Source organism: Clostridium sp. CX1 (genome assembly GCF_025398335.1).
Lineage (GTDB): Bacteria > Bacillota > Clostridia > Clostridiales > Clostridiaceae > Clostridium_AM > Clostridium_AM tanneri.
In genome coordinates, this window is the sequence record NZ_JAODOO010000024.1 from 1 (window position 1) to 43687 (window position 43687).

The window sequence follows — 43687 nt, forward strand, 5'->3', positions numbered from 1 at the left end:
TTTTATAAAGTAGAACTGTTATATTAACATTTATGCAGTTTCAGCTATGTCGTTATCATTATTACCAGAGTCTTTATCTTCTAACAGTTTTACAAGCTTCTTATCAAATAAGAACAGTAATGCTGCACATACAAATAAGATGACCGGAATGATAACATAGGACTGCATTATTGGATATTTTGAAGCAATAGCATACAGGTATCCATAGGATTTACCTGCAACAAAGGTAGCAAAAATCCAAACTCCCATTAATACTGAGTAGATTTTGTTTGGTGCGTACTTAGTAACAAAGGAATTTCCAAGTGGTGAGAACAACATTTCTCCTATACTAAGAAGTATACCAAATGCTATGATCCAAACTATGCTTGCCTTAGATGTATCTGCTGCCCCTACACCTCTTGAAAGTTCTGCAAATACAAGCATCAAGAACGACATTCCTAGAAAACCAAGTCCTAGCGCTAACTTTTTGAATAAACTTAAATCACCCTTAGGACCCTTGGAAAGCTTAAACCACAATGCGGCTAATACTGGTCCAAGAGCAATACATACCAAACCATTTAGAGAGTCGAACCATGAAAGAGGCACTGCAAAGCTACCTAGATTCATGTTAACGAACTGAGCGCCGTAATCGTAAACAGCCAAATAAGTTAGATACCAGAATACCCAGAATACAACTGAAAACATAGATACTAAGACAATTGCAAAAACCTTTCTTTTCTCCACTTTTGTTAATGGCTTGACTTCAGTTTCAACTTTCTTTTCAACGTGTTTACCCTCTTTAAAAGGCTTTTTACCTACTTCTCCAAGAAATCTTGTCCCAAAAAGAAACCATAAAGCATCAATAAGACAGATGGCACCGCATACTTGAAACGCAGGTCTAAATCCCTGAATAGCACCATTTGCAAAAGTAGTTGCTACAAGAATACCAACAAATGTTGTTCCAATAAAGGATCCCAAGTTAACAAAGGAATATTGAACTGAAAATGCTGAATCCAGCTGTTTCTCATCTTCAAATAAAGAACCGTTAATTGCGGAAACATTACCTTTGAAAAGGCCCGTACCAATGGCTACAAGGGCCACCATTATATTCATAGTTGTAACACTGGTTGCGAATCCACCTACAAAGTATCCCACAGCCATCAAAGCTAATCCAACAGGAATACAGTATCTAGCGCCGATATATCTATCGGAAATGTATCCACCAACAATAGGTGCAAGGTAAGTAAAAGCAACAAGATTTGATTGAATAAGTGCAGCCTCAACCTTTGTGAGACCTAATCCACCTGTTACCACCGTAGCAGCAACAAAAACGAAAATTAAATACTTGGCAGAATAATATGCCATTCTTTCTAACATGAATGATATTGAACAAACATAGAAACCAAAAGGACGTTTGTTCTTTGCTAGTGTTTCACTCATAATTTTCCTCCTTTGAATATATTTTTTATTTCTCCTGTATAGGATTTCAGCCACACCCTCTATCCATCACTTAGGTGCTCTGCTAATTTCTCGTACACAAGTTTATGATAACTATTTAATATAGTTTTTCATCACCGTTAAGCTCTTCCGTATTTATGACATACGAATATATTGGAGCATAGATAACTGCATAAAAATACAAATTTTCTGCTTCAACTTTTTTGGTGTAATCTGGAATACTTTCCTTCAACAAGAAAAACGTTTTCACCAACTAGTCTATGGCAACTTTCTCATATTATACTGATAAATTAGTTGTACTTAATGTTAATTAAACTTTTTTCTTAGTACTAATAGTTTGACCTTTATCATTACCATAATTTTGTTTTAAGCACTGCAAGATTTAACTCACAATGTAATTATATGATATAGCATTATTTTGTCAAGTAAATTTAAAATATCAACCTCTTATTAGACAAAATTCTAAGCTTCTGACAGAGTTTACCTATGGTTATGGTTTAATATGTCTATTATAATGACAATTAAAGACTTTTCTCATATCTGAAACTTAGAATTTGCTAATTAAAAATTTAACTTATGTTATTTTACAAAGCGTCCCTGTTCTGGTACCGCAATTTCTTTAAAGTCATTAACTAACATTAGTAGGTGTTCTCTTAATTTCTCTCCCTTCATTGGTAAACCATGACTGACTATTGCCAATGCCGGCTTTAATTCTGCAATTTTTTTCACTGATTGCTCTGCTGCCTTCCAGTCTGTAGTTAAATATTTAGGTGGTCCACTTATCTGTTCTTCTTGGCTAAGCACGGAGAATAGTGATTCCTGTTTTAAAGTACAGAAGGCATCTGCTGCTATAACTGTACGGTCTCTATCACGAAATAATGAAATATGCCCTTCTGTATGTCCCGGTGTATGTATCCAGGTCCACTCTGGCATACCAGGCACTGTTCCATCCTGTGGTAAAGAGTGAATCTTATCACCTAGATTTAAAGCCTTGTGCGGGAAGGCTGAAGACATTTCTGATACCAATCCACCATCTACTGTTGAGTCTCCTTGAGGATAGTCCTTCTTCCCTGTAAGATAAGGAAGCTCTAACTGATGAGCGTATACTGGTATATTCCAATGATTTGCTAAATTAATCACTGATCCCACATGATCAAAATGACCATGAGTAAGTATAATTGCTTTCGGTTTAGTATTCTTACCAAATCTTTCCGATACCTCTTTTAAAATAAAATCTGTTGAATTTTCCATACCTGTATCCACAAGAACAAATCCATCTTTACTTCCTACTAAACAGGCATTAACAATAGTAAATTGTAAAAGTACAATGTCTTCTGTAACTTGTTCGGATTTCATGGTAACATTAGATATTTTGTGAAGCATTTCAGTTATCATTATAAATACCTCCAGTAAATAACTTTAATTTACTCATATTCTATAGATATTATGTGCATATTAAAATCACTATATTACTAGAAGCTTTAACTATCCAATAGCCTTGTCAACTTCTTCACAAGTTTGTTATTTTCAAAACATGGTTATATAACCAATATTAAAAGACTGATGTCAAAATATATAATCATCAGTCTTCTTTTATAGTAAAGCCTTGTTTAGGAACTCCCAATTTATATTTTTTATCTGATGGATAAAATCTTAGCACTATCTTTGCGGAAAATAATCCCACTATAACTCCTGTTAAGATATCTGATGGATAATGCACAAAGAGATATAGTCTTGATAAGGCTATCAGCACCGCTAGTATAGTAATCGGCAATCTATATTTTTTAAACTGAGTTGCTAGTATACCTGCAGCAGCAAAGGCTGTTGATGTATGCCCTGACGGAAAAGAGTATGATGATGGCTTAGGTATTATTAAATCAACAGTTGGCACTAGTACAAAAGGTCTCTGTCTTTGAAATAAATGTTTCAATATTCCTTCTCCAATAATAGTATTCACCAATAATGCTAGTCCACATATTAATCCAATCCTTCTATACCTTTTGGTAATCACTAAAGCAACTGTTATAGTGATCCAAAGTATGCCTCCATTTCCCAAATAAGTTATGAATGGTACTATTCTATCTAGTATAGGATTTTGCAAATTATCATGGATAAACCTTAGCAAATTTAGGTCCATATTTTGTAGGCTTTGCATCACAATTACCTCCCCTTTATCCTAAATATAAGGTTTCATTTTAATAACCTCTTCCTGATAGTATATATAATACAATATTTTTTTTACTTATAGTAGTACTTTTTATTGTCATTGGAGGAGTAATTAATGGATTATTTATTCCTAATTTTAGCTTTAGTGGTAACTATAATTAAGAACAACTTGGAAGCAAGGTAGTAGGTTCCTGGATAATCTTCTTTAGTGATAACTATAATTAAGAATAACTAGCTTATAAAAAAGTAATAATAAAATAAATACTACTAGTTTAAAGGAGAGAATTTTCATGATTGAAGGTATTACAGGATACGTTTCAAATGCTTTAATTGACAATATGCTTCCAAAGTTACTTACAACTCAGTACGGTGAAAATCTTTTTGACACAGTAACAACTGCACAAAAGGTAACAGTTCATGCAGCACTAGAAGCTTGTTTGAGAGGAGAACTGGGAAAAGCACTTGAACGCCCTTTAGGAAGTCCTAATGTGCATTCCTACTGGAGTAAACTTTTCTTAAATCCTACTCAGTTGTTTTCACTGCCTACAGCTGATAACACTACTATAAGCACAGAAGTTACAATAGGAAAAAATGCAAAAAAACCATTAAAGTTAAGCATGCCTATAATGATTTCAGCAATGTCCTATGGTGGTTCCTTAAGTCTTGATGCAAAGGTTTCATTAGCAAAAGCTGCTAGTAAAGTAGGTACAGCTACTAATACAGGTGAATCTGCTCTTTCAAATGAGGAAAGAGAAAGTGCCAGCCTTCTTATAGGTCAATATAATCGATATGAAGTAATGAATACAAAAGATCAACTTTCAAGACTTGATGCTATAGAGGTGCAACTAGGTCAGGGTGCTTGGGGCGGTGCATTACCTGCTAATATTAAGGCAGATAAAATAAGACAACACATGCGAGAAACTTGGCACCTAAAACATGGGCAAGACGGAATTCGTGGAGCAAGATTTAAAGGTATAAACAGTTCGCAGGATATCATTAACTTGTTAAATAATTTAAAATCTCAGTATGATGTGCCTATTGGAGTTAAAATTGCAGGTACTCATTACATTGAAAAGGAATTAGACGTAATTTTACAAACAAATGTAGATTTTATAGTAATCGATGGTTCCGAAGGTGGTACCGCAGCATCTATGGTTACTCTGCAGGATGATGTAGGACTTCCAACATTGTATTCTCTATCAAGGGCAGCAAAATACCTGGATAGTAAGGGTGTAAAGAATAAGTATGACTTGATTATAACTGGCGGTTTAAAAACACCTGGAGATTTTGTTAAAGCATTAGCCCTTGGTGCTAATGCAGTTTATATAGGAACAATAGCACTTATGGCACTAATTCAAAGTCAAATTACTAAGGCTCTTCCTGAATATCCTGCTCCACAAATGGTGCTGTATAATGGAAAGCTAACAGACAGGCTCGATATTGATAGAGGCGCTGAAACATTAGCTAATTTTTTAACTTCTTCTGTAGAAGAGATGAAGCTAGTATTAATTGCAATGGGAAAGGATAACATAAACCAGCTGAATTCTAAGGATTTAGTTTCCGTTGATAAGGAACTCTCAGAGGTTTTAGGAATAGGCTACGCTGGTTATCCTTCTTAAATACTTAAGGAGAGTTCATTAATTTACCCTTGGGAATTAATGAACTCTCCTGTTTTATATCTCTACTTCATCTCTCTGCTCTTCTTTGAGCAAGTCGCCTTTTAAATATTTTGGCAGTTCCATGCCAGCTGTTTTGAAAACATCCTCTAGTGGTGGGATAGATTTCATCATTCCAGAAAGAAAATTAGCAGTAGCTGGTGTTCCATTACCGCCCATACTATCCCAAACAGTAATCTTATCAATTTTAATATTTTTAATAGCCTCAACCTGAAGTTTAACAAGTTCCTCCATTTTATCAGCCATCATAAGCATTACTGCATTTTGTGCATCATCTCCTGCTGCCTCTACGATCCTTTTAAAACCTTCTGCCTGTTTACTTAGTATTTCCATTGTACCTTTAGCCTGCGCTTCCATCTTAGCAAGTATCGCATCTGCTTCCCCTTTTGCCTGTCTTCTGATTCTCTCCGCTTCTGCTTCAGCATCAATTTCTGCTTTTCTTTTTTCAATTTCTGCATGGACTATAATATCTGCTTCCTTAGTTGCTCTTTCTCTTTCAGCACGAGACTTCTCTGCTAGCTCCTCTGCTATATATGCTTCCTCTAACGCCTTTGCTGCCTGAACCTTTTCTGCAGCTATAGCTCTCCTGTTTGCTTCCGCTTCCTTTTCTCTCTTTTCTGCCTCTGAGTTAGCAACAGTTATTTTTGCTAAATTCTCCCCTTGCAGCGCCTTAGCATTTGCTTCTGATACACTGACTCTCTCTTCTTGTTTAGCATTAGCCTCACCTATAGCTCCGTCACGGTTTTTCTCTGCAACAGATTTTTTTGCATCATTTATAGCTTTAGCTGCTGCTTCCTTACCGAGGGCTTCAATATATCCAGATTCATCCTTAATATCTGTTACATTAACATTTATAAGTTTTAAACCTATTTTCTTAAGTTCTGCTTCAACATTTTGAGAAACATTAGCAAGAAACTTATCTCTATCACAATTGATTTCTTCAATGTCCATTGTAGCTATAACCAGTCTTAGCTGACCAAATATAATATCTTTAGCAAGTTCTTGAATATCTCTTAGTTGTAATCCTAGCAATCTTTCAGCTGCATTAGGCATGATGGTAGGTTCTGTAGAAATACCTACAGTAAACCTTGAAGGAACATCAACCCTTATATTTTGTTTACTTAAGGCATTGGTTAAATTTACTTCTATAGAAATAGGAGTTAAATCTAAAAACTCATAACTTTGAATTACAGGCCAAATAAATGCTGCACCACCATGTATACATTTGGCAGAACGAGAAGCTCCGTCGTTCCCTTTGCCAGTTTTACCGTAAACTACAAGAACCTTATCTGATGGACATTTTTTATACCTGGAAACTACTGAAATAACAGTAATAAAAATTACCGCTATAATAACTGAAATTAGTATAATTGAAGAAAATTCCACAAGCAAATCCCCCTAACTTAGTTTATTTTTTCAACCAACAAAAGTTGGTTATCAACAACTTTAATAACTATTACTTTCTCTCCTGTAGTCAGTTTTTCTCCATAAGTAACAGCATCCATAGTCCTTAAGACCCCTTGCACCACTACCTGTATTTTTCCTGAGCCTTCCCCCTGTTTTGGTATGGTTAAATAAACTTCTCCTTCTTTTCCAATGGCATTATTAATATCCATGTTTCCTTCTTCTGTAAGTTTTTGAACAAAGTAATATATAAAGGAAACAACAAACATCATTATAAATCCTAAGGACATAGCTATTAGCAATGAAGTCAAATGCTCTTTACCATGCCTTTCAGCTACAATTCCTGCCCATGAAAACACGGTAAAAAATACAGTTATACTTCTTATTGTAAATAATTTAAATTTAACATCTAAAATACCTGATGAATTTTCATTGCCCAATATACTATGCTCATGAAAATCTTGAGACATATCTAAATTATGCACTTCAAAGTCATGTCCATTCTCTACTCCCAATAAAGTCATAATAGTCTGAATCACAAAAATAATACTGGAAGGAAAAGCCACTATCCAAAAAAACCTTTCGAAGACTGGTATACCATTCCACCATTCTATCATAACTCTCCCCCTTTCCCATTCAATACCATTATACCATAAAACTGTAAACCATCTTGCTTTTCTCATTAAATAATTTTGTTTATTTATAAATTCAGCCTTTTCCCTATTTATCTTTAGACTACCTATAGATAAATATTCCATAATATGATAATTTATTATCATGTATTTAAGTAAAGAATAACAAGAGAGGAGCAATGCACTTGGAAATTATTAAATCAATATTTTATTTTATACTAGCTGGATTATTTGAAATAGGTGGAGGCTACTTAGTGTGGATGTGGATAAGGGATGGTAAAAGTTTTTGGTATGGATTAGCTGGTGCTATTTCTTTAATTATCTACGGAGTTGTACCAACTCTTCAACCGCCTAACTCTAACTTCGGAAGAGTTTACGCCGCTTATGGTGGAATTTTCATAGTTCTTTCAATTTTATGGGGATGGAAGATAGATAACATAGTTCCTGATAGATTTGATTTAATTGGTGGATTTATCGCTCTCATTGGAGTACTAATAATTATGTATTCTCCACGAGGATAACAATACAAACAAATAGGTAAAGGAGTGGTGCATGGTGAATCAACAACTAATCAATTATGCTGAGGAAATTATAGATATATTTAGATTGTTAAGCAAAATTTTAAAAGGCCATATAACAAAAGAAGCAGATGACTTGGGTTTCACAGTTCCCCAAATAATGCTTATAAATATTCTATCTGAACATCCAGGGATCACCCTAAATGAATTAAGTAAAAGATTGAGCTTATCCAAAAGCACCGTTTCTGGAATTGTAGATCGTCTAGAGAAAAATGGCAACCTAATAAGAGAAATTCCTGAAGAAAATCGTAGAACTGTTAGAATATTTCTATCTGAAAACTGTCCGGACTTTAAGCGGATTAGAGATATTAAAACCCAACATCTTTCCAAAATTCTAGATGAATTAGGCATAGAAGAAACAGAAAAATTCCTTATTTCCTTCAATAAACTTAAGGACGCTACTATAAGTTATGAAAAAGATTTTCTCAAATAGTGGAATGACTTGTAATCTCATTCCACTATTCATTTAATATTTGGATGTAGATAAAGCAAATCAAAAAAAGCATTATGCAAACTAATATGTATCAATAACACTCTCCTATATCTTTTTTCTAAAAGTATATATTTCTAATCCCTTATAAAAGGTTTTAAGAGCTTGCTTATTAACTTTAAAAAATTAAACTCAACACTTTTATCTAAGGCTCGACTAGTCAGATTTCTGTTAAGTATGGAAACTAAAACATCCAGTTTATCATTATCCAGTTTTTCTAAACCTCTTCTAAGTACTAGCGAATCTTCGTAGGATTGTCGAAGTGGCTTAGTTAATTCATCATAACTTCCCTTTCTACATATATCCAAAGCTGCATATATACCCGTTAACATAGCTGGAATTTGCCCGCACCCGTAGGCAGGCATAATAGCACCAAAACAGTTTCCTGTAAAATAGGTGTTGTTAATCTTGGGCTTCTTACAAATACCTACCTTATATCCTTTAATACTAAAGTTATCAGTAATGTTTAAGTTATTTCCAACATCTTCTTGAACCTCTTGGTAAAATCTACTCCACAACTCATCCTTATCTATTCTATCTTCTTTTGTATACTCTGGATATGCAATAGAAATTTGTGCTCTACTTTGTGAAAAAGGCACTAAATATCCGTATCCTTTAGGTGCAAAATCATTATTATACCAAGTACTAATATGGCTAGGATTGAATTCTCCACCTATAGTAGCACCTATTATGCTAACCTGTAAATCCTGTGTGTAATTTTTCATGCTAGCGGCGTCGTCTCCGTTCCCTGTGGCTATTACAATATGTGAGTAATCCTTTAACAATTCATTATAACTACACTGAGAATTATAAATTATTTGGGATTTAATCTTTAAAAGTAGCTGATTCTCGAAAGAGTCCTCATGTCTTCCCCTAATATTAGAATAACCAAAGTTACCTTTTAAGTGTCCTTTTCTGTTTTTTGAATGTGCTGTTATTTCCTGCACCTCACTTATTGGTTTTAGGGTTATTCCATAGGTATCTTTCAAGTAATTTAAAGAATCACTTACTGGTCTTTCTAGTATATTAAAAATGTTCTCCATATTTACAAACCTGTCACCAACTCTACTTCTCTTTTCAAATATAGTAGGATAAATGCCCTGTTGTTCTAAAATAATGGCACAGGCTAGTCCGGATAATCCAGCCCCCATAATAGCAACTTTCATAAATCTACCTTCTTTCCTCCTTTTTATACTATTATTAGTTTAAATACGGCTATTTATTAAGCATTAAAAAACTAAAAAGCTATTACATCTTTAATATATGATGTAATAGCTTTTTGCTATTCAATAACTACCGCTGTACCTGCTGCAGTTACCATGAGCATATTTCCTCCTTGCCCTAGTACCTGATAATCGATATCCACTCCTACAACAGCATTTGCACCTAAATTAGAAGCACGCTGCCTTAACTCTTCTATTGCATTTTCTCTTGCTTCTATCAATTCTGTTTCATAGGACTTTGATCTTCCGCCAAAGAAATTTGTTAATCCTGCTGCAAAGTCCTTTATAAAATCAACACCGGATATAACCTCGCCAGCTACAAGTCCTCTATACTCGATAATTTTTCTTCCTTCAATATTATTGGTAGTAGTAATAATCATTTTTACTCCTCCTTGATATATTTATAAAATTGTGAATATAAATATATATTTTACCATAACTATATTTTTATAAGCAAATATATTGAGATAAGTTTTAACATATCATGCCTAATAAGATACTAATAAGTTTTTTCATGATTTTTTATACCAACTTGCTAAATATAGTTAAAAAAATTAGTGCAGGAGGGACTGCACTAATTTTTAGGGTTATAGGGCTTTATAATTTATTTCAAACTATATTCACCTTTTTATATAGCATTTTTCATGCCAATAGTTCAAACATTGATTTATCTTAATTACATATTGAATTTTTTCATAATGATATTTTTATAATTTCAATATGATAATAAATTGCCTGTTTTTTTCATATTGAAACTTTTTCTCATTATAACTTATAATACATTAGAATTTTGACATCCCTCCATACCTATATGATGTTATTTTTTTAATTTTCCACTATGATATAAAATAGAGGCAATAAAAGCACCTAAAACCTTAACAAGAAGATCTGTTGCAGTATCAATAAGACCACCTTTTACCATATTACTTTTAAATAAATAATCTCCTACAAATTCAAATAGTTCCCATAAAGTACCTAATGCAATTGAAAAACTAAATGCAAATATTGTGTTGAAGAAAATAAATCGTTCTTTACTACTCCCTTGTTTATGTCTATATATACCTTTAATTAAGTATAATGCAATTATAACCATATAAAAGCCTGACACAAAATGAAGAAGTAAATCCCACCACCAGAACTTAGTATATAGCCTTCCTATTTCTCCAAAATATTGTGCAGAGAAAATAAACGCCATTACTACTACCTGAAAACTCCTTGGAAGATCTATCTTTCTCTTCTTAGCCAAATACGTTATTGCAAAAGGAATCGAAATAGATATTATACTTAGAATAGATAAAAATAAGTTTTTCCATTCTTTCGTTACAGTGCTTGCAACAGCTGTTATTAATAAGATTACCTGAAAAACTACAAACAATATGTTACTTATAACCTTTTTATTATTCATTAAAATCACTCTGCTTTACTATTTATAATTTAAGTTTTTTATTTTACAATACTTGTTAAAGTAAAGCCAATAACAAATCTATTTTTATCAATGTATACTTAAATTATACAATTAGCTTAAGCTCTTAACTATTTTGCAGTTTTAATATCATTTACAATTTTTCTTTCTGAAACTGTGTCATATCCAATAGCCTTCTTAGGACATGCTATTGCACATTGGGCACATTGAATACAATCCGGATGGCTTAGAACATCTCCTTTATATTCGTAAGGTGATATACCCATTGGACATTTCCTATGGCATATCTTACAAGATACGCAAGATGAAGCTACCTCTAATATCTTTTTATCTTTTCTTAAGCTTGATATCAAGGCTGATATACTCCCCATTGGACAGAAGTGACACCAGGTTCTGTGATTATAGAATAATGACAAAACTATACCTATTAAAGTAGTTATCATTATTATTCTATAGAATACCATACCTATTCCATAAAGGTTACCCCAATTTTGCTTAACACCTAACCCAAACATAGTAAACATAAATATTATAACAGCAATTCTAAAGAATTTAGATTTTAAAAATTCTGGAACCTTTCTCTTCTTGCTAAACCTTGATACTATATTGTCGTAAAAGTTTCCTCTTGGACATAAATTACCACACCAAAATCTTCCCTTGATGAAAGATACTAAAACTGGTGCAACCATACATATAGTAGCAACTACTGCCAATCTCAAATCAAACATACCTGATATTGCAAAACCAATTAATAGTGTAAAGGAATACTTTTTCCATAACCTTAAAAACTTATCCATAATTCACTCTCCTAATAAAGTTCTACTCGAATATACCCCTGTAGGGTATATTATAAATATTATTATATATCCTTTATTTTAAATGTCAAGTACTTCAAACTACAGTCTTGAATACAATATGACATTTTATAGAAATAATTAACTCTTTTTTAACCTTAAATTAAAATTTTATTAAAACTCTCCTCTATGAATCTAATGTTTTTTTCTATTCACTATGTTATAATATTTACATTGTATAACATTCATATATCTCAATATTATAATATATGGATATTGCCACATATTCTATTACTTTATATAAAGAATTCTTCATTATTATTGAAAGAAGGTGTTGAACTTTTGAATAACGTATCGCTAATCTTAGCTTTTGCTGCAGGCCTAATTTCCTTCTTATCTCCTTGCGTTTTACCACTTGTGCCTGCTTATGTAAGCTACTTTACTGGGGTGTCTGTAAAAGAAAATACCAGTAGAGAAGCTAAACTAAATATTTTAAATAAATCTCTTGGATTTATTTTAGGATTTTCTATGATATTTATAATAATGGGAGCTTCAATTACTTCTTTAGGTCAGTTATTAATTAAAAATCAAAGTATATTTAGAAAAGCAGCTGGAATTTTAATATTTGTATTTGGATTACATACTTCCGGAATTTTTAGGATTAAGCTTCTATCTCATGAAAAAAAACTTATTTCTTTTAAAAGCAACAAAGGAATCTTAGGATCATTTCTTATGGGTATGGCTTTTGCTGCTGGTTGGACTCCTTGCGTAGGGCCTATTTTATCTTCTATACTTTTATATGCTGGTAGTATGGACACTATAGGAAGAGGAATTCTTCTTCTGACTGTTTATTCATTGGGTCTTGCTGTACCCTTCCTTCTAACAGCCTTAGCTGTAGGAAATTTATCTAGTAAAATTAGTAGATTACCAAAATATCTAAAAATAATATCTGTAGTTAGCGGTACGCTAATGATGATAATGGGAATTTTAATTTTTACTAATAAGATTGCTATTCTAAGTGGCTATCTTAATTTTATCAATTTCTAAAGTTTAAATATTAAATAATTGCACTTGAAAACAGCTGTATTATGTTAATATTTACATAACAGCAGTCAATCATTAATATAGTCAAAGCTTATGACTGATTGATATTATAGGATATAGACCTTGTAAAAAATCATAATAATATGGATTGGAGAACTGATGTGAAAAAGAAAATATTATTAGCAGTTTTGTTACTTATACTTATTGGTGGAGCTTCTTATGACTACTTTATATATAGTAAAAAACCTACTCAGAATAACAATGGTGTAAATATTAAAAATGTAAAGACAAAAGCTCCTGACTTTAAACTTAAAGATCTTGATGGTAAAGAAATTTCTTTAAGTGATTTTAAAGGAAAAAAAGTCTATATAAATTTCTTTGCAACCTGGTGTCCGCCTTGTAAAGAAGAAATGCCTGATTTAGAAAAACTTTATCAAGAAACGAAAAACAGTGATTTAGTAATATTAGCAATTAGTGGTGGAGAGGATAAAGCTACAGTAGAAAATTTCGTTAAAGAAAATAATTATAACTTTAAGGTACTGCTAGACCCAGACGGTGTTGCTAACATAAGTTACAATATATCCTCAATTCCAACTTCTTACTTTATCGATGAAAATGGTAATATCGTAAATAAGCGTGCAGGACTTATGACTTTAAATCAAATGAAGGCTTATGTAGAAAATATTAAATAATTCGACGTTATATTTTAGCAAAAAAGTTCAGTATAAACTACTTGATATTTTATACTGAACTTTTTTATTCAATTAAAGCATATGACAGGCAACAATATGATTTGTTTTTATTTCTTTTAAGTCTGGTTTTTCCTCAAAGCACTTATCTGTACATTTTGTACATCTCCATTTAAAACCGCAACCAGACTCTGTAGAAGAAGTAGTTTCTCTCTCCTCTGTAACTATACTTATCTCATGATCATTTCTACCTTTAATATAAAACACTGAAGACAATAATGTTTCTGTATATGGATGAGCTGCATCTGTAGTAAGTCTATGACTATCAATAATTTCAACAATTTGTCCAAGATACATTACTATGATTCTGTCACTAATGTTTCTAACCACAGCTAAATCATGCCCAATAAAAATATAAGACAATCCTTTTTCCTTCTGCAAATTCATAAGAAGGTCAATTACTTGCTGTTGAGTAGATACATCTAGAGCGGAAGTAATCTCATCACATATTATAATTTCAGGTTTTAGGGACAATGCTCTAGCTATTGCAACTCTCTGCTTTTGCCCTCCGCTTAACTGATGAGGATATCTTTCTAAAATGTTATCAGTGAGCCCAACCATTTGTAAAAGTTTTTTCACTTCATATTTAGCTTCTAATTTGTTCATAATCTTAAAATTTAATAGCGGCTCGCTTACAAAGTCCTCAATCTTCATACGAGGGTTAAAGAATTCAGAAGTATCTTGAAATATCATCTGTAATTTTCTTCTATGTTGTCTAAGATCTTCTCCTCTTAAATTGCTAATATCCCTATTATTATAGATAATACTTCCAGTATTTATAGTTTCCAAATGTGCAATTATCTTTGCTAAAGTACTTTTACCACATCCGCTTTCTCCAACTATACCTAAACATTCTCCTGAATATAATTCTAGACTTACGTTGTCAACTGCAGTTAATTTTTTCCCATCTGGCAAATTAAACTGCTTCGTAACGTTTTTTGTCTTCAATATAGGCTGATTTTTTTCTAACAAGGTTACACTCCTCCAATTGAGGCACTGCTGATAACAGATTTTTAGTATGCTCACAACCTGGGCTGTCTATTATCTGTTCTCTAGTCCCCCACTCAACTAATTCTCCCTGATGCATTACCCCTATGGTATCGCAGATATATGACGCTAATGCAATGTTATGGGTTACTATTATTATGCTTGTGTTAAAGTTATTTCTTAATTCCATCATCTGTCTTACAATCTGTGCTTGTACAGTTGGATCAAGAGCACTAGTAGGCTCATCTGCTAAAAAAAGTTCTGGTTCCATAGTCATTGCCATTGCAATAGCTACTCTTTGCTTCATACCTCCACTCAATTGAAATGGATAAGAGTTCATTATATTGTCTTCCTTCTTTAAGTACATTTTTTTAAGCATTTTAACTGCCTCATTATAGGCAGCAGCTTTCGAAATAGAAAAGTGACTCCTTATACTTTCAATAAATTGATCTCCAATCTTCCTAATAGGCGTTAGTGATCTTCCAGCATCCTGAAATACCATTCCTATCCTAGTTCCCCGAATTTCTCTCCATTCCTTCTTAGAACACTCTAATAGATTTTTCTCCTTAAAAATTATTTCTCCTGATGAAATAGAACTTCCTTTTGGAAGCAATCCTAATATGGATCGTATAAGGGTTGACTTTCCACTTCCACTTTCACCTACAATTCCTACTATTTCTTTATGACCAATTGACATATTTACATTTTTTACAACCGGAGCTTCCATCCCATATTTTATAGACAAATTTTTAACTTCTAAAATTTCCCTATTCATTATTTTATACTCACCTTGTTATCTAAAATATAGTAATCAAGAGGATGCATTTGTAGTCCAGTAACTGAATTTTTACTAACTATATTAAGCATTGGTGAAACCAAGAATATATCTGCATTGTCCTCTAATAATTTCTGCTGTACTTTTGTGGCAATATCATATCTTGCCTCAGTATTTTGTTCAGTCCTTAATCTGTCAATAAGTGCATCCACCTCTTTGCTACTGTACCCACCATAATTTTCACTTCCTCCTGTTTTAAAATATGATTCTAGGAAAGACTGCGGATCTCCTGTTACTGCTGTATTTACACTTAATAAGCAAAGATCAAAGTTCTTACTCTTTAATACATTTGCAACAGATTCGTAAGATTGAAGCTTAGTTGCTATACCAATTTCCTTAAGTTGTGCTTGCATTGCTTCTGCAATCACAGGCAGTTCTGAACGAGTTGTATAAAAAGCTAAATTCAGCTCTAACTTCTTACCATTCTTCTCTAAAATACCATCTCCATCTGCATCTTGATACCCTGCACTACTTAAAATCTTAGATGCTTCTGCTTTATTATATTTATATCCTTTAAGCTTTATATTACCAAAGGGCAGTACTCCTGGAAAAGGTCCAAGGGCCGATACCGCACTACCCTTTAACAAAGTATTAGCATAGGTTTCTCTGTCAACGCCTAAAGCAATAGCTTTACGGACTGCTGTATCCTTTAAAAACTCATTATTTAAGTTTTCATAGGATAGTATTATTCTAAGGCTAGAAATTTTATCTATATTATATTTAGCTTTGTCCTTAAATAGTGAGATGCTATTACTGGGAATATTGGTTGCAGCATCAATTTTCCCTGACTGTAATGCCATAGCACGGGTGTTGTCATCTTTAATATATTTGAAAGTTGCTTCATCTAAAGGAGCCTTCTCTCCCCAGTAATCCTTATATTTTTCTACTACCACCTGTGAGTTTGCAACATAAGATTTAACCTTGAAAGGGCCAGTACACACAGGAGCTCTTTCAAAGCTATCTGCCGCCGCACTAGTATCTACTATTGTAGTAAGAGGATCTGCAATATTACCTAAAAATGCTTCATGTGGTGTTTTAGTAGTTATAGTAAGTTCTTGTCCACTTGCAACTATAGCCTTAACAAATAGTATCTCCTGTGTTCTCGGATTTAATTTTAATGCTCTTTCGAGAGATAATTTTGCAGCCTCAGCAGTAACTGCTTTGCCATTATGGAACTTAACTTTCTCCCTAATATGAAACTTCCATGTCAAAGAATCTACTCTTTGCCAGGAGTCTGCTATAGCAGGCTCTATCTTCATATCCTTATTAAATTTAACTAAAGTTTCACCTACTCCAAACCTAGAAACAAACCAGCCATTAAATTCAAGGGCAGGATCTAGATTAGTGTGAAAATTATTTAATCCAAATATAATGTTTTTTTCCTTTTCATTATTGCTTTTATTTACAGCAGCGCTATTATTGCAAGCTGTAAGACTTGTACATAATAAAGCAGCTGCCAGTATTGATGCTAGCTTCTTCGTTAATTGAATTTTCATTTGTAAATCTCTCCTTTTTAATGGACTTTATTAAAATCTTTATAGTGTATTACCTACCATATTCTTTGTTTGGATCTAACATATCTCTTATACCATCCCCTAATAAATTGAATATCATAACCGTTACAAATATTGCTATACCTGGATATATCATTAGCCCTGGTACAGTTTGCATGTAGTTTCTTCCTTCATTGAGCATATATCCCCATTCTGGAGTAGGCGGCTGAGCACCAAGACCTAGGAATGAAAGAGATGATATTTCAAGCATCATAGTTCCAATATCCATGGTGGCCATTACAATAAGAGATGGTATTATATTTGGTAATATGTATTTTAAAATTATTTTATATTCCTTAGCGCCTCCCATTTTAGCTGCCTTAATATAATCTTTTTTTCTAACTGACATTACTAAGCTACGGCTTACTCTAGCATACTTTACCCAGTCTACTACGGCTAGAGCTATAACAGTGTTTATTGAGCTAGGTCCAAGTACCCCTGCAATAGCAATAGCAAAAATAATTCCTGGAAAAGCAAGAAAAACATCGGAAAACCTCATTACTATTGTGTCAGCTATTCCCCCCAAATAACCTGACACCATCCCCATTGCTGTGCCAACTATAAAGGCTATTATAACCAGAGAAAAGGTCATTTTTAAGGAATTCAGTGCTCCATATAGCAATCTTGAAAGTAAACATCTTCCAAGATTATCTGTACCTAGCAGAAATTCACCACTTGGTCCTTGAAGTGAATTTGTCATATTGGTTTTAAGAGGGTCATGTGGGGCTATGTGTGGCGCAAGTAGACTTATTAAAACTAATATCATTGCTAATGTGCAAAAACATATAAATGACTTATTTTTTCTAAAAATTAAACTAGAACCTTTCATAATTAGCCCTCTTTTCTAAACGGATACGGGGATCTAAAAAATAATATGAAACGTCAACTAATATATTAATTACTGTATAAATAACTGTAATCCATAAAACATAACCTTGTATCAATGGGTAATCTCTATCAAATATAGCTTCTACAGCTAGCTTGCCTACACCTGGCCAAGAAAAAATTGTTTCAATAATTGCTGTTCCTCCCAGTAAAGACCCCAGAGATAACCCCAATAGAGTTACAATTGACAGCAATGAACTCTGTAAGACATGATTTAATAGTATAACTCTACCTTTAATTCCTCTAGCTTTAGCACCAATCACATAATCTTGAGATATTTCTTCTAATATAGCTACTCTAATCTGTCTTATATATTTTGATGCCATGGCGATGGTTAAAGTAGCAACGGGCAATATAATACTTTCCCAGCCAGAATCGCCCATCACTGGCAGTATTTTAAACTTTAATGCAAATATATATATGAGCAATAGTCCAACCCAAAATCCTGGCATTGATATTCCAACAAAGGATATTATTCTAATTGCATAATCTAATATTCTATTCTTGTTTAATGCAGATATAATGCCTAGCGGCAGTGCTATAACCATCATCATAATCATTGATAGTCCTGCAAGCTTTATCGTAGCAGGCAAACTCGATATTATTAAATCTAACACAGGTTTATTATATTTGTACGAAATTCCGAAATCACCTTTAAATACACCAAGTAACCAATGAAAATACTGAACTAAAAATGATCTATTTAATCCTAGTTCCTCCCTTACTTGTTCCACAAGTTTAGGAGAAGGAGTAACTCCTGTAGCATTAAGCATGAGAATTGCTGGATCACCTGGCGAAAAGTATATCAAGGCAAATGTTAAAAATGTAACTCCGAATAAAACAGGAACTAAATATACTAATCTTTTTACTATATACTTTTGCAACTTATCTTATCACCCTCTCCATATTGCCCTAGAGTTTGGTACTTGTTACAACTTATAAGCACATATACTAAACATAGGTGTTGTTTTATAGGCTATTTTCTCATCTTCTGTATATATATAATCTGAAATGTCCTTTTCTACTATTACTTTTTCAAATCCGCACTTTCCTAACACTTCCTTATCCCACTCTGGACGGAACTTGTATGTAAGTGGAAGATCCTTTGCAATTTCTTCACATTCTTCTCTTTGTTTTTCGTTAGTTTTACAATCATATCCCATGTTCCTAGCTAGTTCCATATCCTTTTCATATTTCTCTTTTAGCTCTAAACTGGACAGGTAAAAATACCAATTAGCATCGAAAATAACTAATCTTCCTCCCTTGTTTAGAAGTTTAAACCAACTTTTATAAGTTTTTTCAGGCTCTTTTAGTGTCCAAGTTACATTTCTACTAATAATTAGGTCGAAGCTTTCTCCTAATAACTCTAAATCTTCTCCGTTAGTTCTTATAAAGTTTATCTTCACTTCTGCTAATGCCGCATTAGTTTTTGCTTCCTCAATCATACTTTTTGAAGAATCAATTGCAGTTACATTAAATCCCATCTGAGCCATAATAATTGCAAAAAAGCCCGGTCCAGTACCTATATCTAGCACCTTCACACTACTTTTATCTGAAACTTTATCCTTTATAATTTTACTCCAAGCCTCTTTTTTAAAACTGTTCATGTCTTCATTTATCATTTCGCTGTATGTATTTGCTCTGTTATTCCAATACTTTTCAATACTTAACTCCATTTAAGTTCTCCCCCTCTATTATTTTTATACTAATTTTTAAAGATGCGTACTAATTGCTTATTATTTAAAATTTACTTTACTTAATTTTATACAGCAAAATTTGTGCCATACTAATTACAGAGATTCTACATGGTTTAAAGTAGTAAAAATTCTCAAAGTGGTACAGGATTAATATCGTTTTGAGAATTTTCACCACTTTTTTTCATTTTGAAACTATGATTTACCTTGTCATTCTCATGCCTCATATACGCTGCTACTTAATACCAAGTAGTTAAAACAGCTTTAGTATTTTCACAAATTCATCACATTTGTCTCATAATTACCTCATAATTTATAGTTATTATATAAACATCAAAACAAAAAAATTACTTGGAGGTATTAATTATGAAAAAGAAAAATTTTATACTAACCTTTGCCCTGGCATTAGCCTTAGGAGCCGGAGCTACAGTTTACGCTGACTCTACTAGTGTTTCACCTACAACTACTAATACTATTCCTCAAGGTTATGGCTTTGGAAGAATCACTGGTCAACGAGGTTATGAGTTTATGGCTGATTTGTTAAGGGATAAGTTTGGAATAAGCGACAGCGATATAGCTGCTGCTAAAAACTCTGGAAAAACTCTTTATGACCTGGCAAAGGAAAAGGGAGTAACTGACGAACAGTTTAAATCCGCTATGGTTGAAGAAAGAACTAAGACTATAGATGAAGCTATTCAAAATGGCTCTGTTACAAAAGAACAGGGAGATGCCCTTAAAGCAAGAATTATAGATAACTCAGCAAACTGTACTCTTGGTCAAGGACCTGCTCAAGGAAAAGTAAATGGCTTTGGTAGAGGACGGGGCATGGGACAGAACTGTAGCAATTTTAACATTGCAAACACCTCTAATTAAGTAATAACAACTCACCCTCATCCATAAGTTGAATGTAAAACTAGTAATTACATTATTAACTATTATGTGGTAAAATACATCTATCATTAATATTACAATTAGTACTTACAGAAAGAGGGGATAGAATGAAAATTTCAATTATCTATCATTCCGTTGGGGGAAATACTAAAAAGGTTGCAGATATTATTGCTGAAGGAGCAAAAATAAAGGATGACATAGAAGTTAAGTCTATGAGCATAGATGAACTAGATGAAAAGTTTATTGAAGAATCAAAGGCTGTTATTTTTGGATGTCCTACCTACCATGCAACTTTCTCCTGGCAAATGAAAAAATGGTTTGATACTAATAAAATTAGTTTTGAAGGTAAACTTGGTAGTGTTTTTGCAACAGAGAACTTCCTTGGTGGCGGTGCGGATGTTGCTGAATTATCTATGATAGGCCATATGCTTGTTATGGGAATGTTAATTTATTCTGCAGGTCATACAAAAAAAGGCCCTATTACTCACTATGGAGCAGTAACAATAAAAGATGGGGATGAGTGGCAACAAAATAGAGCTAGAATTTTAGGACAAAGAGTAGCTGAAAAATCTCTTGAGATTTTTGGAGCTTAAAACAATACTAACAAAAATATCTGTTATGAACTTGACAACATAACTATAGATTATAAAATGGTTATTTAAAGACCTAAAGGATCAATATTCCATTAGGTCTTTTTGCTTATTAGTCTTTCTTTCAAATTATACATACATATGCCTTAACCTTGAATATTAGTTAACATAAGTTTTGCTTATTAGTTCGCTAACAGATCTAATTGAACTTTGGTATAAATTGGTGTTATCATTAATATTGTTGTGTTTTAAGTTATCTGTATAATACTTTTAAGGGGTGTATTAGATTGAATAAAAAATTAACTGAACAAGAAATAAAAAATTTAAAAGGACAAGGCTATATACTACAAAATGACAGAGAGCACTTTGTATGCAGAGTAATTACTGTAGATGGAAGTTTAACTCCGAAAGAAGGCAAAAAAATCTTCGATATCTCTGCTAAATATGGTAAAGGATATGCAAGTTTCACCACTAGGTTAACAGTTGAAATTCCAGGAATTAAATATGAAGATATCCCTAAGGTTAGAGCTGAACTAAAAGAAGTGGGACTTTATGCTGGTGGGACAGGCCCAAGAGTTAGACCAGTTGTATCCTGTAAAGGAACTGTATGCAATTTTGGCTTGTTAGACACCCAAGAATTAAATAGAAGAATACATGAAAGATTTTATTTAGGCTGGTATGATGTAACCTTACCTCATAAATTTAAAATAGGTGTTGGTGGATGCCCAAATAACTGTATAAAACCTAACCTTAATGACATTGGAATAATGGGTCAGAAAAAACCAAAAATTGATAAGAAATCCTGTTCCAGCTGCCAAAAATGTGCAGTTGAAACTTCTTGTAGGATGAAGGCCGCCAAAGTTGTTGATGAAAAAATCACCATTGATTCTAATAAGTGTATTAACTGCGGCCTATGCATTAAAAAATGCCACTTTGATGCAGTACAGCTAGAGCAAGAAGGAGTAAAAATATTTATAGGCGGTAAATGGGGAAAGACCACAAGAGTAGGTTCTGATTTAGGTGAAATATTTACCCAGGAAGAAGCTATGGATGTTATTGAAAAGTCAATATTATACTATAAGGAAAATGGAGTTACTGGTGAGAGATTCGGTGAAATGATTGATAGAATTAGTTTTAAAGAAGTACAGCAATCACTTCTTAATGCTGAAATACTAAAGAGAAAAGAAGAGATAATCAATAGATCCTAACAGCTACTAATATAAAAGAAGCGGCTTACAAGGCCGCTTCTTTTACATTGAATTTACTTATGTATTTATAAATTGCTTTAAAATACATAATTTATCAGTTCTCTTTACAAACTCATCACAATTTATTCATAGTTCTATTAAAATATTTTAGTATAATTATATTAGACTTATATTTAAAATATATTTATACTTATAAGATTAAGGTCATTTATAAAATATTTACAGTATAAAAACTTAAGTGAGGTTATTTTTATGAAAGGTAGAATATTGATAGTAGAAGATGAAAAGAAGTTGGCAGAAGTAATGTGCTTATATCTTAGAAAAGAAGGCTATGAAGCTACCCCTGTTTACGACGGAGAATCTGGTGAAAAATATATTGAGGAAGATACCTTTGACCTAATAATTTTAGATGTAATGATGCCTAAAAAAGATGGTTGGTCACTGCTTAGAAAAATAAAAGCTAAAGGTTCTACACCAGTTATCTTAACTACCGCGAGGGGTGAAGAGGAAGATAGAATTTTTGGTCTAGAATTAGGGGCTGATGACTATATGGTTAAACCAATCAGCATGAGAGAATTGGTTCTTAGAGTAAATCTAAGAATTATTAATAAGGAATCAAAAGCTGAACTTTTATTATCTGACGGCATGTCAATTTCGGAAGATACTAGAACAGTTTTAGAAAATGATTTAAAAATTAATCTAACCCCTAAAGAATTTGATCTGCTGTTATTCCTTTGTAAAAATCCTGGTCAAGTCTTTAAGAGAGAGCAACTTTTAGATAAGGTATGGGGATATGATTTTCTTGGAGATACTAGAACTATAGACACTCATGTTAAGAACTTAAGAGAAAAACTAAACTTTTGTGAGAAAAATTTAAAAACCATATGGGGTGTTGGATATAAAATAGAACTATAGGGAGATTATATATGGGAAAAATAACGAAAAAACTAATAAAACATTTTATATCCATTATTACTGTTGTTGTACTTATTTGCTTTTTTGTTAGCAGTATATTCCTATCTAAGTTTTATATGGATATGCAGTATAGAGAACTTAGGTATTCTGCAGAAAAAATATATGATATTCTTAAATCAAAGGAAGACACATTAGGACCGTCTTTAATGACACAAAATTTCAGTGCCTTTCTCATAAAGGAAAATTCCATAACTACCTTAAGTCATAGTAGAATGGGAATGATGCCCCTTTTTAGTAATATAGACTTGAAAAACTTAAAAGAAAAAGGCTCTTTTAAAAGTCCTATGAATACGGAATTTCTATATTATAAATACCACAGCGATTTAGGAGATATAATTATAATTCAAAACAGCGAATTTTCATCCAGTTATCTTAATATAGCTTATTTCATTCTAATGCTTGTATTTTTATTTGCTTTAGTGCTATCAGTGCCTATTATTGCAGCCTTTGGTAAGAGATTTACTAAACCTATTTTAGAATTGCAGAGAGCTTCCTATGACATATCTCAAGGGAACTTTAATATAAACATAGATATAAATACAAAGGACGAAATAGAAGATTTATCAAAAAGCCTTCTAGCTATGTCTGAAAGCTTAGGAAAAAGGAATGTCCTTCAAAGAAATTTTATTGCTAACGTATCCCATGACTTTAAGACACCTCTAAGCATAATAAGAAACTATAGTGAAGCAATTTATGATGACATTCTAGATGAACCAGAGAGAAAAGAATATTCAAAATCAATAATTTCAGAGGTAGATAGATTGAACTCCTTAGTTATGGACTTACTTGAACTTTCGAAATTACAAGGTGGGGTTTACCCTATTAATAAGGAGTACTTTAATCTAAAAGAATTTTTAACCAGTTTTCATAATACCTTTAAGTCTATTGCTGCCAGCAAAAACATAGAATTGACCTTTTCCTCACCAAATGTTCAGATAAATGCAGATCCCAAACATATATATAGAGTTTTATATAATTTTATAGATAATGCTTTAAAATTTAGTTTTAATGATAGTAAAGTTGAGATTTCAGCTATCCTACTGGATGGTAACCTGAAAATTTCTGTTAAAGACCACGGTACAGGTATTGATGCTTCCATGCTAGATGATATTTGGAATAGGTACTACAAGCATTCTAGAAAGGGCGGCATGGGCCTTGGACTTGCCATTTGTAGTGAACTTCTAAAGCTTCATGGCTTTGTTTATGGCGTTAAAAGCCAGCCTAATGAAGAAACAGAGTTTTACTTTTTTATACCTAAGGATAGTATAATCTTTAAATAAAAAATAGCGGATTAAGCTCCGCTTTTTTTACATGTTATCTTGAAGACTAAGAACTTTTCCTACCTTGGTTAAATCTATTGACCTTCCTTGTTTTTTAATTAAGGTCACATCATAATATTCCTCCAGAAACTTAATATGTTGTGATACCGACGATGTGTTAGATTTAGTTTTTCCCTAAATACATACACAGTTTCTTCCTTAGTCCAAAATGAGAGATAAGTGCTATCGTATCAAATAGTATACCAGTTACACAAACTCCAATCCATCCAAAATGTGACCAACTGTATGCTCCAAGAATAGATCCAGTAGAGCCTCCTATAAAATAAGAAACCATGAAGACTGTGTTAATCCTATTGCGGGCCTCTGCATTTAATGCAAAGATTCTTGCTTGGTTTGATACCTGTCCAGCCTGTGTACCGAGATCAAGCAAAATGACTCCAATAATCAGCCCCCATAGTTTGAAACCTAAAAGTAGAAAGCAAACATAGGATATTATACAAATAACAATAGCCATACCAAGAGTAAATCTCGGACTCTTTTTATCTGCAACCCTTCCTACTAAAGATGCAGCTAAGGCACCGGTTACCCCAACTAATCCAAACAGCCCCGCTGTTTGAGCACCTAAATTATACACAGAGCTTTCCAGTAAAAAAACAAGCGTTGTCCAAAATACACTAAAGGCAGCAAATAACATTGCTCCTGAAATTGAAGCTTCTCTTAAAATCGGTTCAGTTTTTAAGAGTCCCCATAAAGAACCTAATAATTTTTTATACGCTACCTTTGAGCTTGGCAGACTTACTGGAAGCAATGCCTTTAAAGCTGCTGCCAAAATCATCATCATGATTGCAGCAATAATATACACTGTTCTCCAACCAAAAGCAGTGCCTATAATTCCACTGAAGGTACGAGATAATAATATTCCTATAAGCAGTCCACTCATAACATTTCCAATTATCTTCCCTCTCTCACTAGGCAGAGCAAGTTGTGCTGCAAAAGGAACAATAAGCTGAGGGATAATAGATGTAAAGCCTACAGCAAAAGCAGCAAAGAATAATATACCTATGTTAAATGAAGCAGACATAATTATAAGTGCAGCCGCAGCTACAAATAACATAAGTACAATTAAGGATCGCCGTTCTCTTATATCTCCTAAGGGCAGTAAGAACAACATTCCCATTGCATAACCTATTTGAGTAAGCATTGCTACTACTCCTATATCTGCCTGTGACACGTCAAAGGTTCTAGCAATTTCTGAAAGAAGCGGCTGAGCATAATATATATTAGCTACAGTAATTCCGCATGCAGCAGCCATTAATAATACTAAAGAAGGGGTAATTATAAATTCCTCACGTATAACATTACTCTTTGAATTCAATCTTTATTCTCCTCTCATCAAATGCCACCTACATAACCAAGGGCGAAAATGTATCTTGACCTTTGTTATATAGATGGCACCTACTCTTTTCCCACATCTTATTCTAAAATTACATACCTTTTTAGTCAACAATAGACTGAAAACTTACTGCAAATATATTTATACCTTATAGGTTTAACTACTTCTTTTCCTCTCCACAATATATTTTTCCGCTGCTAAAGCTGCAATAGTTCCATCAGAAACAGCAGTTGTTATCTGTCTAAACACTTTCTCTCTAACATCGCCAGCTGCATATACTCCTTTTATGTTAGTTTGCATATTTTCGTCAGCAATAATGTATCCTCCTGCTGTAAGTTTTAAATACTCTTTAAACAACTCTGTTTTCGGCTCAGTACCTATATATCCAAAAACCGCACTTACAGCTATCTCTTTTTCTTCTCCAGTTTGTGTGTTTTTTACAAAGGCCTTTTCTACAAATTGCTCACCATCAACATTAACTAAATCCCAATTATACATAACCTCAACTTTAGGATGATTTAAAACTTCATCAATGGTTGATTTTTCCCCCTTAAAAAAGTCTTTTCTTCTTATCATTATGACCTTTGAGGCAAACTTTGTAAGGAATAAAGCTTCTTCTAGAGCTGAATTCCCACCACCAACAACAGCAACTACACTTCCTTCATATATTGCACCATCACAGACAGCACAATAGTGAACACCTTTACTTGAGAACTTTTCCTCGTTAGGAATAGGGAGTTTCTTTGGCGTAGCACCGGTAGAAATAATTAATACCTTTGGTTTATATGTATATTTTTTTGTTTCTACTACTTTTTCGTCATCACTTAAGGTAACGTTAGTAATTTGACTGAATTTTTCCATACTAGCCCCTAATTCCTTAGCCTGTTCTGCCATTAAGTCTGATAATTCATCGCCTTTCACAGTCTTAAATCCAGGATAATTTTCTATGGTAAAGCTAGTTCTAACCTGGCCTCCTAACATCTGACTTTCAAGTAAAACCATATTCATTTTTGCTCTTGCGGCGTATATTGCAGCAGTAAGACCAGCTGGTCCTCCTCCTATTATCATTAAGTCTAATTCCTTTATTTCTTTGGTCATTTTCTCTTCTCCTTATTTTTCAATTATACTTTCTAACTAAATTCTTTATGAACATAATATTAGATTTTTTAACTTTGATTTTTGCTAAAATAAGGACTGAGACTAGCTTTATATAAAATTCAATCTAGTACCAGTCCTAAAATTTATCAACTTATAAACCTAGTAGATCCTCCAGTTTATTTTGATCAAAACCAATAACAATATCCCCATTGATGTCTATCACAGGTACTCCCCTCTGGCCAGACTTATTAATCATCTCCATAGCCGCCTCTGGATCCTCACTAACATTCTTTTCTTCAAAGGAAACGTCATTGGACTTTAGGTAATCCTTTACCACTGTACACCATGGTCAAGTTTTTGTTGTATAAACTATAACATTCATTTTATTCTCCTCCTATATATCGGAATTATTTATAGTTATAATTTGCTAAAGCCACATTTTTATACTCTTATTATCTATTTACTTAAATAGGCAATGATTTCTTTTATCCACTAAGTTTTCGGGTAACTTAGAACCTATAATATATGCTTATAATTCAATAATAACCTCTATAATGATATGAATTTATAAAAAAATCTCTATAAAGATATGAATATATTAAACTCTCTGCTAATATATATAAATATAACGTCATTTGCTTATAAAACACACCACTTACCAAGAAAAAGGTGATATGTTTTGCTCTAAAACATACCACCTTTTGTATTAATAAAAAGCTTATTCAACGCTTACTACTTCATATCCAGCATCTTCGATTGCAGCTTTTATAGTTTCATCACTAAGCTCTCCACTAGCTTCAACTACTGCAGTCTTTGATTCTAAATCAACTGTCACACTAGTTACCCCATTAAGCTCTTCTAAAGCATTTTTAACATGATTAACACAATGTCCACAACTCATTCCTTCAACTATTATCTTCTTTTTCATTTTAATTTCCCCTTTCTTGATGAAATTTTATATAATTTATATAGATAAACAACTATAAATCTTAGTTTTTAACAGAGATTTATGAAGTTTTTCATATCATTTTATAAAAACCTTAAAGTCCCTTATCCTATACTGTAGGAGTAAAACCTTTTAATCTTAATGCATTTGTAAGTACAGACACAGAACTTAGACTCATAGCAAGAGCTGCTATCATTGGATTTAGCAGTGGACCTCCAAAGATATATAAGATACCCATAGCTACTGGTATTCCTAATGTATTATATCCAAATGCCCAGAATAAATTTTGCTTTATATTGGTTATAGTTTTCTTGCTTAAGTCTATTGCTGTAACAACATCCTTCAAATCACTTCTCATAAGAACTATATCTGCAGACTCCATAGCAACGTCTGTTCCAGACCCTATGGCTATACCTACATCAGCTTGAGCTAGAGCCGGTGCATCATTTATACCGTCCCCAACCATGGCAACTTTTTTATTTTCAGCTTGAAGTTTTTTAACCTCATTTGCTTTATCCTGTGGTAAAACCTCTGCAAGTATCCTATCAATTCCCACTTGCTTTGCTATAGCCTCAGCAGTTTTCTTGTTGTCTCCAGTTATCATAGCAACTTCTATTCCCATTGAATGAAGCTTTTCTATGGCCTTTTTACTATTTTCTTTCACTGTATCAGCTACTGCAACTATACCAATTAACTTATTTTCAAGTGCTACATACATTGGCGTCTTACCTTCTGCTGCTAATTTATTTGATGTGTTCTCTAAATTTTCTAAAGAAATATTACTTTCAACCATAAGCTTTCTGTTTCCCAAAAGCACTTTTTTGTTATCTATAGTAACTTCTATTCCATGACCTGGTATTGCCTTAAATAAATCTATCTTCTTAAACTCTAATCCTCTTTCTTCCGCTCCTTTTACTATAGCTTCTCCAAGAGGATGCTCTGAACCCTTTTCCGCAGATGCTGCTAGTTGAAGCAAGTAGTCTTCTGTTATATCTGATGTAGTTACAATATCTGTAACCTTTGGCTTACCCTCTGTTATCGTCCCTGTCTTGTCAAATACTATAGTTTGTATTCTATGAGCCGTTTCAAGGGCAGTACCACTCTTTATAAGCACACCATATTCAGCACCTTTCCCAGTGCCCACCATTATAGCTGTCGGTGTAGCAAGTCCAAGAGAACATGGGCAAGCTATTACAAGAACAGATATAAATATTGTAAGAGCAAATACTGCTGACTCACCATATAAAAGCCAACCTACTGAAGAGACTAATGCTAATATAATTACCACAGGAACAAAATAACCAGATATTACGTCTGCAAGTTTTGCTATTGGAGCTTTAGAGCCCTGAGCTTCTTCTACTAATTTAACAATTTGAGCTAATGCTGTATCCTTACCAACTCTCGTTGCCTTATATCTTATAGAACCATTTTTGTTTATACTAGCTCCTATAACCTTATCTCCAACAGTTTTTTCCACCGGTATGCTTTCACCAGTTAGCATTGATTCATCTACAGAGGTAACTCCCTCTACTACTTCCCCATCTACAGGAACTTTTTCACCTGGTTTTACTAGTACTATGTCTCCAACTTCTACTTCCTCTATAGGAATTTCTTCTTCTTTTCCATTTCTAATTATAATGGCAGTTTTAGGTGCAAGTCCCATTAGCTTTTTTATAGCCTCAGAAGTTTTTCCTTTAGCTACTGATTCTAGGTATTTACCTAAAGTTATTAATGTAAGTATCACACCTGCAGATTCAAAGTACAAATGATATTCATAATTTCCTGAAAGTATTTGTACTACTGAAAAAACACTGTATAAAACTGCTGCTGTAGAACCTATTGCTATAAGTGAATCCATATTAGGGCTTCCTTTAAATAAAGTTTTAAAGCCTATGGTGAAATACTTTTTACCAGCAACTACAATAGGTATTGATAGTATGAGCTGTATAACTGCATATACCTCCTGGTGCATCATGGGATCAATAGCTGGTGGCAGCATATAATTAAACCATTCTAGAATCATTGGTCCCATAGCAATTATAAGAAGTGGAACTCCAAATACTGCCGAAATTATAAACCTGTTCCATAAACTCTTTATTTCCTGCTCTTTTTTATCCTTATCCTCATCTACAGTAATTTCTTCTTCTAAAGCCTTATAACCTGCTTTTTCTATTGCCTTTTTAATATCGGATATTCTAACCTTTGAAGCATCAAAGCTTACAGTTAACTTCTCTGACGCAAAATTTACTGTTGCCTCATATACTCCTTCTAATTTTCCTACTGCCTTCTCGACAGTTTTAACACAGGCTGCTCAGGTCATTCCCTCTACTTTTAAAGTTTTTGTGATAGCTTCAACTAAAGCCTTATAGCCAGCCTTCTCCACAGCCTTTTGTATATCTGAAAGTGATAACTTTGAGTCATCATAATTTACAGTTAACTTTTCTGTAGCAAAATTCACATTTGCTTCAGTAACTCCGTCCAATTTTTTTGAAGCTCTTTCTACTGCCTTGGCACAAGCTGCACAGGTCATGCCTTCTATCTTTAAGGTTTTACTTGACATTACTTTCCCTCCTTCATGCTAATCTTTCATAAGCTTAGAAAGTAAATCCATTATCTCATCTACTTTCTCCTCTCCACTATTATGAATAAAAGCGTCTTTTACGCAGTGATTAAGATGTTGCTTTAATATAAGCATATTAGCTTTCTTTAAAAGAGACTGCGCTGCGATTATTTGATTGGATATATCCATACAGTATCTTCCATCTTCTATCATTTTAATTATGCCTTCAATTTGACCCTTTGAAGTTTTTAGGGATTGAAGTGCTTTTTTTCTTTCTTCGTTCATTTTATACCTCCTCCCCCCTGGGGGGTGTTATGTAATTATAATACTACTGTTCTAAAAATATTGCAAGTGTATTTTTTGATTTTATTTTTTCATAAAATTAAACTCCCTATACAGCCTTTATAACTATATTACCTAATAATTATGAAGAAATTATAAAGAAAACATCATAAAAGTAGACTATGTTACCTTATAATTAAATAACATAGTCTATTTATCATCTTTTTATTCTAAATTAATTTCTTTAAATATATTTCCATTCAAATCCTTTATTTTAAATACATTTTCTTCTAAAATACCATAGGAATTAGGATTATCCTCTTTTGGAAAAGTGATTGAACCTGGGTTTATTATAAATATATTTTCATTTTTCTCAGCTTTAGGTATATGAGTATGTCCGTAAATAAACACATCCCCATCTCTTAATTTAGGCAGGTTGTTTTCATTGTAAATATGTCCGTGAGTTAGAAACAATCTCTTACCTTCATAAAGTACCATAGAGTATGTTGCCATCATAGGGAACTTAATTACCATTTCATCAACTTCACTATCACAATTTCCTCTAACAGCTATAATTTTATCTGAGAACTCATTAAGTAACTCCGCTACCTCTTTTGGATTGTATTCTATGGGCAATGGATTTCTCGCTCCATGGTACAATTCATCACCTAAGATAACTATATAGTCAGCATTTTCTTCTTGGAATTTCTCTATTGCCTTTTTAGCGTAGTAAATAGATCCATGTATATCTGACACAAAAAAAATCTTCATCTTAAAAAATTCCTCCTTAAAATCTTTTGTTACTAATAGTTTAACATTTTTTCAATTTTAAACTAGGGTAAATTAAGTTTTAACTTATAATGTCCACAATAAAAGACTCGTTACAAAAGTATACGAGTCCATGTTATTAATAGAATTTACTAAAACTAAAGTTTATTAAGAGTCTGCTAACTTTCCCAGTTCATCTGACAAAACAACAAGCTGCTGCAAACTATTGTTTGTTTCCTCAATAGCCAATCTCTGCTGTTCCGTAGTTTCTAATGTAGAATTTGATGATTCAATAGTTTTGTCTAATGATTGATGTATTTTGTTAGTAAGTTCCGATATTGTTAAAACGGTTTCTTTTGAGTTTTGAGATAACTTTCTTATTTCTGTGGCAACTACACTAAACCCTCTGCCTGCATCGCCTGCTCTTGCTGCTTCTATAGCAGCATTTAAACCAAGCATATTAGTTTTATCTGCTATTCGCTTTATGGAATCTAATATTGTATTTATATCCATGGAAATATCCTTAACTAGATTTATCTCTCTGCTTAACATATGCTGGTTATTAGTAACTTCTACAGAAGAACTTGTTAATTCCTCCATCGCAGCTGATATCTGGTTAAAGTTCTCAGAAAGAGTATGTGACATTGATTTAAGCTTGTATTGTTCATATCCAATCTTTGATAGTGCATTTGAAACGATGAATAATACCTCAGCAGCAGCTTTCACATTTTTTTCAGTAGTTATTTTAACTTTTTTAACTGCATTGACATACACATCTGCACTAACTCCTATTTCCCCTGCAGTTTTTATGTATTCCTCTTCTATAGGATTCTCCGTTAAAATTTGCCCGCCTAAGATAGTTCCTATCTGCTTTCCATCAATAAGAATTGGTGCAGCAAAATCAATTAACCCTGCATGACATTTATACACATAAGGCCTTCCTGTTTTTGCAGCCTCCTCTCCACCTCTCCTATGAGATTCAGCACATCTGCTAACCCCTTTATTAGTAGATTGGGTAAAATCCATACAAAAGCTTGTATAAGAGCTTGGCTTAGTTACCGGTTTTCCATTAATATCTACAGTTACACTAGCAATATTCATACTCTCAGCAAAATTATCTTGAAATTTTTGTAGTAAATCAATATCTATAAGATCTTTTATTTGTAGTGTACTTATGTCAAATTTATTAACAACTGTTTCTTTTATCATTTGCATATCCCCCATTATTTAAATATTTCTATAACTTGAAAAATATGTTACTGTAACAATATGGTTGTTGATGCACAAAGTTCTTCTTTTATTGAGTAAATTATAACAGATTTTAATAAATTATTAAATACCTTAGTTGATACTGAGCTATTTCTTATTTGTAATATCCGCTAGGCTCTATAGGCTGTCCACTAGAATTTCTCACTTCAAAATGAAGGTGAGGTCCTGAAGAAACTCCGGTATTACCAGAATGAGAAATTAGTTGTCCTCCTTTTACAGATTGTCCTACACTGACATCCAAAGAAGAATTATGACCATAAACTGTAGTAATATCACCATGATTAATCATAACTACATTGCCATACCCAGACATAGATTGAGCAGCAATTACTACACCATCTTTTAAAGCATATACAGGTGTCCCCATAGGAACTCCTATATCCATACCAGCATGAAGTCTACTATAACCTAATACTGGATGAAATCTCATACCAAAGGGTGAGGTAATTGGATAAGATCCACCAGTTACACTATAAAGCTTTCCATTAGTTTTAACTGATGTGGAGCTAGGACTAGCAGAAGTACCCCTAGATGGATTAGTCTTTGTTCCCTCTGAAGCCCTAGCTTGTTGAATAACCTTAGCAATTTCCTCTGACTCAGATTGCTCCTTAGAAATCATATTTTCATAAAAGCTTTTGTCCTTTTCTAATTTACTAACCAAATTCTTCTTTTCATTAGATTTTCCTTGCAAAACCTTGTATTTTTCATCTGCTTCTGATTTTAAACTCACTATCTTTTTCTTGTTGTCTTCTAATTGAGATTTCTTACTCTCTAAACTCTTTTTATTTTCATCAATATAAGCTAAAAGCCTTTTATCATAATCCATGATTCTCCTAACCATTTCTACCCTATTTAGAAGATCAGAGAAATCACTTGAGTTTAAGATGACATCTACGTATCCTGTACTTCCTGACTTATACATAGCTCTAGCTCTTTCTTTAAATAAGTCTTCTTCTCTGTCAAACTCTTTCTTTTTCTCATCAATTTCTTTTTCTTTTATCTTAATTTGTGAGTTTAAACTTATAATATTCTTATTTAACTCCTGTAATTTTGAGGACACTTGTCCCATTTCTTTATCTAAAGCATTCATTTCCTTTTCTACATCACTTTTGTTACTATTAATGTCTTCAAGTTTGCTCTTCTTTTCCTGAATGGACTGGTTTATTTCATTTAACTTTTTTTGATTTTCTTGTAAATTTGCTGCATAAACTGTTGAAACTAAAGAACTGCTGATTGCTAAACTTATTATAAAAACTATACCCCGTCTCACTCTTATTCCTCTCCTATCTATCTTTGGTTTATCTTGTCTAAAAATCCACTTTTCTATTATAAAAGATAAATATGAAGACTTTATGAATAAATAGATAACTTTTTTAATTTAACTTAATTTTCCATTAAAAGTTTAAATACAATTTTGAACTTATTTTATACTATGAATAATGAGTCTTTCTCTTCTCCTTAAGCTTTTTTAAATTCTATAATAAATTCAGTACCTTCTCCCTCTTCACTTTTAGCACTAATAGAAGCTGAATGTAGTGTGAGGATATCCTTTACTATAGTTAGTCCTATCCCACTTCCCTCAATTCTGTTTCTACTCTTATCTCCTCTATAAAGTCTCTCAAATATAAAAGGCAAATCCTCTTTACTAATTCCAATACCCTTATCTCTTATAGTGACAATTATAGTATTTTTAGCTTCTGTTAAATTGATCCAAATTTCACTTCCATAGTCTGAAAACTTAATAGCATTAGATAAAAGATTAATAAATACTTGTTTTAATTTATCTAAGTCTCCAATTATAGTATAGTCTTTGCCGGCTTTTGCATTATAGTATACACTTATGTTTTTCTCTTTTGACGCAACCAAAAAATCCTCATACACCAAAGCTATTAACTTATCTAAAGAAACTACTTCTTTATTAATAGATACTATTTCTGCTTCAAATTCCTTCAAAGCATCTAAATTGTTCAGTAACTTTCCAAATCTAATAATCTCATCATTTAAAGCTATTAATTGGTCCGTATCCACAGGAAAAATCCCGTCAATCATAGCCTCTAAATTATTTTGAAGAATATTTAGTGGAGTTCTTATCTCATGAGATATATCAGAAACCAATCTTTTTCTTAGTAAGTCCTGCTGGCTGAGCTTTTCTCCTAAAGTATTTATACTCCCCTTAAGTTTTTCAATCTCCAATATGTCTGTATCTACAGTTGCTCTATGATCATAATCACCATTAGATAACCTCACGGATACATTAGACACTTCCTTAATTGGTATTGAAAATTGCCTTGAGGCATAAATACTAATAACGATTATAATAAGAAGACTCAAAAATATACTAGCTACAATACCTTTATTTATGGATAGTTTAAAATTAATGTCTTCTGCAGATAACAAAACTGAAGAATATTGACCTATCTCTACATATCCAACAGTAGTTCCATTATATCTAATAGGAAAATTAGTTGTATTGTAAACTCCCTTATTTACATCTTTATCCAAAACCTTGAAGTGGTCTCTTTCTCTAATATCATTTGGATCCATCATCCACACTAGCTTTTTATCACCATCTAAAAGGGTTATGCAATAATTACTCATAAAGGCTTCATGTTTTAATTCACTTCCAGAATCCTTTGTCCATCTCCTATCCCTCTTATAAACTTCTTCAAAATATTGTACTATTCTATCATTTCTTTTATTTTGGATGTCTAACATATACTTGCTAAATTTATTGCTTATTGTTATATTTACAAAAATAGCCGTTAAAACCGTTGCTAATATAGAACAAACTAGAATTATAATACTTAACTTTCTCCTTATACTATGCATTATCTGTCACCACCAAATTTGTAACCTATTCTAGGGACAGTTAAAATATACTTAGGTTTTTTACTATCCTCCTCAATTTTCTTTCTTATGTTTTTAATATGAACATCTATAGTCCTATCAAATCCTTCAAAATCCATGCCAAAAACCTTGTCAATTAATTGTTCTCTAGTAAATACCTTTCCTTTATTTGCTGCAAGAGCATAAAGAATATCAAACTCATTAGGAGTTAACATAGCTTCTTTTCCCCTAACATTTACAACCCTGCTGTCTTTATAAATTACAAGATTTTCATTATCAAAAGACAAAGTTAGATTATTATTTACCTCTAACCTTCTAAATAAAGCATTAACCCTGGCAACTAATTCCCTTGGACTAAAGGGTTTAATTAAATACTCATCTGCACCTATATTAAGACCTTCTATCCTATCCTCCAAAGCTGACTTAGCGGTAAGCATGAATATGTGTACTCCTGACTTATCTCTTATAACCTTGCATATTTCTTCTCCGCTAATATCTGGCAGCATTAAATCAAGTATTACTAAACTGAATTTATTCAGTTGGAATATTTCTAATCCCTTCATCCCAGTAGCTGCAGTATAAACTCCATACCCTTCCTTTTCCAAATATGCTTTTAATACGTTGCTTACTTTTTCTTCATCTTCTATTATTAGAATATTGTTCATATAGTTCACCTCAACTTAATGTATGTTTTACAGTATTATATCCTATGATTATACACAATTATTATGTAGATTATATGAATAAGATTACTTTTTCACTTTGATATTTAAAAATATCATTAAGAAAGGGAAACGAAAAATTCGTTTCCCTAGTATTTGTCTTAACTTAACACCATCTTCTTCTACCATTGCAGAATACGATAAGGATTAATATGAGTATCCACCACTCTTCTCCTCTTCTTCCACATGAATGTCTTGATGTGCATCTTGACATATAATATCCCTCCTTATAATCTTTAATGTTTGCTCACTTATATATCCAAAGTTTCTCTCTATGTTTATCTCTTGTTCATAGTCACTAGTAACTTATATTAATATAGTATTCTGATCCCCTAATATTGTTACTAATATTTATTTAAAATTTAAAACTAGTCTAAGTTAATTATATAAGTCCCAAAATATTATACTGTGTTATAATAATATAAATATATGAAATTACTTATACTTAATGGAGGAAATTATGGATTATGTTATTAAATTAGGTTATGAAGGAATAAGTTGGTATAGTGTTTGTGAAGTAATAAAAAAAGCTGGATTAGCAACTCACAGCTTGGAAGATACTGAAAGAGCCTTTAAACATAGTTACATTTCAGTATTTATATTTCATAATGACTTATTAATCGGCACAGGAAGAGCGCTTTCTGACGGTGTCTACCAGGCAGCAATATATGATATTGCCGTTTTACCTGAATATCAAAAAAAAGGTATAGGCAAAATAATTATGGACGAGCTTGAAAAAAACCTAATAGGCACTAATATAATATTATATGCAAACCCTTCTGCAGAAAGTTTCTATAAGAAATTGGGATACTCTAAAATGCTTACAGGTATGGCAAAGTTCGTGAACAACGATTCCATGCGCACTAAAGGATTTATCCAGTAGCCTAAATAAAAAAACTGTATCTTAACTATAGTTTCTATAAGATACAGTTTTCTTAATGTACTTTTATTATTCACTTCATAATTCTTATCTTTAATTTACCAGCTTAAATTCGCTGTTAGTAATTTTAAAGTTATTTTTTAAACCACTTGTTATATAAACGTCCTTATTTTTGGTTATAAAAATAACATCAATTCCTGGTATATTTTCAATAAACTCCATTCCGCCCTTTAATCCTTTAGAGAATACAGATGTAGAAAGCGCATCGCCATCTATGGATTTATCACTTATTATAGTAATACCTGCAATTTCATTCTCATAGGGATAGCCAGTAAAAGGGTTTAAAATATGATGATATTTTTTTCCATCCTGTTCTATAAATCTTTCGTATATTCCAGATGTAACTACCGATTTATTGGATACTCCAATAGAGCCAACAATTTGTCCTCTTGAATCAAAGGGGTTTTGAATGCCTATTCTCCAAGGTTCTCCATCTGGTTTATTCCCCATTGCAAGAACATTTCCACCTAAATCTATAACTGCACTCTTTACGCCTTCTTTCTTAAGAACTTCACTAACAGCATCGGCAGTATATCCTTTAGCAATTCCTCCTAGATCTATAATCATTCCTGGTCTTTTTAAAAATATAGACTTATCGTTATCATTTACCTCTAGATCTTTATAGCCTACAAACTTAAGTTTTTCATCTATTTCATTCTTTGTAGGAACCTTAGCTTCTGGCAACCCGATACTCCAAAGTTTTACTATTGGTCCTACGGTTATATCAAAAGTACCTTCTGTCTTTTTCGAATACTCCAACCCTTTTTTTACTATAGTAAAGGTATCATCTTTAACCTTTACCCATTCCTTTCCAGAACCAGCATTTACTCTATCAAGTTCTGTCCCTTCTTTGTTTATGCTAACCTCGCTTTCAATTTGCCTTATTCTATCAAAGGCCTTATTCATTACATCTTCATTCTTCTTATCGTATAGCGAGACTTTAATTATTGTTCCCATAAGAAACTCCGTTTCCGTCATAGGATTATTGGAATTATTAGCAACTTTTGTACACCCAGAAATACTTAAGCTAATCACAATTGCTCCCAACATAATGGATAGTTTTTTGAAGTTAATCATTTTAGTATCTCCTAGTTATGAAAATCGTAATAAAACATAACCTACTCCCTTCCACTTTGACTTTTATATATACGATTTTTACCAAATATCTAAATACTTATAATCATTTTCACTAAAAATACTATAGATATTATAACTATTTTCATCCATAAAGTAAATAAAAGAAAAGACCTTAAGATTAATTAAAACCTAAGGTCTTATTGATAAACTATTATTTAATAGTTACTTTTGATACTGCTGTATCACCCTTCTTAGCGTTGTCCACTAGTTGAGTAGATAACTTCTTAAAGTTATCTGTAGAATGTGTTGCACCAGTAACTGTATCTACTTTAGCTGGATCTTGCTTTGCAACTAAGTCCTCTGATAATTGTTTAGTATATTTAGCTGGACCTGTTTTTACCTTTGCTTCCATGTTTTTATTGTACTCAGCGTCTTCTGACTTAAACTTTCCATCCTTATTAGTGTAATCGAATTTAACAGTAGCAATTTTTCCGCCGTTAACTTCCATTTCAACGAATGGTTTCCATCCTTTATCATCGAAATCTGATGCTTCAGCCTTATATTTTCCGTCCTTTAAAGCATCTGTAGAAGCTTCCTTTTTAGCTCCGCATCCTGCTAATAACCCTGTACTTACAACCGCTGTAATTATTAATGATGATACTAGTTTCTTGTTCATTTGTATCCCCCCATCACATAATCTGTTAATTATCAAACACTTTTTAATGAATCTTTAATGCAATTTAATTATACTATGAAAACCTTGTATTGTGTTAGTGATTTTTCTAATATAACATTGCTTTTACTTATATCAATAAAATGTCATAAAATCCTCCGCACTAGTATTCTCAATGGTTTTAAAGCTTCAAGTTCTCTTAAAGGTATTTATTTATTAGTGAAACCCCTCTGTTAAACATATAGACATATTCTCAATTTAGTTATAATATTTTATTAAGGATTTATTTTATTTGTTATAATTTTATTAAATTTTTAAGAAAATGAGGGGTGATTGCATGTCAACTAATACTAAAATACTGATTTTAGGTGCTGGCTATGGTGGTGTTCATACCGCAAAAAAATTAGCTAAAAAATATAAAAAAGATAACTCAGTGGAAATCACTTTAATCGACAAAAATCCCTTCCATACTTTAATGACAGAACTTCATGAAGTAGCAGGGGGAAGAGTTCATCCTGAATCAGTGCAAATTCAGTTGAGTAAAATATTTAATAGAACAAAGGTTAATTTAGTTACAGACTATATTGAAAAAGTGGACACAGACAATAAATTAGTAACTACAAAACATGGTAAATATAATTACGATTACCTAGTAGTGGGAACTGGTTCAGAGCCAACCTTTTTTGGTGTACCGGGAGTAAAGGAAAATGGATTTACCCTCTGGTCCTTTGAAGATGCAATAAAAATTAGAACTCATATTCAATCCATGTTTAAACAAGCCTCAGTGGAAAGAGACGAAAAGAAGAGGAAGTCACTGCTTACCTTTGTAGTAGCAGGTTCTGGTTTTACCGGAATAGAAATGGCTGGTGAACTTCTTGAGTGGAAAGGTAAATTAGCTAAAGAGCATAATGTAGATGAGAAAGAAGTAAACCTTCTCGTTGTGGAAGCAATGTCTACAATATTAAACATGCTTGATAGACAACAGGCGGACAAAGCAGAAAGATATATGACTAAACATGGAATTCAATTATTAAAGGATTCTCCAATAGTTGAGGTAACTAAAAATAGTGTAAAGTTAAAAAACGGAGAGGAAATTTCTACTGAAACCCTTATTTGGACCTGCGGTATACAGGCTAATCAAGAGGCTGCAGAGTATGATCTTGAAAGAGGACGAGCTGGAAGACTACTTTCAAATGAGTATATGCAGGCAATTGGAAAGGAAGATGTATTTGTAGTAGGTGATATAACTTACTACGAGGAAGAGCCTGGAAAGGGAACTCCTCAAATAGTGGAAGCCGCTATTCAAACTGGTGATGTTATAGCTAAAAACATAGCTGCTTCAATAGATAAGAAAGAAATGACTAGATTCAAGTCAAATTATCATGGTTTCATGGTCTCAATTGGAGGAAAATACTGCGTGGCTAACCTTTCAGGTATAAAATTATCTGGTTTCTTCGCTATGGTAATGAAGCACTTAGTCAACCTTCACTATCTATGGGGAGTAAATGGTATAAATGCTTGCTATCATTACCTAATTCATGAATTTTTCTCAATGGAAGATAAGAGAAGTATAATGAGAGGACATTTGTCTTCAAAAGGAAATAGACTATGGCTTATTCCACTAAGACTATTTATTGGTGTTACATGGCTTCTAGAAGGTTTAAAAAAATTCGTTGGCGAAAGTACCTGGGATAAAGGCGGGCTTTTATCTGTATTTAGCGGTCCAGGCTCCGATAGCTGGGTTACGGCTGGAAATATCAAAATGCCTTTTGAGTGGTTAAAAACAGCTGCAACCTCTGGTGCCTCTGAAGCTGCAACCGCAGCAACACAGGCTGCTACTCCTGAACCAATATTAAGTAGTATGCCTAGTTTTTATAGTGCAATTATGAAACTTATGATACCAAATCCAGATATTGCAATCTGGTTCCAAAGAGTTGTAGTGTTAACAGAAGTATGCATAGGACTTGCTCTTCTTGCAGGATTATTTACTTTCCTAGCTAGTGCTGCTTCTGCCTTTATGGTTGTTAACTTTGTACTTTCAGCAATGGCTGGATGGGATATACTATGGTACTTCTTTGGTGCTATTGCTTTGATGTCTGGAGCTGGAAGAACCTTTGGATTAGACTATTGGGTAATGCCATGGATAAGCAATCTGCTAAGCAATTGGTGGCTTGGAAAGAGAGTTCCTGTTTATAATCAAAAAACTTCTACTAATAGATTTTTAACTTCAGAGGATAACATAAGTGTATAAGCCAAAGAACAATTAAACTTAAATAGGTAGGGTGGTATCCACTCTACCTTATGACTATTTGTAAGTGAACCTACCTACTTTATCCTTATAAACCATTTATATCGTAAGTTGTTTCCTTAGATATACTGTTAAAATTGATATATAGGAGTGATGACATGGACAAGATATGGAATAAATATGAAGATATACAAAAGGAATTAGAAGCTGTTGTTTCCTTTATGGAAAAGAATACTAAATGTAAAGATAAAAAGATAGAAGGTTCCATTAAAGAGCTAATTCACTCCGGTGGAAAGATGCTGAGGCCTGCTTTTGTCATTATCTCATCTCATTTTGGTAATTATGATGCTGAAAAAACTAGATCCCTAGCCTCTGTAATCGAACTACTTCATATGGCTACCTTAGTTCATGATGATGTTGTAGATGATGCTAAACTTAGACGTGGCCAGGAAACTGTCCAATCAAAGTATGGAAAAGACTATGCTGTATATATAGGAGATTTTCTTTTCTGTGTATGCTTTAAAATTTTAGCTTCCTCAGCAACTCTTCAAAGTATAAAAATAGATAGTAATTCCATGTCTAGAATTTGCTTAGGAGAAATAGATCAATTAAATTCAAGATTTAATAGTAATCTCTCGGTAAAAAGTTATTTAAATAGAATTTCTGGTAAAACTGCTGAGCTTCTTTCATTGTCACTATATACTGGTGCTGCTGAGAGCGGGTGTAGCGATGGCCTTTGTAAACAATTCTGGAAAATAGGGCATAATATTGGCATGGCCTTTCAAATTATAGATGATATTCTAGACTATGTAGGTAGTAATAATGTTGTAGGTAAGGCTGTTGGGAAAGATATAAAACAGGGCATATTCACAGTACCATTTATTTATGCTGCGAATAAGAACAGAAGAGCCTTTGAACCTTATTTTCACAAAGAAGTCTTCTCCGAGGAAGATGTAAGAAAAATTATAGAATTAGTAAATAATAATGGTGGTATTACTAGCTCTAGAGAACTTGCAGATAAATATACAAAAAAAGCTTTCAATTTAATAAACCGTCTCCCTGAAAATAGACACAAGATAATCTTAAAAGAAATTACAGAAATGCTTCTAAAGAGAACTTATTAAATATATGTATAAAGTATAAAAGAACTGCTATCAAGTTTTATTATATCGAATAAAATTGATAGCAGTTCCTTTTATTTAAATAGGCTTTTAGCCTGCTTTTTAAAATCATCTATTAAACTTTTTAAGTGCTTATAGGTTTCATGTTTAAAGGAAAGAAAAACTTCATAATTAAATGAAGCACCCTTTATTTTAATCTCTTTCATAAGACCACTACTAATATCTTTTTCAACAGAAATCTTAGGAAGAAGACTTATAGTTGGAGCTCCATATACTGAATTTTTCCCAATATCTATAGAGTTAGCTGTAAATACAATATTAAGGTCATCAATGTCATACCCCTGTGATGCAAGAGCCAAATGAAGCAATCTTTTGATATCTGGTCCATCCTTTAACAAAATAAAGGAGTATTTAAAAATGTCCTCAAAAGAAAGAGGGCCTTTAAGGTCAATTTCTGGGTTTGTTACAAAAACCAGTTCATCACTTCCAACTTTTAAGCTTACTATATCCTCCCGTTCAGCAGCTTCATACGTTAAAATAATATCTGCGAAATCATTATCCAATTCTGACTCAATACTGTTACCAATCATACTGGTTAATTTAAAAGAATAATTTTTATACTTATCTTTTAAGTTAATTATTGCTTTAAGCATTACTGAGTTTATAGAAGAGGATGGTGAGGATATGGCAAAGGTACTGTCTTTATTTCGTTTTATAATTGATATGTCATCTATTATTCTTTCATAAGCCTTAATTATAGTCTTAACATGTTTAAGTATAAGTTGCCCCTCTTTTGTAAGCTCAACACCTTTATTACTTCTCTCTAAAAGCTGAACTCCAAGTTCTTCCTCAAGCCTTAAAAGCTGCTGACTAAGTGCCGATTGAGATATATGTGAAAGTAATGCCACCTTAGATATACTTCTCAGTGTGGCCACATCGTAAAAGTTCTTTAGAGATTGAATATTCATAGCATCCTCCTAAGTAAGCATATTACTATTATGATAGAATACTTTCATGCTTTTTTCAATAAATAGTTAACAACTTTAATCTTAATATTCTAGTTTGGTATCCACTAAAGTTGTTAAATGAACATACTAAACTATATATAAATATATAAAATAAAAAGCACTGAGTTAATACTCAGTGCTTTGGCTGGGATAGCAGGATTTGAACCTACGAATGCCAGAGTCAAAGTCTGGTGCCTTACCGCTTGGCGATATCCCAATATA

43 protein-coding genes, 1 tRNA gene and 1 pseudogene are annotated in these 43687 nt (G+C 32.7%); 13 read left to right on the forward strand and 32 right to left on the reverse strand.

Annotation, left to right across the window (positions count from 1 at the left end; translation table 11 throughout):
* Positions 1-30: 30 nt before the first annotated feature.
* The 4 genes from N4T77_RS18460 to N4T77_RS18475 form a co-directional block, all read right to left on the reverse strand.
* A complete protein-coding gene (locus N4T77_RS18460) occupies positions 31-1419 on the reverse strand; it encodes a peptide MFS transporter (protein WP_261673339.1) in 1389 nt (462 codons plus the stop codon).
* Between the two features lie 115 nt (positions 1420-1534).
* Positions 1535-1669 (reverse strand): hypothetical protein, encoded by a 135-nt coding sequence (locus tag N4T77_RS18465; protein ID WP_261673340.1) that lies wholly within the window; start codon positions 1667-1669, stop codon positions 1535-1537.
* A 347-nt stretch (positions 1670-2016) separates the two neighbouring features.
* Positions 2017-2832 (reverse strand): MBL fold metallo-hydrolase, encoded by an 816-nt coding sequence (locus N4T77_RS18470; protein ID WP_261673341.1) that lies wholly within the window; start codon positions 2830-2832, stop codon positions 2017-2019.
* 187 nt (positions 2833-3019) lie between these two features.
* Positions 3020-3592 carry a phosphatase PAP2 family protein gene (locus N4T77_RS18475; RefSeq protein WP_261673342.1) on the reverse strand — a complete coding sequence of 191 codons (573 nt, stop codon included), beginning with the start codon at positions 3590-3592 and terminating at the stop codon, positions 3020-3022.
* A gap of 301 nt (positions 3593-3893) precedes the next feature.
* On the opposite strand from N4T77_RS18475, the gene N4T77_RS18480 reads away from it, so the two are divergent.
* The gene (locus N4T77_RS18480; RefSeq protein WP_261673343.1) at positions 3894-5222 is read left to right on the forward strand and encodes an FMN-binding glutamate synthase family protein; all 1329 of its coding nucleotides are present in this window, start codon (positions 3894-3896) and stop codon (positions 5220-5222) included.
* Positions 5223-5276: 54 nt separating this feature from the next.
* Here N4T77_RS18480 and N4T77_RS18485 read toward each other — a convergent pair whose 3' ends face one another.
* On the reverse strand, positions 5277-6665 hold the full coding sequence (locus N4T77_RS18485; RefSeq protein ID WP_261673344.1) for a flotillin family protein: 1389 nt from the start codon (positions 6663-6665) through the stop codon (positions 5277-5279).
* A 17-nt stretch (positions 6666-6682) separates the two neighbouring features.
* Positions 6683-7366: a hypothetical protein gene (locus N4T77_RS18490; RefSeq protein ID WP_261673345.1), complete on the reverse strand. Its 684-nt coding sequence runs from the start codon at positions 7364-7366 to the stop codon at positions 6683-6685.
* Positions 7367-7500: 134 nt separating this feature from the next.
* Here N4T77_RS18490 and N4T77_RS18495 point away from each other — a divergent pair, with 134 nt between their 5' ends.
* Positions 7501-7836, forward strand: coding sequence for a YnfA family protein (locus N4T77_RS18495; protein WP_261673346.1), 336 nt, complete (start codon positions 7501-7503; stop codon positions 7834-7836).
* 34 nt (positions 7837-7870) lie between these two features.
* Complete coding sequence (locus N4T77_RS18500; protein ID WP_261673347.1) at positions 7871-8326, forward strand: MarR family winged helix-turn-helix transcriptional regulator; 456 nt, start codon at positions 7871-7873, stop codon at positions 8324-8326.
* 134 nt (positions 8327-8460) lie between these two features.
* On the opposite strand, the gene N4T77_RS18505 is transcribed toward N4T77_RS18500, so the two are convergent.
* From N4T77_RS18505 to N4T77_RS18520, 4 genes are all read right to left on the reverse strand, one after another.
* Positions 8461-9549: an NAD(P)-binding protein gene (locus tag N4T77_RS18505; protein ID WP_261673348.1), complete on the reverse strand. Its 1089-nt coding sequence runs from the start codon at positions 9547-9549 to the stop codon at positions 8461-8463.
* Between the two features lie 116 nt (positions 9550-9665).
* Positions 9666-9986, reverse strand: a complete 321-nt coding sequence (locus N4T77_RS18510; protein WP_261673349.1) for a heavy metal-binding domain-containing protein — start codon at positions 9984-9986, stop codon at positions 9666-9668.
* A gap of 437 nt (positions 9987-10423) precedes the next feature.
* Entirely contained in the window at positions 10424-11011 is a 588-nt protein-coding gene (locus tag N4T77_RS18515) for a hypothetical protein (protein ID WP_261673350.1), read from the reverse strand.
* A gap of 128 nt (positions 11012-11139) precedes the next feature.
* On the reverse strand, positions 11140-11826 hold the full coding sequence (locus N4T77_RS18520; protein WP_261673351.1) for a 4Fe-4S binding protein: 687 nt from the start codon (positions 11824-11826) through the stop codon (positions 11140-11142).
* 339 nt (positions 11827-12165) lie between these two features.
* Between N4T77_RS18520 and N4T77_RS18525 the strand changes: the two genes are divergently transcribed.
* Entirely contained in the window at positions 12166-12870 is a 705-nt protein-coding gene (locus N4T77_RS18525; RefSeq protein ID WP_261673352.1) for a cytochrome c biogenesis CcdA family protein, read from the forward strand.
* A 158-nt stretch (positions 12871-13028) separates the two neighbouring features.
* Positions 13029-13559: a TlpA disulfide reductase family protein gene (locus tag N4T77_RS18530; protein ID WP_261673353.1), complete on the forward strand. Its 531-nt coding sequence runs from the start codon at positions 13029-13031 to the stop codon at positions 13557-13559.
* Positions 13560-13631: 72 nt separating this feature from the next.
* Here N4T77_RS18530 and N4T77_RS18535 read toward each other — a convergent pair whose 3' ends face one another.
* From N4T77_RS18535 to N4T77_RS18560, 6 genes are read right to left on the reverse strand one after another with little or no spacing between them, the layout of a single operon-like run.
* Positions 13632-14588 (reverse strand): ABC transporter ATP-binding protein, encoded by a 957-nt coding sequence (locus N4T77_RS18535; RefSeq protein ID WP_261673354.1) that lies wholly within the window; start codon positions 14586-14588, stop codon positions 13632-13634.
* The gene (locus N4T77_RS18540) at positions 14533-15378 is read right to left on the reverse strand and encodes an ABC transporter ATP-binding protein (protein ID WP_396125162.1); all 846 of its coding nucleotides are present in this window, start codon (positions 15376-15378) and stop codon (positions 14533-14535) included. Before N4T77_RS18540 ends, N4T77_RS18535 begins: the two co-directional genes overlap by 56 nt.
* Positions 15378-16934, reverse strand: a complete 1557-nt coding sequence (locus N4T77_RS18545; protein WP_261673355.1) for an ABC transporter substrate-binding protein — start codon at positions 16932-16934, stop codon at positions 15378-15380. The genes N4T77_RS18540 and N4T77_RS18545 overlap by 1 nt, the downstream gene beginning before the upstream one ends.
* 49 nt (positions 16935-16983) lie before the next feature.
* Complete coding sequence (gene nikC / locus N4T77_RS18550; RefSeq protein ID WP_261673356.1) at positions 16984-17820, reverse strand: nickel transporter permease; 837 nt, start codon at positions 17818-17820, stop codon at positions 16984-16986.
* Positions 17807-18760 carry a nickel ABC transporter permease gene (nikB, locus tag N4T77_RS18555; protein ID WP_261673357.1) on the reverse strand — a complete coding sequence of 318 codons (954 nt, stop codon included), beginning with the start codon at positions 18758-18760 and terminating at the stop codon, positions 17807-17809. Before nikB ends, nikC begins: the two co-directional genes overlap by 14 nt.
* A 45-nt stretch (positions 18761-18805) precedes the next feature.
* Complete coding sequence (locus N4T77_RS18560; protein ID WP_261673358.1) at positions 18806-19552, reverse strand: class I SAM-dependent methyltransferase; 747 nt, start codon at positions 19550-19552, stop codon at positions 18806-18808.
* 384 nt (positions 19553-19936) lie between these two features.
* Here N4T77_RS18560 and N4T77_RS18565 point away from each other — a divergent pair, with 384 nt between their 5' ends.
* The 5 genes from N4T77_RS18565 (at position 19937) to N4T77_RS18585 (ending at position 24514) form a co-directional block, all read left to right on the forward strand.
* Entirely contained in the window at positions 19937-20443 is a 507-nt protein-coding gene (locus N4T77_RS18565; RefSeq protein WP_261673359.1) for a hypothetical protein, read from the forward strand.
* A gap of 125 nt (positions 20444-20568) precedes the next feature.
* Complete coding sequence (locus N4T77_RS18570) at positions 20569-21054, forward strand: flavodoxin family protein (RefSeq protein ID WP_261673360.1); 486 nt, start codon at positions 20569-20571, stop codon at positions 21052-21054.
* A 284-nt stretch (positions 21055-21338) separates the two neighbouring features.
* Positions 21339-22259 (forward strand): 4Fe-4S binding protein, encoded by a 921-nt coding sequence (locus N4T77_RS18575; RefSeq protein WP_261673361.1) that lies wholly within the window; start codon positions 21339-21341, stop codon positions 22257-22259.
* A gap of 252 nt (positions 22260-22511) precedes the next feature.
* Positions 22512-23174 (forward strand): response regulator transcription factor, encoded by a 663-nt coding sequence (locus N4T77_RS18580; protein ID WP_261673362.1) that lies wholly within the window; start codon positions 22512-22514, stop codon positions 23172-23174.
* Positions 23175-23185: 11 nt separating this feature from the next.
* The gene (locus N4T77_RS18585) at positions 23186-24514 is read left to right on the forward strand and encodes a cell wall metabolism sensor histidine kinase WalK (protein ID WP_261673363.1); all 1329 of its coding nucleotides are present in this window, start codon (positions 23186-23188) and stop codon (positions 24512-24514) included.
* 27 nt (positions 24515-24541) lie between these two features.
* Here the strand turns inward: N4T77_RS18585 and N4T77_RS20310 are convergent.
* The 12 genes and pseudogenes from N4T77_RS20310 to N4T77_RS18645 all read right to left on the reverse strand — a co-directional run.
* A pseudogene (locus N4T77_RS20310) lies at positions 24542-24658 on the reverse strand (hypothetical protein); the annotation flags it as partial.
* 19 nt (positions 24659-24677) lie between these two features.
* Positions 24678-25826 carry an MFS transporter gene (locus N4T77_RS18590; RefSeq protein WP_396125165.1) on the reverse strand — a complete coding sequence of 383 codons (1149 nt, stop codon included), beginning with the start codon at positions 25824-25826 and terminating at the stop codon, positions 24678-24680.
* A gap of 237 nt (positions 25827-26063) precedes the next feature.
* On the reverse strand, positions 26064-27005 hold the full coding sequence (trxB, locus tag N4T77_RS18595; RefSeq protein WP_261673365.1) for a thioredoxin-disulfide reductase: 942 nt from the start codon (positions 27003-27005) through the stop codon (positions 26064-26066).
* A 151-nt stretch (positions 27006-27156) separates the two neighbouring features.
* Positions 27157-27387 carry a glutaredoxin domain-containing protein gene (locus tag N4T77_RS18600; RefSeq protein WP_261673366.1) on the reverse strand — a complete coding sequence of 77 codons (231 nt, stop codon included), beginning with the start codon at positions 27385-27387 and terminating at the stop codon, positions 27157-27159.
* Positions 27388-27723: 336 nt separating this feature from the next.
* Complete coding sequence (locus tag N4T77_RS18605) at positions 27724-27933, reverse strand: heavy-metal-associated domain-containing protein (protein ID WP_261673367.1); 210 nt, start codon at positions 27931-27933, stop codon at positions 27724-27726.
* Positions 27934-28060: 127 nt separating this feature from the next.
* Positions 28061-30511, reverse strand: a complete 2451-nt coding sequence (locus N4T77_RS18610) for a heavy metal translocating P-type ATPase (RefSeq protein WP_261673368.1) — start codon at positions 30509-30511, stop codon at positions 28061-28063.
* An 18-nt stretch (positions 30512-30529) separates the two neighbouring features.
* Complete coding sequence (locus tag N4T77_RS18615) at positions 30530-30796, reverse strand: metal-sensing transcriptional repressor (RefSeq protein ID WP_261673369.1); 267 nt, start codon at positions 30794-30796, stop codon at positions 30530-30532.
* A 222-nt stretch (positions 30797-31018) separates the two neighbouring features.
* Positions 31019-31564: a phosphodiesterase gene (gene yfcE, locus N4T77_RS18620; protein WP_261673370.1), complete on the reverse strand. Its 546-nt coding sequence runs from the start codon at positions 31562-31564 to the stop codon at positions 31019-31021.
* 165 nt (positions 31565-31729) lie between these two features.
* On the reverse strand, positions 31730-32770 hold the full coding sequence (locus N4T77_RS20230; RefSeq protein WP_315903183.1) for a PocR ligand-binding domain-containing protein: 1041 nt from the start codon (positions 32768-32770) through the stop codon (positions 31730-31732).
* Between the two features lie 154 nt (positions 32771-32924).
* The gene (locus N4T77_RS18635) at positions 32925-34100 is read right to left on the reverse strand and encodes a murein hydrolase activator EnvC (protein ID WP_261673371.1); all 1176 of its coding nucleotides are present in this window, start codon (positions 34098-34100) and stop codon (positions 32925-32927) included.
* A 188-nt stretch (positions 34101-34288) separates the two neighbouring features.
* Positions 34289-35659: an ATP-binding protein gene (locus N4T77_RS18640; RefSeq protein WP_261673372.1), complete on the reverse strand. Its 1371-nt coding sequence runs from the start codon at positions 35657-35659 to the stop codon at positions 34289-34291.
* Positions 35659-36342, reverse strand: a complete 684-nt coding sequence (locus tag N4T77_RS18645) for a response regulator transcription factor (RefSeq protein ID WP_261673373.1) — start codon at positions 36340-36342, stop codon at positions 35659-35661. Before N4T77_RS18645 ends, N4T77_RS18640 begins: the two co-directional genes overlap by 1 nt.
* 517 nt (positions 36343-36859) lie before the next feature.
* Here N4T77_RS18645 and N4T77_RS18650 point away from each other — a divergent pair.
* The gene (locus N4T77_RS18650; protein WP_261673374.1) at positions 36860-37282 is read left to right on the forward strand and encodes a GNAT family N-acetyltransferase; all 423 of its coding nucleotides are present in this window, start codon (positions 36860-36862) and stop codon (positions 37280-37282) included.
* Positions 37283-37372: 90 nt separating this feature from the next.
* Here N4T77_RS18650 and N4T77_RS18655 read toward each other — a convergent pair whose 3' ends face one another.
* Both N4T77_RS18655 and N4T77_RS18660 read right to left on the reverse strand, forming a co-directional pair.
* The gene (locus N4T77_RS18655) at positions 37373-38416 is read right to left on the reverse strand and encodes an FAD:protein FMN transferase (RefSeq protein WP_261673375.1); all 1044 of its coding nucleotides are present in this window, start codon (positions 38414-38416) and stop codon (positions 37373-37375) included.
* A 211-nt stretch (positions 38417-38627) separates the two neighbouring features.
* Positions 38628-39092, reverse strand: a complete 465-nt coding sequence (locus N4T77_RS18660; RefSeq protein ID WP_261673376.1) for an FMN-binding protein — start codon at positions 39090-39092, stop codon at positions 38628-38630.
* 334 nt (positions 39093-39426) lie between these two features.
* Here N4T77_RS18660 and N4T77_RS18665 point away from each other — a divergent pair, with 334 nt between their 5' ends.
* Positions 39427-41340, forward strand: a complete 1914-nt coding sequence (locus tag N4T77_RS18665) for an FAD-dependent oxidoreductase (RefSeq protein ID WP_261673377.1) — start codon at positions 39427-39429, stop codon at positions 41338-41340.
* A gap of 155 nt (positions 41341-41495) precedes the next feature.
* Positions 41496-42461 carry a polyprenyl synthetase family protein gene (locus N4T77_RS18670; protein WP_261673378.1) on the forward strand — a complete coding sequence of 322 codons (966 nt, stop codon included), beginning with the start codon at positions 41496-41498 and terminating at the stop codon, positions 42459-42461.
* A 71-nt stretch (positions 42462-42532) separates the two neighbouring features.
* On the opposite strand, the gene N4T77_RS18675 is transcribed toward N4T77_RS18670, so the two are convergent.
* Entirely contained in the window at positions 42533-43426 is an 894-nt protein-coding gene (locus N4T77_RS18675) for a LysR family transcriptional regulator (protein WP_261673379.1), read from the reverse strand.
* 181 nt (positions 43427-43607) lie between these two features.
* A tRNA-Gln gene (locus N4T77_RS18680) sits at positions 43608-43682 on the reverse strand.
* Positions 43683-43687: the final 5 nt, after the last annotated feature.

Coding starts and splice junctions, on each gene's coding strand:
- N4T77_RS18480 (WP_261673343.1), top strand. CDS start 3,894: ATGATTGAAGGTATTACAGGATACGTTTCAAATGCTTTAATTGACAAT.
- N4T77_RS18670 (WP_261673378.1), top strand. CDS start 41,496: ATGGACAAGATATGGAATAAATATGAAGATATACAAAAGGAATTAGAA.
- N4T77_RS18675 (WP_261673379.1), bottom strand. CDS start 43,426: ATGAATATTCAATCTCTAAAGAACTTTTACGATGTGGCCACACTGAGA.
- N4T77_RS18580 (WP_261673362.1), top strand. CDS start 22,512: ATGAAAGGTAGAATATTGATAGTAGAAGATGAAAAGAAGTTGGCAGAA.
- N4T77_RS18665 (WP_261673377.1), top strand. CDS start 39,427: ATGTCAACTAATACTAAAATACTGATTTTAGGTGCTGGCTATGGTGGT.
- N4T77_RS18460 (WP_261673339.1), bottom strand. CDS start 1,419: ATGAGTGAAACACTAGCAAAGAACAAACGTCCTTTTGGTTTCTATGTT.
- N4T77_RS20230 (WP_315903183.1), bottom strand. CDS start 32,770: ATGATAAAAGAAACAGTTGTTAATAAATTTGACATAAGTACACTACAA.
- N4T77_RS18585 (WP_261673363.1), top strand. CDS start 23,186: ATGGGAAAAATAACGAAAAAACTAATAAAACATTTTATATCCATTATT.
- N4T77_RS18540 (WP_396125162.1), bottom strand. CDS start 15,378: ATGAATAGGGAAATTTTAGAAGTTAAAAATTTGTCTATAAAATATGGG.
- N4T77_RS18590 (WP_396125165.1), bottom strand. CDS start 25,826: ATGGCTGCTGCATGCGGAATTACTGTAGCTAATATATATTATGCTCAG.
- N4T77_RS18615 (WP_261673369.1), bottom strand. CDS start 30,796: ATGAACGAAGAAAGAAAAAAAGCACTTCAATCCCTAAAAACTTCAAAG.
- N4T77_RS18545 (WP_261673355.1), bottom strand. CDS start 16,934: ATGAAAATTCAATTAACGAAGAAGCTAGCATCAATACTGGCAGCTGCT.
- N4T77_RS18660 (WP_261673376.1), bottom strand. CDS start 39,092: ATGAACAAGAAACTAGTATCATCATTAATAATTACAGCGGTTGTAAGT.
- N4T77_RS18515 (WP_261673350.1), bottom strand. CDS start 11,011: ATGAATAATAAAAAGGTTATAAGTAACATATTGTTTGTAGTTTTTCAG.
- N4T77_RS18570 (WP_261673360.1), top strand. CDS start 20,569: ATGAAAATTTCAATTATCTATCATTCCGTTGGGGGAAATACTAAAAAG.
- N4T77_RS18655 (WP_261673375.1), bottom strand. CDS start 38,416: ATGATTAACTTCAAAAAACTATCCATTATGTTGGGAGCAATTGTGATT.
- N4T77_RS18475 (WP_261673342.1), bottom strand. CDS start 3,592: ATGCAAAGCCTACAAAATATGGACCTAAATTTGCTAAGGTTTATCCAT.
- N4T77_RS18605 (WP_261673367.1), bottom strand. CDS start 27,933: ATGAAAAAGAAGATAATAGTTGAAGGAATGAGTTGTGGACATTGTGTT.
- N4T77_RS18640 (WP_261673372.1), bottom strand. CDS start 35,659: ATGCATAGTATAAGGAGAAAGTTAAGTATTATAATTCTAGTTTGTTCT.
- N4T77_RS18490 (WP_261673345.1), bottom strand. CDS start 7,366: ATGAGAAAAGCAAGATGGTTTACAGTTTTATGGTATAATGGTATTGAA.
- trxB (WP_261673365.1), bottom strand. CDS start 27,005: ATGACCAAAGAAATAAAGGAATTAGACTTAATGATAATAGGAGGAGGA.
- N4T77_RS18565 (WP_261673359.1), top strand. CDS start 19,937: ATGAAAAAGAAAAATTTTATACTAACCTTTGCCCTGGCATTAGCCTTA.
- nikC (WP_261673356.1), bottom strand. CDS start 17,820: ATGAAAGGTTCTAGTTTAATTTTTAGAAAAAATAAGTCATTTATATGT.
- N4T77_RS18470 (WP_261673341.1), bottom strand. CDS start 2,832: ATGATAACTGAAATGCTTCACAAAATATCTAATGTTACCATGAAATCC.
- N4T77_RS18505 (WP_261673348.1), bottom strand. CDS start 9,549: ATGAAAGTTGCTATTATGGGGGCTGGATTATCCGGACTAGCCTGTGCC.
- N4T77_RS18645 (WP_261673373.1), bottom strand. CDS start 36,342: ATGAACAATATTCTAATAATAGAAGATGAAGAAAAAGTAAGCAACGTA.
- yfcE (WP_261673370.1), bottom strand. CDS start 31,564: ATGAAGATTTTTTTTGTGTCAGATATACATGGATCTATTTACTACGCT.
- N4T77_RS18510 (WP_261673349.1), bottom strand. CDS start 9,986: ATGATTATTACTACTACCAATAATATTGAAGGAAGAAAAATTATCGAG.
- N4T77_RS18650 (WP_261673374.1), top strand. CDS start 36,860: ATGGATTATGTTATTAAATTAGGTTATGAAGGAATAAGTTGGTATAGT.
- N4T77_RS18520 (WP_261673351.1), bottom strand. CDS start 11,826: ATGGATAAGTTTTTAAGGTTATGGAAAAAGTATTCCTTTACACTATTA.
- N4T77_RS18560 (WP_261673358.1), bottom strand. CDS start 19,552: ATGGAGTTAAGTATTGAAAAGTATTGGAATAACAGAGCAAATACATAC.